The organism is Nocardia jinanensis, assembly GCF_014645735.1.
GTDB classification, from domain to species: domain Bacteria; phylum Actinomycetota; class Actinomycetes; order Mycobacteriales; family Mycobacteriaceae; genus Nocardia; species Nocardia jinanensis.
The window spans coordinates 230,687-287,358 of the sequence record NZ_BMMH01000001.1 but is presented as its reverse complement, the minus strand read 5'-3'; the positions used below and the strand labels follow the sequence as shown (position 1 = coordinate 287,358).

55 protein-coding genes and 1 riboswitch (1 of these 56 cut by a window edge) are annotated in these 56,672 nt (G+C 67.5%); of the genes, 15 read left to right on the top strand and 40 right to left on the bottom strand.

The window, feature by feature from the left end; translation table 11 throughout:
* A protein-coding gene (locus IEY68_RS01340; protein ID WP_058855661.1) for a type I polyketide synthase crosses the window boundary here: on the top strand, positions 1–1,361 show its 3' portion. 6,025 nt of this gene lie to the left of the window's left edge; only the last 1,361 of its 7,386 coding nucleotides appear in the window; its start codon lies beyond the left edge, outside the window; its stop codon occupies positions 1,359–1,361.
* Complete coding sequence (locus IEY68_RS01335) at positions 1,358–2,203, top strand: alpha/beta fold hydrolase (protein ID WP_058855662.1); 846 nt, start codon at positions 1,358–1,360, stop codon at positions 2,201–2,203. The genes IEY68_RS01340 and IEY68_RS01335 overlap by 4 nt, the downstream gene beginning before the upstream one ends.
* An 11-nt stretch (positions 2,204–2,214) precedes the next feature.
* Here the strand turns inward: IEY68_RS01335 and IEY68_RS01330 are convergent, their stop codons facing one another.
* Together IEY68_RS01330 and IEY68_RS01325 are read right to left on the bottom strand one after the other, a co-directional pair.
* A complete protein-coding gene (locus IEY68_RS01330) occupies positions 2,215–3,069 on the bottom strand; it encodes a MaoC/PaaZ C-terminal domain-containing protein (RefSeq protein WP_058855663.1) in 855 nt (284 codons plus the stop codon).
* A 290-nt stretch (positions 3,070–3,359) separates the two neighbouring features.
* Positions 3,360–4,166, bottom strand: a complete 807-nt coding sequence (locus IEY68_RS01325) for a class I SAM-dependent methyltransferase (protein WP_058855664.1) — start codon at positions 4,164–4,166, stop codon at positions 3,360–3,362.
* 54 nt (positions 4,167–4,220) lie between these two features.
* Between IEY68_RS01325 and IEY68_RS01320 the strand changes: the two genes are divergently transcribed.
* Positions 4,221–4,820 carry a TetR/AcrR family transcriptional regulator gene (locus IEY68_RS01320; RefSeq protein ID WP_058855807.1) on the top strand — a complete coding sequence of 200 codons (600 nt, stop codon included), beginning with the start codon at positions 4,221–4,223 and terminating at the stop codon, positions 4,818–4,820.
* 155 nt (positions 4,821–4,975) lie between these two features.
* Here IEY68_RS01320 and IEY68_RS01315 read toward each other — a convergent pair whose 3' ends face one another.
* On the bottom strand, positions 4,976–6,019 hold the full coding sequence (locus IEY68_RS01315) for a helix-turn-helix transcriptional regulator (protein ID WP_062995713.1): 1,044 nt from the start codon (positions 6,017–6,019) through the stop codon (positions 4,976–4,978).
* A 111-nt stretch (positions 6,020–6,130) separates the two neighbouring features.
* Between IEY68_RS01315 and IEY68_RS01310 the strand changes: the two genes are divergently transcribed.
* Complete coding sequence (locus tag IEY68_RS01310) at positions 6,131–6,598, top strand: VOC family protein (RefSeq protein ID WP_058855808.1); 468 nt, start codon at positions 6,131–6,133, stop codon at positions 6,596–6,598.
* Between the two features lie 100 nt (positions 6,599–6,698).
* Complete coding sequence (locus IEY68_RS01305; protein WP_058855666.1) at positions 6,699–7,736, top strand: aldo/keto reductase; 1,038 nt, start codon at positions 6,699–6,701, stop codon at positions 7,734–7,736.
* A gap of 133 nt (positions 7,737–7,869) precedes the next feature.
* Here the strand turns inward: IEY68_RS01305 and IEY68_RS01300 are convergent, their stop codons facing one another.
* The gene (locus IEY68_RS01300; protein ID WP_058855667.1) at positions 7,870–8,058 is read right to left on the bottom strand and encodes a YegP family protein; all 189 of its coding nucleotides are present in this window, start codon (positions 8,056–8,058) and stop codon (positions 7,870–7,872) included.
* 211 nt (positions 8,059–8,269) lie between these two features.
* Positions 8,270–9,265, bottom strand: a complete 996-nt coding sequence (locus tag IEY68_RS01295) for a GlxA family transcriptional regulator (protein ID WP_058855668.1) — start codon at positions 9,263–9,265, stop codon at positions 8,270–8,272.
* Positions 9,266–9,319: 54 nt separating this feature from the next.
* Between IEY68_RS01295 and IEY68_RS01290 the strand changes: the two genes are divergently transcribed.
* Both IEY68_RS01290 and IEY68_RS01285 read left to right on the top strand, forming a co-directional pair.
* Positions 9,320–10,702 (top strand): MFS transporter, encoded by a 1,383-nt coding sequence (locus IEY68_RS01290; protein ID WP_229718555.1) that lies wholly within the window; start codon positions 9,320–9,322, stop codon positions 10,700–10,702.
* Between the two features lie 347 nt (positions 10,703–11,049).
* Positions 11,050–11,703, top strand: a complete 654-nt coding sequence (locus tag IEY68_RS01285) for a hypothetical protein (protein WP_189093966.1) — start codon at positions 11,050–11,052, stop codon at positions 11,701–11,703.
* A 39-nt stretch (positions 11,704–11,742) separates the two neighbouring features.
* Here the strand turns inward: IEY68_RS01285 and IEY68_RS01280 are convergent, their stop codons facing one another.
* The 7 genes from IEY68_RS01280 to tcuA form a co-directional block, all read right to left on the bottom strand.
* Complete coding sequence (locus IEY68_RS01280) at positions 11,743–12,978, bottom strand: hypothetical protein (RefSeq protein ID WP_156426263.1); 1,236 nt, start codon at positions 12,976–12,978, stop codon at positions 11,743–11,745.
* A 319-nt stretch (positions 12,979–13,297) separates the two neighbouring features.
* Positions 13,298–13,636, bottom strand: a complete 339-nt coding sequence (locus tag IEY68_RS01275; protein ID WP_058855671.1) for a rhodanese-like domain-containing protein — start codon at positions 13,634–13,636, stop codon at positions 13,298–13,300.
* Between the two features lie 67 nt (positions 13,637–13,703).
* On the bottom strand, positions 13,704–14,153 hold the full coding sequence (locus IEY68_RS01270; RefSeq protein WP_058855672.1) for a hypothetical protein: 450 nt from the start codon (positions 14,151–14,153) through the stop codon (positions 13,704–13,706).
* A gap of 157 nt (positions 14,154–14,310) precedes the next feature.
* The gene (locus IEY68_RS01265) at positions 14,311–14,757 is read right to left on the bottom strand and encodes a 6,7-dimethyl-8-ribityllumazine synthase (protein ID WP_058855673.1); all 447 of its coding nucleotides are present in this window, start codon (positions 14,755–14,757) and stop codon (positions 14,311–14,313) included.
* Positions 14,758–14,833: 76 nt separating this feature from the next.
* Positions 14,834–15,000: riboswitch (FMN riboswitch) on the bottom strand.
* Between the two features lie 174 nt (positions 15,001–15,174).
* Positions 15,175–15,603 (bottom strand): SRPBCC domain-containing protein, encoded by a 429-nt coding sequence (locus IEY68_RS01260; RefSeq protein ID WP_082681466.1) that lies wholly within the window; start codon positions 15,601–15,603, stop codon positions 15,175–15,177.
* A gap of 71 nt (positions 15,604–15,674) precedes the next feature.
* The gene (locus IEY68_RS01255; RefSeq protein WP_058855675.1) at positions 15,675–16,883 is read right to left on the bottom strand and encodes a phospholipase D-like domain-containing protein; all 1,209 of its coding nucleotides are present in this window, start codon (positions 16,881–16,883) and stop codon (positions 15,675–15,677) included.
* Between the two features lie 111 nt (positions 16,884–16,994).
* Positions 16,995–18,470, bottom strand: a complete 1,476-nt coding sequence (gene tcuA / locus IEY68_RS01250) for an FAD-dependent tricarballylate dehydrogenase TcuA (protein ID WP_058855676.1) — start codon at positions 18,468–18,470, stop codon at positions 16,995–16,997.
* A 356-nt stretch (positions 18,471–18,826) separates the two neighbouring features.
* Here tcuA and IEY68_RS01245 point away from each other — a divergent pair, with 356 nt between their 5' ends.
* The 6 genes from IEY68_RS01245 to IEY68_RS01220 all read left to right on the top strand — a co-directional run bounded on the left by IEY68_RS01245 (position 18,827) and on the right by IEY68_RS01220 (position 24,877).
* Positions 18,827–20,167: an MFS transporter gene (locus IEY68_RS01245; protein ID WP_062995711.1), complete on the top strand. Its 1,341-nt coding sequence runs from the start codon at positions 18,827–18,829 to the stop codon at positions 20,165–20,167.
* Positions 20,164–21,495 (top strand): MmgE/PrpD family protein, encoded by a 1,332-nt coding sequence (locus IEY68_RS01240; RefSeq protein WP_058855678.1) that lies wholly within the window; start codon positions 20,164–20,166, stop codon positions 21,493–21,495. Before IEY68_RS01245 ends, IEY68_RS01240 begins: the two co-directional genes overlap by 4 nt.
* A gap of 4 nt (positions 21,496–21,499) precedes the next feature.
* Positions 21,500–22,471 (top strand): asparaginase, encoded by a 972-nt coding sequence (locus IEY68_RS01235; RefSeq protein ID WP_062995710.1) that lies wholly within the window; start codon positions 21,500–21,502, stop codon positions 22,469–22,471.
* A complete protein-coding gene (locus IEY68_RS01230) occupies positions 22,471–23,361 on the top strand; it encodes a polysaccharide deacetylase family protein (protein WP_058855681.1) in 891 nt (296 codons plus the stop codon). Before IEY68_RS01235 ends, IEY68_RS01230 begins: the two co-directional genes overlap by 1 nt.
* A gap of 190 nt (positions 23,362–23,551) precedes the next feature.
* A complete protein-coding gene (locus tag IEY68_RS01225) occupies positions 23,552–24,205 on the top strand; it encodes a GntR family transcriptional regulator (protein WP_058855682.1) in 654 nt (217 codons plus the stop codon).
* Between the two features lie 366 nt (positions 24,206–24,571).
* Complete coding sequence (locus tag IEY68_RS01220) at positions 24,572–24,877, top strand: hypothetical protein (protein WP_058855809.1); 306 nt, start codon at positions 24,572–24,574, stop codon at positions 24,875–24,877.
* 43 nt (positions 24,878–24,920) lie between these two features.
* Here IEY68_RS01220 and IEY68_RS01215 read toward each other — a convergent pair whose 3' ends face one another.
* The 6 genes from IEY68_RS01215 to IEY68_RS01190 all read right to left on the bottom strand — a co-directional run bounded on the left by IEY68_RS01215 (position 24,921) and on the right by IEY68_RS01190 (position 30,418).
* A complete protein-coding gene (locus IEY68_RS01215) occupies positions 24,921–26,108 on the bottom strand; it encodes a Dyp-type peroxidase (protein WP_058855683.1) in 1,188 nt (395 codons plus the stop codon).
* Positions 26,101–26,658: a copper chaperone PCu(A)C gene (locus IEY68_RS01210; protein WP_058855684.1), complete on the bottom strand. Its 558-nt coding sequence runs from the start codon at positions 26,656–26,658 to the stop codon at positions 26,101–26,103. The genes IEY68_RS01215 and IEY68_RS01210 overlap by 8 nt, the downstream gene beginning before the upstream one ends.
* Positions 26,659–26,862: 204 nt before the next feature.
* Complete coding sequence (locus IEY68_RS01205; RefSeq protein WP_156426264.1) at positions 26,863–27,390, bottom strand: hypothetical protein; 528 nt, start codon at positions 27,388–27,390, stop codon at positions 26,863–26,865.
* 154 nt (positions 27,391–27,544) lie between these two features.
* Positions 27,545–29,200: an MDR family MFS transporter gene (locus tag IEY68_RS01200; RefSeq protein ID WP_229718553.1), complete on the bottom strand. Its 1,656-nt coding sequence runs from the start codon at positions 29,198–29,200 to the stop codon at positions 27,545–27,547.
* On the bottom strand, positions 29,193–29,750 hold the full coding sequence (locus IEY68_RS01195) for a MarR family winged helix-turn-helix transcriptional regulator (RefSeq protein ID WP_063916172.1): 558 nt from the start codon (positions 29,748–29,750) through the stop codon (positions 29,193–29,195). Before IEY68_RS01195 ends, IEY68_RS01200 begins: the two co-directional genes overlap by 8 nt.
* Before the next feature lie 302 nt (positions 29,751–30,052).
* Complete coding sequence (locus tag IEY68_RS01190; protein WP_058855686.1) at positions 30,053–30,418, bottom strand: MerR family transcriptional regulator; 366 nt, start codon at positions 30,416–30,418, stop codon at positions 30,053–30,055.
* A 58-nt stretch (positions 30,419–30,476) separates the two neighbouring features.
* Here IEY68_RS01190 and IEY68_RS01185 point away from each other — a divergent pair, with 58 nt between their 5' ends.
* Positions 30,477–31,247, top strand: coding sequence for an SDR family NAD(P)-dependent oxidoreductase (locus tag IEY68_RS01185; RefSeq protein ID WP_058855687.1), 771 nt, complete (start codon positions 30,477–30,479; stop codon positions 31,245–31,247).
* 203 nt (positions 31,248–31,450) lie between these two features.
* Here the strand turns inward: IEY68_RS01185 and IEY68_RS01180 are convergent, their stop codons facing one another.
* The 17 genes from IEY68_RS01180 to IEY68_RS01100 all read right to left on the bottom strand — a co-directional run bounded on the left by IEY68_RS01180 (position 31,451) and on the right by IEY68_RS01100 (position 51,532).
* Positions 31,451–32,401, bottom strand: coding sequence for a phosphotransferase (locus IEY68_RS01180; RefSeq protein WP_058855688.1), 951 nt, complete (start codon positions 32,399–32,401; stop codon positions 31,451–31,453).
* Between the two features lie 49 nt (positions 32,402–32,450).
* Entirely contained in the window at positions 32,451–33,917 is a 1,467-nt protein-coding gene (locus IEY68_RS01175; RefSeq protein WP_058855689.1) for an MATE family efflux transporter, read from the bottom strand.
* Positions 33,918–34,126: 209 nt separating this feature from the next.
* Positions 34,127–34,750, bottom strand: a complete 624-nt coding sequence (locus IEY68_RS01170; protein ID WP_373292929.1) for a PAS and ANTAR domain-containing protein — start codon at positions 34,748–34,750, stop codon at positions 34,127–34,129.
* A 212-nt stretch (positions 34,751–34,962) separates the two neighbouring features.
* Positions 34,963–36,585 (bottom strand): NADH-quinone oxidoreductase subunit NuoN, encoded by a 1,623-nt coding sequence (nuoN, locus tag IEY68_RS01165; RefSeq protein WP_058855690.1) that lies wholly within the window; start codon positions 36,583–36,585, stop codon positions 34,963–34,965.
* Entirely contained in the window at positions 36,575–38,197 is a 1,623-nt protein-coding gene (locus tag IEY68_RS01160; RefSeq protein ID WP_058855691.1) for an NADH-quinone oxidoreductase subunit M, read from the bottom strand. Before IEY68_RS01160 ends, nuoN begins: the two co-directional genes overlap by 11 nt.
* On the bottom strand, positions 38,194–40,080 hold the full coding sequence (nuoL, locus tag IEY68_RS01155) for an NADH-quinone oxidoreductase subunit L (protein WP_058855692.1): 1,887 nt from the start codon (positions 40,078–40,080) through the stop codon (positions 38,194–38,196). Before nuoL ends, IEY68_RS01160 begins: the two co-directional genes overlap by 4 nt.
* 77 nt (positions 40,081–40,157) lie before the next feature.
* Positions 40,158–40,457 (bottom strand): NADH-quinone oxidoreductase subunit NuoK, encoded by a 300-nt coding sequence (gene nuoK, locus IEY68_RS01150; protein ID WP_058855693.1) that lies wholly within the window; start codon positions 40,455–40,457, stop codon positions 40,158–40,160.
* On the bottom strand, positions 40,454–41,302 hold the full coding sequence (locus IEY68_RS01145; protein ID WP_058855694.1) for an NADH-quinone oxidoreductase subunit J: 849 nt from the start codon (positions 41,300–41,302) through the stop codon (positions 40,454–40,456). The genes nuoK and IEY68_RS01145 overlap by 4 nt, the downstream gene beginning before the upstream one ends.
* A complete protein-coding gene (gene nuoH, locus IEY68_RS01140) occupies positions 41,299–43,116 on the bottom strand; it encodes an NADH-quinone oxidoreductase subunit NuoH (RefSeq protein WP_062995708.1) in 1,818 nt (605 codons plus the stop codon). Before nuoH ends, IEY68_RS01145 begins: the two co-directional genes overlap by 4 nt.
* Complete coding sequence (locus tag IEY68_RS01135; protein ID WP_058855695.1) at positions 43,109–45,559, bottom strand: NADH-quinone oxidoreductase subunit G; 2,451 nt, start codon at positions 45,557–45,559, stop codon at positions 43,109–43,111. Before IEY68_RS01135 ends, nuoH begins: the two co-directional genes overlap by 8 nt.
* On the bottom strand, positions 45,556–46,884 hold the full coding sequence (gene nuoF / locus IEY68_RS01130; protein WP_058855696.1) for an NADH-quinone oxidoreductase subunit NuoF: 1,329 nt from the start codon (positions 46,882–46,884) through the stop codon (positions 45,556–45,558). Before nuoF ends, IEY68_RS01135 begins: the two co-directional genes overlap by 4 nt.
* Positions 46,881–47,600: an NADH-quinone oxidoreductase subunit NuoE gene (gene nuoE / locus IEY68_RS01125; protein ID WP_058855697.1), complete on the bottom strand. Its 720-nt coding sequence runs from the start codon at positions 47,598–47,600 to the stop codon at positions 46,881–46,883. Before nuoE ends, nuoF begins: the two co-directional genes overlap by 4 nt.
* 132 nt (positions 47,601–47,732) lie before the next feature.
* Positions 47,733–49,118, bottom strand: a complete 1,386-nt coding sequence (locus tag IEY68_RS01120; protein ID WP_189093965.1) for an NADH-quinone oxidoreductase subunit D — start codon at positions 49,116–49,118, stop codon at positions 47,733–47,735.
* The gene (locus IEY68_RS01115; protein WP_058855698.1) at positions 49,118–49,843 is read right to left on the bottom strand and encodes an NADH-quinone oxidoreductase subunit C; all 726 of its coding nucleotides are present in this window, start codon (positions 49,841–49,843) and stop codon (positions 49,118–49,120) included. The genes IEY68_RS01120 and IEY68_RS01115 overlap by 1 nt, the downstream gene beginning before the upstream one ends.
* Positions 49,840–50,394, bottom strand: coding sequence for a NuoB/complex I 20 kDa subunit family protein (locus tag IEY68_RS01110; protein ID WP_058855699.1), 555 nt, complete (start codon positions 50,392–50,394; stop codon positions 49,840–49,842). The genes IEY68_RS01115 and IEY68_RS01110 overlap by 4 nt, the downstream gene beginning before the upstream one ends.
* Before the next feature lie 65 nt (positions 50,395–50,459).
* Positions 50,460–50,840 carry an NADH-quinone oxidoreductase subunit A gene (locus IEY68_RS01105; RefSeq protein WP_058855812.1) on the bottom strand — a complete coding sequence of 127 codons (381 nt, stop codon included), beginning with the start codon at positions 50,838–50,840 and terminating at the stop codon, positions 50,460–50,462.
* A 281-nt stretch (positions 50,841–51,121) separates the two neighbouring features.
* Positions 51,122–51,532: an Rv3143 family two-component system response regulator gene (locus IEY68_RS01100; protein ID WP_156426265.1), complete on the bottom strand. Its 411-nt coding sequence runs from the start codon at positions 51,530–51,532 to the stop codon at positions 51,122–51,124.
* A gap of 148 nt (positions 51,533–51,680) precedes the next feature.
* Between IEY68_RS01100 and IEY68_RS01095 the strand changes: the two genes are divergently transcribed.
* Positions 51,681–52,088 (top strand): NUDIX hydrolase, encoded by a 408-nt coding sequence (locus tag IEY68_RS01095; protein WP_082681473.1) that lies wholly within the window; start codon positions 51,681–51,683, stop codon positions 52,086–52,088.
* A 42-nt stretch (positions 52,089–52,130) separates the two neighbouring features.
* Here IEY68_RS01095 and IEY68_RS01090 read toward each other — a convergent pair whose 3' ends face one another.
* The 5 genes from IEY68_RS01090 to IEY68_RS01070 form a co-directional block, all read right to left on the bottom strand.
* Positions 52,131–52,715: a GTP-binding protein gene (locus IEY68_RS01090; RefSeq protein ID WP_036512093.1), complete on the bottom strand. Its 585-nt coding sequence runs from the start codon at positions 52,713–52,715 to the stop codon at positions 52,131–52,133.
* A gap of 10 nt (positions 52,716–52,725) precedes the next feature.
* On the bottom strand, positions 52,726–53,100 hold the full coding sequence (locus IEY68_RS01085) for a DUF742 domain-containing protein (RefSeq protein WP_058855701.1): 375 nt from the start codon (positions 53,098–53,100) through the stop codon (positions 52,726–52,728).
* A 39-nt stretch (positions 53,101–53,139) separates the two neighbouring features.
* On the bottom strand, positions 53,140–53,553 hold the full coding sequence (locus tag IEY68_RS01080) for a roadblock/LC7 domain-containing protein (RefSeq protein ID WP_058855702.1): 414 nt from the start codon (positions 53,551–53,553) through the stop codon (positions 53,140–53,142).
* Positions 53,554–55,950: a nitrate- and nitrite sensing domain-containing protein gene (locus IEY68_RS01075; protein ID WP_058855814.1), complete on the bottom strand. Its 2,397-nt coding sequence runs from the start codon at positions 55,948–55,950 to the stop codon at positions 53,554–53,556.
* Between the two features lie 112 nt (positions 55,951–56,062).
* Complete coding sequence (locus IEY68_RS01070) at positions 56,063–56,479, bottom strand: DUF779 domain-containing protein (protein ID WP_156426266.1); 417 nt, start codon at positions 56,477–56,479, stop codon at positions 56,063–56,065.
* Positions 56,480–56,672 lie beyond the last annotated feature (193 nt).

The window sequence follows — 56,672 nt, the reverse complement described above, 5'->3', positions numbered from 1 at the left end:
AGGACCGCAGGATGGGATTGCGCCCGTTCCTGCGCAACCTCACCTACTTCGCGTTCGATCTGCGGCAATTGCTGGTGGATCGGCCGCAGGCGACCAAGACGGTGTTCCGGGCGCTCATGGGGCGTTTCGCCGCCGGGGAACTGCGGCCGCTGCCCTACCGGGTCTTCCATCCGGCGCAGACCGAGGCGGCGTTCCGGCATCTGGCCGCCGCCCGGCATGTGGGCAAGGTCGTCCTGGCGATGAACGAACGGGAGGTCGCGGTGGTGCGTCCGCCGCGGACGCCCTCGTTCGACGGGACCTGGCTGGTCACCGGTGGTCTCGGCGGTTTCGGGCTCGCGATGGCGGAGGCGCTGGCCGAATCCGGAGTGCGCAGCTTGGTCCTGCTCGGCCGTTCCGGGATCGGTGGCGAGGAACAGGCGGCGCGGGTCGAGGCCCTGCGCGACCGCGGCGTACAGGTGACGGTCGAAGCCGCGGATATCTCCGCTCGCGCCGAGCTGGCCGCGGTACTGGACCGTATCGCGGACGGGCTGCCGCCGCTGCGTGGAGTCCTGCACTGCGCGATGGTGCTGGACGACGCGTTACTGGCCGATCTGGACGCCGAGCGGGTACGCAAGGTGCTGGCGGCCAAGGCTTTCGGGGCACAACACCTGGACGAATTGACCGCCGGTCTGCCGCTGGAGGCTTTCGTACTGTTCTCGTCGGCGACATCGATGGTGGGCAACCGGGGGCAGGGCAACTACGCGGTGGCCAATACCTTCCTGGACCAACTGGCCCATACGCGGCGGGCCCGTGGTCAGGTGGCGCTCTCGGTGAACTGGGGCGCGATCTCGGACGCCGGGTATGTGGCCAGACACGAGGATATCGGCCGTTTCGTCGCCGCGACCGGAATGCGCGGGTTCAGCGCCGCCGCGGCCTACCGGGCGCTGACGACGCTGTGGTCCGGTACGGCCGCGCAGGTCGGTGTCCTGCCGATGGATTGGCCTCAGTTCTTCGGCCATCACGGCATCACCCCGGAGAGCCACCCGCGTTACGAGCGGCTCGCTGCCCGGACCACCGGCGCGGTGACCGCGGCCGGAGGCGGTTCGCTGCGCCAGCAATTGGACGCCTGCGGTGCGGGTGATCGGGCCGAACTGCTGAGCGGCGCGCTGAAGACCCGGCTCGCCGCGGTGCTGGGTATTCCGCTCGACACGCTGGACGAGAACATGCCGCTGATGGACTACCTGGATTCGCTGCTCGCGGTAGAGATCAGCGCCTGGCTGGAACGGGAACTGGCGACCAAGGTCACGATCATGGAACTGATGAAGGGGCCGAGTGTGCTGCAGTTGTCGGATCTGGTGCTGGAACGGCTCGATCGCCGGTGACCGCCCTGGACGAGGTCTCCTTCCCGCTACCGAAGGCCGGTATCACCGTGCGCGGCCGGCGCAGCCGGGACGGTAGCGGGTTGCCCGTGTTGTGTTTGCACGGGATCCTGGACAATTGCGCCGGATTCGATCCGCTGGCCGAATATCTCACCGATGCCGACCTGATCGCGATCGATCTACCCGGCCACGGCCTGTCCGATCCGGTGCCCTCGGTCACCTGTGGCTACCTCGACTACGCGGCCTGCGTCCTCGAACTGGCACATACCCAGGGCTGGGACCGATTCCGGCTGATCGGGCATTCGCTCGGCGGTGCGGTGTCCTCGCTGGTCGCCGGTATCCATCCCGACAAGGTCGATCGGCTGGTGCTCATCGATGCCATCGGACCACTGTCCGCCGATCCGGCCCACGCCGTATCCGGGATCGCCCGCTATCTCGACGCCTATCTCCGCGACGACCGGCACCCGGTGTACCGCAGCCGGATGCACGCGGTGAAAACGCGTGTCCAGTTGGCGGATATTCTCCTCGACACCGCGGAACTACTGGTGGAGCGAGATCTGATCGAGGTTCCGGAGGGGTTTTCCTGGCGCCACGATGTACGACTCAATCGCGGTATCACCCCGACCCTCGCGGAGGAGCAGGTGCTCGCCTTCCTGGGCGAGATCACCGCGCCGTCACTGCTGGTGACGGCCGAGCGCACCGCGCTGGTGGAGCCCTACTACCCGGCCCGGATCGATACCGTCCCGAAGCTGCGCCAGGTCACGCTCCCCGGCGGACACCATCTGCATATCGAGAACGCCGAGGCCGTGGCGCAGGAGATCGCCGCCTTCCTGGTCTCCGGATGAGGGTTACGTGCTCAGCCGGTACGCAGGACACCCGTCAGGACGGACCGGTCGCCGCGCTCGGGAACGGTGGTTCTGTAGTGGTGTTCCCCGTCGCCGGCCCAGATCCGCGTGCGCAGTGATTCGCCGGGGAACACGATGCCGGTGAACCGCCCGGTATACGCCCGTACTCGTGCGATATCCGCGTCGAGCACGGTGTCGACCAGCACCGCGCAGACCATCCCGTAGGTGCACACCCCCTGCATGATCGGCCCGTCCAGACCGGCCGCGCGCGCGAACGCCGCATCGGTGTGCACATTGTCGTGCAGCGAGTTGTTCTGCCCGCAGCGCTGATACCACACGGCCTGCTGATCGTCGGTACGGACGACGACGTCCGCGTCCGCCGGCCGGGCCGGGACGGGCGTGACCGCCCGGCGGGCGGCCGACCCGGTGGCGGTGCCCTCGCCGCGCGCATGGATCCGGGAGACCCCGGACACCAATGTCATCCCGTCGGCCCCGACCAGCTCGGTGCGCTGCACCAGAACAGCGGCGGTACCGCGATCTTCGATCTCCAGCACCCGGCTGCGGCATCGGGCCGTCCCCGACTCCGGTATCGGGGCATGCACCCACAGTTCCTGCTCCTGCTGCAGTAGGCAGGCCAGATGCAGTCGGATACCGGGAAAGCGGATCTCCGGCGGCTGCCGGTGATAGAAATCCGGGGAGGCGACACCGAAGGCGCCGGGCGCGGTCATGGCGAAGGTAGGCAGTAGCCCATAGTGCCCGTCACGCTGACCTACAGCGTGCCGATAGCGCCGCGCGTCTTCTTCGTCCCAGCGGAAATCCTGTTCCGGGACCACCAGTCCGGTCGCGGTCGGTATATCTATGGGCATCGGTGGCGGTCCTGTTGCTCGATACTGCTCTTCCCGGCCACGGAGGCAATCTACCCGCCGGGATTCGTACTACCTTCCCGTGACCGGGGAAGTCCGAGCCCGCAGAACGGGCGTCGACGGCGATACGGCGGAAGGCCCGCTCCGGGGCGGGGCGTAGACAGCGCGGGTGTCCGGTGGGTGTGGTCCGGATCCGACACCGGCAGCAGTGATCAGCATGAACGTCGTCGAGGGTCGAACGCCCGCGTGAGGCCCCCCGGGTCAGGGCTGTCCGGTGTGCCGGGATTCATTGCTCACGCCGCGGTGCGGTCGGCGATGATGGCGATGGTGGCGTAGTTCATGGTGAAGCTGCCGCCGTGGTCGTCGACGACGCGTGCGAGACCGGTGAGAAGTTCGGTCAGCCGGTCTTCTGGAATCCGGTTGTGGCCGCCCATGGTGGGGACCTGATCGAGCCACGCCGCACGAGTGATCGTGGCCTGCCAATCGAAGCGCGGCCGGACGGGTTCCCCGAACGCGCCGCTGGCCCGGATCCCGTCGATGACAGGAGCCGCGATGGCGTCATAGCCGTTGAGCGCCGGGGCCGACCAGGGTGTGAACGGCAGCCCGGTGTCCACGGAGCGGTAGACGCCGGCGAACGCCGAGGCGATCTCGGGGTCCGGGTCCCCGACGTTCCAGAACAGCGCAAGGCGTCCGCCTGGCCGCACCAGGCCGGCAGCTTTCGCTGCCCCGGCCACGGGGTCGATCCAGTGCCAGGTCTGCCCGGCGATCACGGCATCGAAAACTCTTGTGCCGGACTCCCAGTCCTCGAAACGCGAGACCTCCACCTCGAACCCGCGAGAGCGGGCCAGCTCGGCCATTCGCGGGTCGACCTCGACTCCGCGGACAGTCGCGCCTGCTGCGCGGAGCGGCAGCGCCGAGATCCCGGTGCCGATCCCGACGTCCAGGACGCTGCGCCCGGGCAGATCGGCGAGAACGGTATCGACAAGGGCCTGCGGGTAGCGCGGTCGAGCGCGGTCGTAGCGGTCCGCGTCGATGCCGAAGGACTCGGCGATCTCGCGATGACTGTGCGGCGTCGGATCCGACAGCGGTAGAGTGACCATGCGCCCACTTTAAATGGGCGCACGCCCATTCGTCCAGTGTCCGAGGGAGATTTCATGCCGACCGGGATCGCCCTGCGCGATGCGCGGGCTCAGTTGTTCGCCGCCGCCGAGCGCGTGCTCGCGCGTGCGGGAGTCAGTGGGCTGACCAGCCGGGCGGTCACCGAAGAGGCGGGCGTGGCCAAAGGAGTGCTGCATCGCCACTTCGCCGACTTCGACGATTTCCTCGCGGAGCTGATCCGCGACCGCGTCACTCTCCTCACCCAGGAGACCTCCCGGCTGGAGAAACTGGTCGGAACAGCCGATGTCGTATCCAATCTGGCCACCGCACTCACCCATATCTTCACCCCGACGGCCCTCGGCCTGATCGCCGTGATCAGCTCCCGAGACGGGGTGCGCGCCCAACTGCGGGAGACCACACCGCACGGTGTTCCGATCTTCACCGAGGCAACCGCGATGCTCTCGACCTATTTGCGCGCCGAACGCGGCATCGGCCGACTGATCCCACAGGCCGATACCGACGCCCTCGCCTTCACGCTGATCGGCACCGGGCACCTGCTGTTCGCCGGCGAACTCGGCGGCCTCCCGGATACCGACGCCGTCGAAGAGATCGTCGCCTCGATCGTCGTCGGCGCCGAGCCGGGGGTTCGCCCCTGAGTTCGCCGTGCGATCGCGCTGCGGACCGCCGCCACGGCGGTGGAGCTGCCCTACGGGTATCGCCCGCCGCCGGAGTACTACGAGGAAGTCGGATACGAAGCATGGTGGACGGGTGTCGACGCGCACACGCCGGAACCTCCCTCCGGCACCGTGGTCTATCTGGCGACGCTGTCCGCCGGGTCAGGCTTTGAGGAGCCGTCGAGTCGGGATCCCGCTGCGCGCCCCGCGCGACGGGACAGGTCGGCGAAGGCGTCCCGCAGGGGGTTCGGGCCGATGACCTCGATCTCGGTGTCGAAACGCGCCAGCGTCGCGGCCAGCGCGGCCCAGGACCAGGAACCGGTCAGCAGCCTCGTCCGGCCGGGGCCCAGTTCCTCGACCACACCGTCGCCCGCGAACGGGGACACTCGGTCGGCCGGCAGACTGAGGATCACCTCGCCCTGGCAGGGCCAGGCGTTCGCGTTCGCGGAACCTTTGAACCGGGCCGAGAGGAACGCGGCGATATCGGTACCCGGCACCTCCCGGGGTGTGAAGCGCGGCCCGTTGGGGATGCGCGGTGTCATCCGGTCGGCGCGGTAGATCCGCCAGTCCTCACGTTCGGGAACCCATCCGATGAGGTACCAGCGTCCACTCCGAACCACGAGGTGGTGGGGCTGCACCCGCCGCGGCGGGTGCAGCCCCATGTCGTTCGGCCGGGTCGGTGACCGGTAGTCGAATCGCACTTCCTCCCGGGACCGGATCGCGGCGCTCAGATCGAGCAGGACCCGAGTATCGGCTTGGGGGCCGACCCCGCGGGCGGCCCCTTCGACCGCGGTGACCTCCAGGGCGTCGACGCGCTGTCGCAGGCGGGAAGGCAGCACCTGGCTCACGGTCGCCAGGGCGCGTGCGGCAGCTTCTTCGATACCCGCCCCGGTCCCGACCGCGAGCCGCAACGCCACGGCGAGCGCGACCGCCTGCTCGTCGTCGAACAGCAGGGGCGGCAGTTCGTTCCCTGCTTCGAGCCGGTAACCACCGTCGGGTCCCTTGATCGCCTGGACGGGGTAGCCGAGCTCGCGCAGGCGATCGACATCGCGACGCACCGTGCGTGCACTGACATCGAGCCGCTGGGCGAGCACAACCCCGGGCCAGTCACGGCGGACCTGCAGCAAGGACAGCAGCGAGAGCAGGCGGCGCGAGGTCGCCGTCGATGAAGCAGTCGGCATACGGCACAGGCTGCCACAAGTAGCGGACGTTCCCTGACCGGTACTGATGCCACAGTGGCCTGCGACGCCGGAAATCCCGGCGGCGAAACCATTCCTGAAGGACGGACCACCATGTCGGTAAACGCTGTTGCCCACCTCAACTTCCACGGGCAGGCTCGTGCGGCCCTGGAGTTCTACCAGTCGGTCTTCGGCGGGCAGCTGACTCTCGCCACCTACGGCGACTTCGGAATGCCCGCCGAATTGCCCGACGCCACCAAGGTGGTGTTCGGACAGGTCGTCGCCGACAACGGGTTCCGGGTCATGGCCTACGACGTGCCGGGACGGGACGCCCCGGCCGCCCCGGGCGCGCCCATCACCCGGCGCGAGAACGGCACCACCATCACCGAGGAGCCGTCCTTCCTCTCCGTCCGCGGCGAAACCGTCGAGGAGGTCGGCGCGCTGTGGGAACAACTCTCCGCCGGCGCGACGGTCATCGAGGAATTCGGGCCGGCTCAGTGGTCTCCGGCCTTCGGGATGCTGCGCGACCGCTTCGGTATCACCTGGATCCTCGACGTCGCCGCCGAGTACGCCCAGGCCTGAACCTTCCACACCGGCGTTCCCCGGGGTGCGACCGAATCCGGTCGCACCCCGTCCCGTCACCCCGCGCCGCCCGCGAACACCGCACCGGAGAGACACCCCCATGCACACTCGGCCACTCGGACGCACCGGAATCCAGGTCAGCCCCTATGCCCTGGGAACCATGAAGTTCGGTCGATTCGGCAATCCGGACCGTGATGAGTGCGTACGCATCGTCCACCGAGCCCTCGACGCCGGGATCAACGTCATCGACACCGCCGACGTGTACGGCGGCGAGGGTGAGTCCGAGCAGATCGTCGGGAAGGCATTGCGCGGCCGCCGCGACGACGTCGTCCTCGCTACCAAATGCAACGGCCCGATGGGCCCCGGTCCCAACCAGCGCGGCAGCTCGCGGCGCTGGATCATCGCCGCCGCCGAAGCATCGCTGCGCCGCCTCGGTGTCGACCACATCGACCTCTACCAGGTCCACCACCCCGACCCCGATACCGATATCGAGGAAACCCTGAGCGCCCTGACCGATCTGCTCCGCTCGGGCAAGGTGCGGGCCATCGGCCACTCCAACCTGCCGGCCTCGGAGATCGTCGAAGCCCAATGGGTATCCGAACGCCGTGGACTGGCTCGATTCCGCACCGAACAACCGCACTACTCGATCCTCGAGCGAGGCGCCGAACGCGAGATCTTCCCGGTCTGCCGGCGCTACGGTCTCGGCACTCTGGTGTGGAGTCCACTGTCGATGGGACTACTCACCGGCCGATACCGCAGGCACGGGGGAGAAACGGCTTCCCCGGCCCTTCTGCATTGGGTTCCCCGGCATATGACCGATGAACGTAAACTCGACGCCGTCGAAACGCTCATACCGATCGCCGAGCAGGCCGGACTGTCGCTGACGCATCTGGCGCTGGCATTCGCCATCGCCCATCCCGCGGTCACCTCCGCGATCATCGGGCCACGCACGGTCGAGCAGCTGGACGATCTGCTGGCGGGGACCAGTACCTTCCTCGATGACGATCTGCTCGACCGGATCGATGAAGTCGTCCCGCCGGGAACCGATACCGGGCCGGTCGATGTGGCCTACACCCCACCGGCAATCACCGAAACCGCGCGGCGGCGGCGGCCGGTCGACGCGCGTCCCGCGGCATGACCCGCTGCTGTTGCCCCGCAGCGAACACCTCTACGGCGGTTTGGAGTCGGCCGCCTACCAGGTCGGTGAGGTGGTGGTGCGGATCGGCGCAGCCGACCGCGATCCGATCGCAATGCCGTGCCCCGGGCCGGGGTCAGGCTGTGATGGAGTCGTCGATGACCTCGGCGTCGGGGGCATGGGATCGGACCGAGGCGATGCCCTTCTTCGCCGAGTCCTTGCTCTCATAGGCTTGGCTCGCGGCGATGATCTCGCCGTTGCCGGCCTTGAGCCGCCACCGGAACTTCCCGGTCGAATCGGTGAACAGGACGAACTTGCCCGCCATGCCTACCTCCGCTCGATAAAAGCTGGATACAGCCTGGTCGAAAGCAGAATACGAGCTCATGCCCCAACGGTCCGGCAACACACCGCCCTCGGCGGCAAGTTCCCCCATCAGCCGGTTGACCAACCTGTTCGGGCAGTACAACCAGGAGGGCTTGCGCGGCTGGGTGCGCTCGACCGGGCTCGACTCGTCGGGGGCGAACCGGTCGCGTAGATCAGGTGCCCGCGAAGGTTTTCCGGTACGCCGACGGCGACATACCGAGGCCGCGCCGCATATGGTGACGGAGGTTGTCCGGTGAACCGAGCCCGGACATCTGCGCGACCTCGTCCACCGAGAGGTCGGCCGATTCCAGCAGCTCCCGAGCCCGGTCGATCCGGCGGTCGCGGATCCAGACCCCCGGTGACATCCCGGTCTCGGCACGGAACCGGCGACTGAAGGTGCGTGGGCTCATACGCGCCCGGGACGCGAGCACCGCGACGCTGAGCGGTTCGGCCAGATGGGCCAGTGCCCAGGCCCGGGTCGCTGCGGTGCTGCGTTCGTCGTCGCCGGGCACCTGGTGTTCGATGAACTGCGCCTGCCCGCCTTCGCGCCAGGGCGGTACGACGCAGTACCGGGCGACCCGGTTCGCCACGGCGGCACCGTGATCGCGCCGGATGATGTGCAGGCACAGGTCGATTCCGGCGGCCAGGCCCGCCGAGCTGAGCACCGTGCCCTCGTCGACGAACAGCACGGTCTCGTCGAGATCCACGCTGGGGAACAAGTGGCGGAAATCGCCGGCGTATCGCCAGTGGGTGGTGGCGCGGTAACCGTCGAAGACTCCCGCGGCGGCGAGTACGAAGGCGCCGGTACAGATGGATACCATCCGGGCTCCGGCGGGTACGGTCGCCAATGCTGCCGCGACCTCCGGGGTGAGGGTGCCGCCGGAACGCGCGGAGAGGTACTTCGTACCCGGAACGACCACCGTATCGGCGACCGCGAGTACTTCCGGTCCGGCCGCGGCGACCATCGAGTACCCGGAGGTGGCCGGAACGGGACCGGCGTCGAGGGAGCACGTCACGACCCGGTAGAGCGGTGTCCCGTCGTCATCGGCGGCCTCGCCGAATATCAGTGACGGGATGGTCGCGTCGAATCCGACCACCGGATCCAGCAACAGCACAGCGACCAGATGGGGTCGCCGGGGCGAATCGTCACTGGCACGATTTTCACGCATATTGTCGATTCTGCCACTGGTGGCCGACCGGGCTGCTGTCGGAAGCTGATCACCGTGAGGACGAAGATCGATTCCGGCGGCACGGTCACCCGGTCCGGCCGGCGGCCGCGACTGCATTTCGCCTGGATCGTCGCGGGCGTGAGTTTCGTGGCGATCCTCGGCGCGGCCGGGTTCCGGGCGGTGCCCAGTGTCATGATGATGCCGCTGCACCTGGAGTTCGGCTGGTCGCATGCGACGATCGGCGCCGCGATGTCGGTGAACATGGTGCTGTTCGGCGTGACCGCACCGTTCGCCGCCGCGCTCATGGACCGGTTCGGGGTCCGGCCGATCCTCACCGGCGCACTGCTGCTGATCGCCGCCGGGACCGGCGTGGGCATCATCATGACCGCGAGCTGGCAACTGGTCCTGCTGTGGGGGGTGCTGGTGGGACTCGGGACCGGATCGATTTCGATGGGTTTCGTCGCCACTGTCTCGACGCGATGGTTCGTCGCCCGGCGCGGTCTGGTCACCGGTGTGCTCACCGCGGCGAGCGCCACCGGCCAGCTCGTATTCCTGCCCGTGGTCGCCGGTGTGACCGAACGATTCGGATGGCGCTGGGCCTCGGTGATCGTGACTGTGGCGGCACTCGCGGTGATCCCGCTGGTCCTGCTGTGTATCCGGGATCGGCCCAGTGATCTCGGCATCACGGCATACGGGGGCGCTCCCGACACCGCGGACGAACCACTGCCCAACGGCACTTTCGCGGCCGCGCTCACCGGATTGGCGCAGGGTGCCCGGGTACCGGCTTTCTGGTTGCTCGCGGGCAGTTTCGCGATATGCGGGATGACGACGAACGGGCTGATCGGCACCCACTTCATCCCCGCCGCCCACGATCACGGGATGCCGGTCACCGTCGCCGCCTCGCTGCTGGCCACCATCGGGATCTTCGATGTCGCGGGCACCGTTTTCTCCGGCTGGCTCACCGACCGTGTCGACCCCCGCGTGCTGCTGGTGGTCTATTACCTCGGTCGCGGGGCGTCGCTGCTCCTGCTGCCGGCGTTGCTGTCACCCAGCGCCGCACCCAGCACCTGGGTTTTCATCGTTTTCTACGGTCTCGACTGGGTCGCGACGGTGCCACCGACGATCGCGATCTGTCGCACCTGGTTCGGTGCCTCGACTCCGGTGGTGTTCGGCTGGGTGTTCGCCGCCCATCAGTTGGGTGCCGCGGTCGCCGCGTTCGGCGCGGGCTATGTCCGCGACGCCCACGGCTCCTACGATCCGGCCTTCTATGTGGCGGCCGGTCTGTGTGTGGTGGCCGCGCTCATGTGCGGGGCCGCTCGGATGCCGGGCCCTCGCGGCCCACAGCGCGGTCTCCGGCGAGGAATTGCTCACGTGCCCGGCTCGGCGACATCCCGTAGCGCCGCGCGAACGCACCCCGGAATGCCGTCAGAGAACTGAACCCCGAGCCGCACGCGTTCCATAGCGCTCACCACGGCTGGTCACTGTGCTACCGCGTCGTATCCGGTGCGGGACGTATCAGTGGCCGATACGAGATCCGACTGTTGCCGTCCGCGGCGTGGCGCGGAGTTTGTGTCCCGCGCTCCGGGGAAAACCTCCGATGCCCGCGGGTCGTCCGCGCCCCGCACCGACGCCGGGAGAATGACATGGACTGCCGTGCGCTCGCTCTCACCGCCCTCGTCGCATGCTCCGTTCTCACCTCACCCCTCGCGAGCGCGGCTCCGGCGCCCGCTCCGATACCACCTACCGCGGCGAGCGAGCCCGCCCCGGCTCGCACCGTCATCTCGGTGCGTACCCTGACCGGCCTGCACTGGGGTACCGCCGGGGAACATCAGGTGCGTAGCGCGTTATCGCTGGCCAAGCTCTATCTCACCGATTACGCGCTGCGCCACGGTGACGGCTCGGCCACCGACCTCGTCTTCGGTGAACGGATGATCCGCCACTCCGACGATGCGGCCGCCGACGCGGTGGAAGCCAAATATCCGCAGGCCATCGCGATCGTCGCCGCGGAATACGGGCTGGCGGAAACCAGGCCGGGTGCGAGCTGGGGCAGTTCCACCACCAGCACCGCCGACGTGGCGGATTTCCTCGATGCCAAACAGCGCACCGACGCGACCTCACCGATACTGGCCTGGATGGCGACCGCGGCGCCCCGTGCCGCCGACGGTACCGAGCAGAACTGGGGTACGGCCGCGCTGCCCGGTGTCCAGGGCACCAAATGGGGGTGGTCGGACGCGGCGCCACCGGAGGTCGCTTCGGCCTCGTTCGGTCCCGGTTTCTCGGTGGCCGCGCATACCGCCGGCAGTCCCGAGGACCAGACCGCCGATGTACTCGGTGCCTTGTCGACGGTCCTCACCGAGGGTGGCGGACCGGTCGGGGCTCCGGCGCCCGCCCGACCCGGCGGCCGGTCCCCGGCACCGGTGGGGACATGGTCGGGTTGAACGTTTCCTCCCGCGCAGCACGCCGTAGGAACGGCCGGTTCACCGGCCGCGCGCCGGACCGGGGTCCGAGCAGAGTCGTAACGCGAACAGCAGATCGGTATTGCGCACATGTTCCGGTTGGTCGGCGCCGCGCAGGAGTCCGGTCCGGCGGATCCAGCTGTGGTGCCAGTGATGGAGATCCGGCACGGTCACCCCACACCCCGCGGCGCTTCGGCGCAGCCGCCTGCCCGCGCCGCCGATGGCCCCGGCGAACAGTTTCGGCGCGGGATAGGCGCGTGCTTCCTGATATGCCCGAGCATCGTGCAGCAGCGCCAGCACCGGCGGTGGTACGACCCAGACATACACGTCGGCGGCCTGCCCGTAGCCGATCGGCCCGGTGAAGACGAGCGCATCCTGCGTGAGCGCCGTACACGGTACCGAGCCGAGCTCCACCGTGGTGGCGCCGGTACAGAGCACCGTGGCGACGGCCGCCGCGTCGGCCGGGTTCGAGGTGTGCGCCCGGATCCATTCGACCGTCCCGCTGTCGATGTGCGCGGTGGTCAATCCCGGCCCCACCGAATAGTTGAGGTCCGCCGGCAGATCCAACCGCATACCGTGCAACAGGAAACCCGCCTGCGCACCCCGCAGACGGGCAATGGTGTGCCCGCGGCCCGGGCTGTCGCAGACGAGCTCGCCGAGAAACCGGTACAGCCCCAGGATCTCGCGTCGCTCGCCGGTGTTTCTCGCTTCGGGGAAACCCGGATGGGCCCGCGGGCCCCGTTGGTCCCACGGGTATCCGGTCGCGGTCCCGCCGTGCTGTGTGAGCGGGACCGGCGGGGTGCCGAGGTCCGGATGGTGCCGGCAGGGCCGGCCGGTGCGCGTGATGAACCAGCGGCAGGTCGCCTCGATACCTTCGGCGTAGACGGCGTCGACCCGGGCGAACTCCGCCGATGTCAGTCCCCGGTAGGCGTCGGCACGGAAAGTGGGGACATCGCTGTCGGGTATCCGGGGCAGCATGTCGTCTCCGACGGTCATCGCCACCTCGGCGATGCCTGCCTGCACCTCGGCTTCTCGATACCCCATCTTCCGCGTCGCAGGTTCGGGCACCGCACTCTGCGCGACCGATATGTGCTGAGTCCTGCGGGCTGTCAGCCATTGCTGTAATTGCGGTTCCGATACCCCTAGCTGTTGCGCCGCGGACCGGACAGCATCGATGGACAGTCCTCCGCTCTCGTCGAGCTGAATCAAGCGGTCCAGCACGGACGGACGCAGCGCGGAGTCGCTGGTCTCTGTCACGGCGACAACCTCCTGGGCCCGGGGGCCCAAACGATATTCCATTCTCCCTCGTTGCAGAACATTCGATCACTTACCCGGCCGCGAGGGGAGACGAACAACGAGAACTTAACCGCCGTTGACAAAGATTGTGTACTCGGAAAAGTTGCGGAATGTTGGCAGGATCGCGCGGTGGAAATGGTGAATAATTCCGGTTCACACGACTAGCCGCTGGAACTGATATCGCTGGATATAGCCCTTACGCGGTACGAACAGGTGGCCGCCGGATTGCTGACCATTGCGAATGCCGCGGCCGCCCGTGCGGCCCGCCCGGGGAGTGGCCTTACCGCCGGTCCGGTTCCAGCTCTCCGCCGGCGGCCCGCCAGTCGACCAGCCCCCCGGACATGTTCTTCGCGTCGAATCCGTACTCGATGAGCAGATTGGCGGCGCCGTAGGACCGCAGGCCGCCGGTACAGAAAGTGATCAGGAGCCGGTCGTCCGGGAGTTCCTCGCACCCTGTCGGCAGCTGTTCGAGGGGGAGATGGACCGCGCCCGGAATATGGGTGCGATTCCACTCGAACTGCCTGCGCACATCCACGATCAGCGCGCCGTCGCGGACGGCATCGATCGCCTCCTGTGCGGAAAGCGAGGGCGCGCGATACAGATAGTGGCGGATACTCATGGGAGTCGATCCTTACTTCGTCGGGGCACGACTCCGGGTCCGGCCGTGCGCGCGGAGGCCGCAGGTGTCAGGCGGCGGTGCCGGGCCGGACGATCATGAGCACTACGACGATCAGCCACAGTGTGTTGTAGCCGCCGGCGAGCATGCCAAGGGTCCGCAACCGCCGCCCGTCGTCGGGTGCTTCGAGGGCTTGTCGCTGCATGGGATGGATGGTGGTGATGATGACCGCGGCGGCGCAGGCGGTGAGGACGATCGCCAGGGTGATCCAGATTTCCCCCATACGTCCCTGGAGCACGGCGAGAGCGATACCGACGGCCGGAACCGCCAGGCCCAGCCGGGCGTAGGTGCCGGTGATCCGATGCAATACCACGGCGACAGCGGGATGGCGTTCGGGGGCCGTGTCGGCGGCAGTTTCGGCCAGTGGCGCGTACCGGGGGAACAGGCTGGTGGCGACCGCCGATCCGCCGATGAAAACGATGGCTGCCAGAACGTGGACCGACAGCAGCAGATGATGCATGAAAAGCTCCCTCTCGACCTTCAGGTAGCCTGAAGCCTAGCAGCTCCTTCAGGTTGGTTGAAGGGTGTGGGAGCGTGGTGCGGGGCACCGCGGCCGGCGGCGGCCCGGGTCTTGCTGCGCCGTCGGCCGCGGGAGTCGAAACCCGTAGGGCCCTGGGTCAGGCGGGGACCGTGTCCAGGGCCAGGGTGGCAGCGATAGCGTCGGCCAGTTCGGCGCCTTTGACCTCGAAGTGCCGGGTGAAGTAGGCCAGATGCTCGCCGTGCTCATGGAAGTGATGCGGGGTGAGCACCGCCGAGAACACCGGCACATCGGTATCGAGCTGCACCCGCATGAGCGCGTCCACCACAGTTCCGGCGACGAAATCGTGCCGGTAGATACCACCGTCGACCACCAGGGCGCAGCCGGCTACGGCAGCGTATCGGCCGGTGGACGCCAGCCGTTTGACGCGCAGGGGGATCTCGAACGCTCCGGGAACCTCGATCACGTCGATATCGGCGAATCCGTGCCCGGCCAATCCGGTTCGGCAGGCCGCTACGGCCCGGTCGACGATATCGGCGTGCCAGCGCGCGGCGACGAGAGCGATACGGTGAGGTGTGGGTGACATCGGTTTCTCCTGTTCGCTGTGTCACCCAGGGCATAGCAACGCGAACGGGAGCGACCCGCACGCGGGCTCTCCGATGCCGCGTTCTCTTTCATCCGGACTGTCACCGTCGGCTCCGGGATCACACCGGAATCTGCTCGACCCACCACATCCGAGGATGTAGTGGCGCTCGCGGGCTCGTGCACCCGGATCGATCCGGATGCCATAACCGCCGGTGGGGAATTCCGCCCCGCCCTGAGAACGTGTACAGAACGGACACTAACACGCCGTCGGCTCGCCGCGACGGCCGCCGTGATCCGCCGAGTGCCGGCGACTGCGCGACGCGTCGCGGGTCCGCGGTCCGGATATCCGCACCGGCGGTGGATACGAGCCGGAGGTTGTTGTCTCTCATGGCCTTACGCGTCTCGGCGCACGGCGGCGTCAACTCTGTTCCGCGGCCTTCTTGATACCGGCGACATGGGCTTCCCACATACCGCGCGCGTGCTCGGCGGCCTCCTCGCTCGAGTTGTTGTCCTGGGTCAGTGACAGACGTGTCTCCGTCTCCTTCCCGATCAGCTCGTAGCTGAGTGTGTGGTAGTTCTCCGGTACGTCCGGTAGGCCGCTCAGCGGGCTGAAGTGGGTCAACTTCAGCAGGCGGCCGGGGTCGGCCGCGAGGATCGTGCCCCGGTCCTCGTAGGGTCTACCTTCGTACTCGCCCCGCCAGACGATCGCGCTGCCGACTCGCCAGTCGGTGTGTACCTCGGCCCCGAACATGAACAGGCGGATCTGCGCGGGGTCGGTGAGTACCGTCCATACCCGCTCCGGTGAGGCGCTGATATCGGTTGCCGCGGTGGCGAGGTGATCGGTCACTGACCTCAACTCCTTTCGGTCCATAACTCGAACCTAGGACTGTGCCCGGCCGTGGGTCTTGTAAATAGACGTCACAGGTATCGGCGGATCGGCCGGACCACGGCCTCACGGGTGCGCTGCCAGAGCGAACGCCGTTGCCAGCGTTTTTCTTCGATGAGTTCACTGACCGACTTGTCGGCGTCGAAGTGCTCATCGAGGGTTGCGGTGAACTCCTCGTCGAGGACGACGAGCATGATCTCCTCGTCGTGTTCCAGGGATCGGCGGTTGAAATTCGTCGAACCGACCAGGGCCGCGATCCCGTCCACCGTGATGACCTTGGCGTGCATCATCGTCGGTTGGTACTGCAGAATTCGCACGCCGCAGGCGAGCAGGTCGCCGTAGAAATGCTGACCGGCCAGCTGGCAGACGCGTTTATCGGTGTGCGGGCCGGGCAGCAGGATCTCCACCTCCACGCCGCGCCGCGCGGCGGCGCAGAGCAGTTCGACGAAATACGCGTCCGGTGAGAAGTAGGCCGTGGCCAACCGCAGCCGCTGCTCGGCCGATTCGATGACCACCCGCAGCAGGGTCTGCATATCCTGCCAGCCGAGACCGGCCGATCCGCGAACCACCTGGACGATCGCCGAACCGGCAGGCTCCTGTGCGGTGAAGCGGTCGCGGTCGTCGAAGAGCTCGTCGTGGCATTCGGCCCAGTTCTGGGCGAAGGCGGCCGCGATCCCGTCCACCGACGGTCCTTCGATCCGTACATGGGTATCGCGCCATTCGTGCTCGTCGCGCGCGTCACCGCACCACTCCTCGGCGATGCCCACGCCGCCGGTGAACGCGGTCTGTTCGTCGACCACCAGCACCTTGCGGTGGCAGCGGTGGTTCTGCTCGAGCGGCGACAGGTACCGGGGTTTACGAAACCAAGCGATCTGCACGCCCGCCCGCTCCATCAGGGTCAGCAGGTCCTTCTCTATCGAACGGCTGCCGAAACCGTCCAGCAGCAGACGCACCCGCACACCGGCCGCGGCGCGTTCGGCGAGCGCACGGGCGAACCGGCGCGCGATATGGCCCTGCCAATACACGAACGTCATCATGTCGACGGTGTGCTCGGCCGCGGCGACGGCGGCGAGCATCGCCGGGAAGATCTCGTCACCGTTGCGAAGTGCGACCAGCGCGTTGCCCTCGGTAGCGGCTATCCCGAGAAGACGCTCCAGCCGCCTGCGCATCCGCACAGCCGCGGCATCTGTGTATCGGGGTGCCGATCCGGCGTGCTCGTGCAGATCGGGGGTACCGGTCATGACAACTCCTCTGCCCTGCGCATCGAGCGCGTCAACAGGGAGGGGCGTTCCCGGTACACACGACTTCAACCGGCCCTGTGGTATCGCCCACGCCTCAGGATCTGTGAGGTTCTACCGGGCCGCCGCGGCCTGCTGTCCGGCGATACGCCCGAAAACCGATCCGTTGGTGAGTCCCGATCCGCCCGGGTAGTTGAAGTAGAAGATCCCGCCGACGATCTCGCCGGCCGCGAACAATCCCGGAATCGGGACCTGGTTGCTGTCGATGACCTGCGCGTCGGTGTTGATGCGCAGACCGCCGAATGTGAATGTGATTCCGCATGTCACCTGGTACGCCTCGAACGGGCCCTCATCCAGCGTGTTGGCCCAGTTCGTCTTACCGACGGAGAGGCCGCTCGTCCCGCGGCCGTCCTTGACGTTGGGATCGAAACGCGTGTTCGTGTCGACTGCCGCGTTGTAGGCTCGGACCTCGTCGAGGAAGCCTTGCGGGTCGACACCTTCGAGCTTCGTCGCGAGGGCCTCCAGCGTCGGCGCGGTGACCTTGGTGACCTGGCGGATCCGGTACTCGTCCCGCAGCAGGTGGGTCACCTTCTGGTCGAAGATCTGCCACGCCATCTGCCCCGGCTGCTCGAGAATCCGCCGACCGTACTTGGCGTAGGTGTAGTTCCGGAAGTCTGCGCCTTCGTCCAGGAATCGGCGACCGTGGGCGTTGACCATGATGCCGAAGGGGTAGCTGTGCTTCTGGAAGTTGTCGCCCACGGTCAGATCGCCGAATTCCGGTGCGTTGCGTTCCCAGCCCACGGCGTGGCAGCCCGACCAGTTGCCGGTCGGGCTTGCGCCGATATCCAGCGCCATGCGGTGGCCGTCGCCGGTGTTGTACATCGTGCCGCGGACCTTCGCCAGGTCCCATGACCGGCCGAGGTAGCGGGTTCGCCATTCGGCGTTGGCCTGGAACCCGCCCGATGCGAGAACGACGGAATCCGCTCGTTCCTCGCGAGTGTGCCCGTTGTGCTTGACCACCACTCCGGTCACGCCCGTATCGTCGGTCAGCAGAGCGGTGACGTGGGAGTCGTACTCGATTTCGATGCCTTCGCGTTCCGCGCTCTTGGCGAGGTAGTCGACCAGGCCGGGGCCGCCACCGTTGACCTCGACGGTCAGCCCGCCCCAGAACTTGAACCGCCCGTCGACCTTGAATGCCTGGCGTCCGTAGATCGGGATGAACCGCACGCCCTTCTCCCGCATCCAGAGCAGAGTCGGGTAGCTGTTCTCCACCAGAGTGCTCGACAGCTCGGGATCGGTCCGATACTCGGTCACCCGCGCCAGATCGTCGAGGAAATCTCCGGTGGAATACGAACCGAAGTCGGTGATGGCGATCTCCGCGTCGGTCAGGTCGGGCATCAGCCGGCGCAGGTCGTCCACGCCGTTGTATGCCACTCGCATCGCCCCGGCCGTGAAAGCGGTGTTGCCGCCACGCAGCGTGCGTTCCGCGCGCTCGAGAACCAGAACTTCCGCCCCGTTCTCACGAGCCGACAGTGCCGCGCAGAGGGCGGCGTTCCCGGCCCCGACCACGATCACACGTTTCTCGTTCATTATTCGCAATCCCTTCTACCTCGGTATCTCCGGCGAATCGCGCCGGTTGTTCGCCCGGGAACCCGGTGAGCGCCCTCCTCGCTCCGTGGGTCCTCGCGATCGATCGGCTCCGGCGAGCGAAGTGGACCGGATCACAACCATGGCGACCGCCTCAATGTATACCACTGTGTACAAATTGTGTGTACATGTTGACAGCTTGTATACATCAGAATACCGTATGCGCTGTGAGCTACGACACCTCGCTCCGACAGCACTCGGCCGGTCCGCTCTACTGCGGGCCGGCCCGGTGCTGCCGGGGGCGAACGCGCAGCGGCGCGAGCCGTCGGGCCACAGTCACATTCGAAGGAGAGCACCACATGATCAACGAAGACCCACCTCGGGGCACGGGCACGTTGCCGACGACAGCGGCGGCGCCCCCCACGATGCGGGAAGCGTCCAAGGTGGCACGGGCCGCGTTCATCGGCACCACCATCGAGTGGTTCGACTTCTACCTGTATGCCAGCGCCGCCACTCTGGTGTTTCCGCAGAAATTCTTCCCCGGCCTCGGGCCCGCCGGCGGAGCGCTCGCCTCGTTCGCCACTCTCACCGTGGCCTTCGTCGCCCGGCCGGTCGGCGGCCTCATCTTCGCGCACTTCGGCGACCGGGTCGGCCGTAAGGCAACTCTGGTCGCGTCGCTGCTGCTGATGGGCGTGAGCACCTGCCTGGTAGGTCTTCTTCCCACTTACGAGTCGATCGGCGCACTGGCGCCGATCGCACTGGTACTTCTGCGTTTCGTCCAGGGAGCCGCGGTCGGTGGCGAGTGGGGCGGTGCGGTACTGATGGCGACCGAGTTCGCGCCACCGACCTCGCGCGCACGTCTTGCCAGCTGGCCGCAGCAGGGCGTCACCGCCGGACTCATCCTGTCCACGGCCGTCCTGCTCCTCGTCACCACCACAATTCCGAGTGAGGCCTATCTCGACTGGGGCTGGCGGATCCCGTTCATCGGAAGCCTCCTCCTGATCGTGGTGGGCCTGGTGATGCGTTTGAAAGTCCGCGAGTCTCCGGTGTTCGCGGCCGCCCGGCAAGCCGCACAGACGGAGTCCGACGGTCAGCTGCCGATCCTCGAAGTCTTCCGCCGCCACACCCGCAAGACGGTTCTGGCCTCCGTTGCGTATATCGCCGTCAGCACGACGTTCTACATTGCCTTCGTGTACCTGCTCTCGCACGCGACCAGCGACCTCGAGATCAGTAAGACCGCGGCGCTGACAGCGATCCTGGTGGCGGCGTGCTTCTACTCGGCCGGGATCATGGTGTCGGCGTGGATCGCGGACGTATGGGGCCGCCGGCCGGCGTTGCTCATCGGCCTGATCGGTGCACTGGTGACGAGCGTTCCCATGCTTCTGCTGGTGCAGACGGGAGATCCGGTCCTGTTCGCAGCGGGTTTATCGCTCTTCTCCGTTCTGGTCGGTATGAGTTACGCGCCGATCGGCGTGTATTTCGCCGAGCTCTTCCCCACGGCTGTCCGGTACTCCGGTATGACTGCGACGAATCAGGTCGGCTCGCTGTTCGGTGCTGCGATCGCCCCCTTCGTCGCCGCCGCGCTCTACCAGGCGTTCGGCATGGTCGCGGTGGGTATCTACTTGATCATGGTGACCGCTGTGAGCGCTGTGGCCGTCGCGTTCCTCGGCGAGACCCGGGGCACGGAGATCGAGCGATGACCACCGCGGATGTGCTCGGACGCGCATGCGAGACGGTGAGTGCGCTCGAGCTGGATCGGGTCCCGCCCGAATCGATCGAGAAAGCCTTGCGGATCATCGCCGACTGTTTCGCGGTTTCGGTGGCCGGCCACCGGACCGAGCCGATGTCGGCGCTCGTAGCAGCCGATACGAAAGGCGGTCTCGTCACCGGCGGTACGGAGCGGAATCCATTCCATCGATCGACCGTATGGGGCGGCGGGCGAGCTCCGGCCCACCACGCGGCCTTCCTCAACGCGACGGCCGGAAGCTTCCTCGAGCTCGACGAGGGGATGCGACCGACGGGTCATCCCGGTATGCAGCTCGTTCCTGCCGCGATCGCCGTCGCGGAGGAGGTGCATGCGTCCGGGACCGAACTCTTACGTGCGGTGATCGCCGGTTACGAACTCAGCGCCCGATTGTTCCGCGCTGTCCGGCTCCGTCCTGGTGCGCACCCGCACGGCCATGTGGGTGCTCTCGGTGCGGCGCTGGCGGTCTCGATGGTGCGCGGTACGGATATCCGAGCGGCTACCGCGATCGCCTCGACTCTGCCGCTGGCTTCCACTTGGCAGGCCTGTTACGACGGTGCGACCGCGCGCAATGCTTATATGGGGCACGCGGCCGCGGTCGGTGTGCGGTCCAGCGATCTGGCGCGCGCGGGTTTCACCGGTTCCTTCGCGTCCTTCGGCTTCTCACTCGGTGAACTGCTCGGCGAGGGTCTGGACGAAACCGCGCTGGCCGACGAGTTGAGGTACGAGAAATTGGCGATCGACGCGGGTTACTTCAAAGTGCACAGTGCCTGCGCGCTGACACATACCGCGATCGACGCCGCGCTCGACCTCCTCGAGTCGGAACCCCTCGCCCCGGATGCGATCACGAGCGTGCGGATCGACACCGTGGCAGCGGTACGCAAGGTCGATATCGAGGAGGTGCCGAACGACCTGTCCTGCCGATTCTCTATTTCGTACGCGGTCGCGGCGGCCCTGGCCACCGGGACGAGCGGCCCCGAGGCATTCCGTTTCCGACCGGATATCGCCGCACTCGCCCGGCGGGTCGAGGTTCATGTGGATCCGCAGCTGGAAGAGCGCTGGCCGGTATCTTCCCCGGCGCGGGTTCGTGTCGAAGTGGACGGCCGGGTCCTCGAGTCTCTGGTCGAGAACCCCACCGGCCACCCGCCGCGCGTTCTGTCCCGGGAGGTGCATTTCGAGAAGTTCGCCGCCGCGATCTCGGATCCGGACCGTGCGCGGGATGCGTGGGCGCGGATCATGGATCTCCCGCGTCTCGACGACGCCGGCTCACTGCTGGGATGGTGACTATATGTCCGAGCAGCTGACTGTCCTGGGCACAGGTGGCACGATCTCCACGCTCCCCGGCGCCGACGGCGCCATCCCGCGAATGACCGCGGACGAGCTGGCGAGTTCGCTGGGTGTGGACCGAATCCGCTCGAAAGATGTCTTCACCCGGTCATCGCGCGAGATCGGCCCCGCAGAGGCATGGATCCTGGCCTCGGCGATCGAGGACGAAATCCGTGGTGGCGCTACCGGTGTAATCGTGACGCACGGGACGGATACGATCGAAGAAACCGCGTACGCACTGGCTCTGCTGGTCGACGCACGCATTCCCATCGTCCTCACCGGAGCTATGCGCTCACCGCATATGCCCGGTGCCGACGGATCGGCAAACCTGCGTGCCGCGGCCTGTACGGCGTCGTGTGCGGAGGTCGCCGATTACGGTCCGGTCGTCGTGCTGCACGACGAGATCCATCTCGCGTCGCTGGTCACCAAAACCCACGGGGTGAGTGTCGCCGCGTTCACCTCGCCGGCAGCGGGACCGGTCGGGCGAATCGTGGAGAACGAGCCGCTTCTTCTCCTCGGGCCCCCGCGCCGAAAAGCCCTGCTTTCACGGCGGGCGGGGCCCGCGAAACGCGTCGAGATCGTGAACGTATGTGGCGGGGACGACGGACTCGCCGTCGAGAGCGCGGCACAGCGATCCGACGGAATCGTGCTCGCGGGCACCGGTGCCGGCCACGTATCCGCGGCCGCGGCGGCTGCCGCCCAGCGAGCGGTCGCCGATGGCATCCCGGTGGTGTTCACGAGCAGATGCGCAGACGGGCTGACACTCGCCGGGACCTACGGCGGCCCCGGTTCGGAGACGGAGCTGCTGCGAGCGGGCCTGGTCCGCAGCAGGTTCCTGAACCCCGCGAAAGCACGACTCCGCCTGCTCTTCGGGTTGTCCGCAGGCCTCGAGCCCGACGAACTCTTCCCCTCGACCGAAAAGGGAGCCTCCTGATGACCTCGAGAGATTTCATCGGCTACGGTGCCCACCCTCCCGACTTCACCTGGCCGAACGGCGCTCGTGTCGCGGTCGATGTGGTGCTGAACTATGAAGAGGGCGGCGAGCGGAACATCCTCGACGGTGACGCGGCCCGGGAGACGCTCCTCGAAGCGCACTACTCGGTGCCCGACGGAGACCGTGAGCTGTTCGCCGAGTCGACCTTCGAGTACGGCAGCAGAGTCGGTGTGTGGCGGGTGATCGACGCGCTCGACGAGGTCGGTGTGGCGCCGACGATCTTCGCCACTGCGCTTGCCCTGGAACGTAATCCGGCGGCCACCGAAGCGTTCCTGGCACGGGGATGCGATATCGTCGGTCACGGGTACCGCTGGATCCCGCACGCGCATCTGTCCGTAGCGGAGCAGCGTCGTGATATCGAACTCGCGGTGACGACGATCCGCCGGCTCACCGGGAAACAGATCAACGGGTGGTTCACCCGACCACCGAACACCGTTCACACCCGCTCCCTCCTGGCAGCCGCCGGAGTGACCTATGACGCGGGCTCGATCAGTGACGATCTGCCCTACTACGAGGATGTCGACGGGAAACCGTTTCTGATCGTCCCTTACTCCCTGGATGTGAACGACACCAAGTTCTACAAAGGGCAGTTCTTCACAGGACGCGATTTCGCCGACTACGCGATCGACGGGCTCGGCGCAGCACTGGCCGGGCGCCGTCCGACCGTCTACTCGATCGGACTGCATGCCCGGATCATCGGGCGCCCCGCCCGGCTGGCCGGTCTGCGCCGGGTACTCGACCACCTTGCCTCGCGCGACGACATCTGGATCGCAGGCCGGGACGACATCGCCTCCTTCTGGCGCGACACCTTCCCTCCACCGGAGGGCTGATTCTCCGGCAATGCGCAGAGCACGCTTCGGGGTGCCGACCGAACACGAGAGGAGTACAGGACTGCTCATCATCGACTACCTGCGGGACGGGCGGAACCGCCCGCCCGGGTGGTGTTCGGACGCCGGCGCGAGCGCATGGGCCCCGGAACGGTTGTGAAGGCTAACGTACCCTCGAACCGTAGGAGGACTGATGAGTACGACCGTATACGAGCGACTGCGAGGTGCCATCCTCGATGGCACGTTGCCGCCCGGACAGATGGTCTCCGAGAATCAACTCGCGAACGAATTCGGCGCCTCACGTACCCCGGTGCGCGAGGCGCTGCACCGCCTCGAAGTCGAGATGCTCGTCGAACGCATCGGCCGGACAGTCCGTGTGCGTACCACGAGTCCCGAAGAGATTCTCGATATCTACGAAGTGCGCATCACCCTCGAAGGCGCGGCAGCGAGAGGTGCTGCTCTGCGCGCGACCGAGTTCGATCGCGCGCGCCTGCGCGCGGCGAACGCGTCCATGCGCGCGGCGGGAAACGACCCCGGAGAGCGAGCGGCCACGAACCGGGAATTCCACGAGACGCTCTGGCACGCGAGCCACAGCCCCACGCTGGTGGACCTGTTGAAACGCCTGAATGTCCACCTCATCCGCTATCCGACCACCACCCTCGAGGACGACGAACGCTGGCGCACGGTCCTCGTCGAGCACGACGCCATGATCGAGGCCATCGAGAAGCGGGACGTCGCGCGTGCGCAATCGCTCGCCGAATCCCATATGACCGGCGCCCGTGAAGTCCGGCTCGAGATGATGACGCAGCGAGTCGCGAAAGGTGTGCATCGGGAAGGCGACAGCTGACCGAGCTGCCCACCGCGCGGTAATCCGGCGCGGAGTGTCTGCACAGGTCAGCGCCCGGTCGTGGGCATCCACGGTGGCCATGCCGTCCGCGCGGGCCGGTGCATACGGCCGCATGAGCGAGGGCAGGGGAGGCGGCGCAACGATCCTGCGCGCCCGGCGCCGCGAGCGCGCGCAGACGTCGAGGGGCCGACCACGGGCCACCCGCAGATCTCGATTGAGCGCCACGACCGCCGATGCCCGAAATTGCAGAACCCATGACCGGGCCCGGGGCGAAACGGTCCACGGACACCCCTACTGGCAGGATCTTGCAACGTGAACGTGTCAGAACTCGTCTACAACGTCGTGGTCGTGACCCACCTGCTGGGTATGGCGGCAGTGGTCGGCGGATATGCCGCCGGGCGGCCCACCGTGAACGAGGTGATGGTCTGGGGTGCTCGCGCGCAGATCATCTCCGGTGTGGTTCTGGTGGGTTTGGCCGAATCGCTGACCTCCCTGGACAAAGACCTGAACATGGTGAAGATCGGGGTGAAACTCGTGATCTCGGTGCTGGTCGCCGCCTTCGCGGAGATCGGCCGGGCCGACGCGAAACGTGGGAAGGATCCCGCATGGATGCCGGACGCCGCGGGCGGGCTGGCGATCGTGAATGTGCTGATCGCCGCTCTCTGGACCTGATCCGGGTCGATGCCGGTGCCCGGCACCGGCATCGACCGCGCGATCAGGATTCGAACAGGGTTTCACCGATGTACCCACCGGGTTCGCGAACTCCCGGCGGAATCACGAAAACCGCCGAGCCGACCGGCGTCGTCCAGATGTTCAACGCGTCGAACTCGGCCAGCCGCCGCTGGACCGGAAGGAACTGGGTCCGCACATCGCGCTGGTAGGCGCTGAAGAGCAGACCCGAGTTCGAGATCGTGCCCGGAGCCGGGGCGTCATCGTAGTTGTAGCCGCGCCGGTGGAATCGTTCACCGTCGTGCCGGTGATGGGCCCGAGCGATATGGGACGACGGCGGGATCACCGGGATCCCATCGGTATCCACCGCGGTGAAATCCGGTTCGTCGAACTCGCCGGTGCCCGTCAGCGGCGCACCGGTGGCCAGGGTGCGGCCGACGGTGAGTTCCCGGGCCTCCGGGTCGATTTCGTCCCAGGTGTCCAAGGTCATCGCGATCCGGCGCAGCACCATCGATGTCCCGCCGGCCAGCCAGGGGTGCGCGGATCCGTCATCCCAGACCAGCCTGTCGAAATCGGGTGCAGCGATATCGGCGGTGCCGTCGAGCTGGCCCATCAGGTTCCTGGGCGTGGTTCCCGGTACCGCGTTCCGGAATCCGTGCTGCACCCAGCGCACCGACATCAGCGAGCGCACGCTCCGGCACAGCACCCGCACCGTGTGCGAGACCGTCGTCGATTCCTCGGCGCACACCTGCAACAGCAGATCCCCGCCACAGAAGCCGGGGTCGAGCCGGTCGATCGGGAACGGTGGCAACGGCGCCAGCCAGGGCGGGCGTGCGTTCTCGCGGCCGCAGCGTTCGAAGACCCCGGCGCCCAGACCGATGGTGACCGTGAGCCGGGCGGGTCGCTGTGCCAGCTCCGGTTCGGTATCGGCGAGCGCGGGCCGGCCCTGGGTCAAACGGGCGGCATCGCCGGTCCAGATCCGGAGGGCGCCGACGATATCGTCGCGGGTCGTCCCGGGGCGCAGGTCCAGGGCCGCGAACGCGACGCGGGCCTGGGGCGACGTCGCGATGCCGGCCTGATGGGGGCCGTGGAACGGTTCGGTCGCCGGTTCGCCGGGATCGTTCCCGCGCAGCACGGCGAAGGCCGTCGCGCCGACTCCGATCCCCACCGCCCCGGCGGCGCCACCACCCAGGAAGCGCCGCCGGTCGAAGCGGGACCCGCTGTGTTCAGTCACCGTGTGCGGGCGGTTGCGCCCCGCCGTCGGGCCGGTAGTCCTCCTGGTTGCCGGCGAAATCACGCACCTGGGCGGTGAAGGTGGTGGTGGAGCCGTCCGAGAAGTTCAGGGTGACCGGCGCATCGGTGCCCGTCCGCAGCGCACCGCGCAGATCGATGAACATGATGTGCTCCCCGCCGGGGGTCAGGCTCAGTTCGCCACGGGCCGGGATGACGAACCCGCCTGCCTTGGGGCGCATGAAGGGTGCTCCACCGCCGTCGGTGGTGACTTCGTGCAATTCGACGGTGGCGGATACGGGACTGCTCGCGGAGATGACGGTGACCTCCCGGTCGCCGGAGTTGTTCAATTCGCCGAAGGCGGCCGACATCCCGCCGTCGGCGGCCTTGGCCCATTGATCGGTGATCGTCACCGAATCGGCGGCGGTGGTCGGCGTCTCTTCCTCGGCGGAACAGGCTACGGCGAGTAGCGGCGCCGTGGCCGCCACGGCGATCACCCGCCGAATTCTGTTGGTGGCGGCACCTTTACGGTCCGCGGGTGGACGAAATGGCATAGATCTGCTCCGATCGGAAGAATGTGGGGTGCCGCTGCGGTCGAACTCCGGTGCCGATGGCAGATACCTGTCGTGCGCACGGCAGGCGGCGCCGGACGCCTCGACGCCGGCCCGTACTGGGGTCCGGCCACGGCGACGGCGATTGTCTCCGGAACGCGCGATGCCTTCGATGTGGAGGCCGGAGCGCGTTGCGGCGAGAGGAAATCAGACGCGCGGGGGTGGCGGCCCGCGGGTGCCGGGGCCCGAGGACAGGAGCAGCAGCCGGGCGGGCCGGTGCTCTCCTGCCGGGACGATTACCGTCCGGCGAAAGGAGATCTCGCGGCAGCCGGCTCGGCGCAGCGTCCTCTTCAGGCGCGATACCGCATATCGGACCGCGCGTTCGGCGGTATGGATCAGCAGTGCACCCACTGGAATCGCGAGCAGATGCGCCATCAGCATCGTCGCGGTCGACAGCGCCCCGTGGTGGTGCCCCGGGGCGGTGACCAGCGCGGTGTGCCCGATCGCCTGGCCGAGGGCAAGCAGTGCCATCAGCGGCATCGGTCCGCGTCCGGGGCGTGTGGCTGTCGCCAGCGCGCCGGTGATCGCGCAACCCGCGAGTAGCAGTGCGACCGTGGAAGTCCCCGGGGCGAGCGCTCCGCCACCGAACGCGTGGGCGGCGATACTCACCACCCCCGCCGCCGCACCGGCGAACACACCGCGCAGGCGCGGGCAAGTCGGTCCGGGAGTGGCCACGCGTTGATACTACGTCTGGTCGTAGTCATTCGGCCAGGTGCTCCGTCGAGGAAATCCGCGGTGGCGGTACGGACGTCGGGCGCCGGCCCGGCGAAGGCGGAAGACCCCCGGTATCTCCGCGATACCCGGGGTCGCACCGGTGGTTGCTACGCGATCAGTTCTGCAGCACGGGTTCCCGGCGGTCGTGGGCGAATTCGCCGGATTCCGCCTCATCGGGCTGTCCCGTACGGCCTCCGTGGTCGTCGGCGCGCATCGGGTCGAGCCCCGGATCGATATCGATCGTGCGCCGCAGCGGGCGGTCGGGCAGCAGAGTGGTCGCCAGGAGCGCGACCACCGCTGCGACCGCGGCGATCAGGAAGATCCGCCCGGTCGCGTCGCCGTAGGACGCGCGCACGATGGTGGCGATGGGTGCGGGCAGGCTGCTCAGGTCCAGATTGCTACCGCCGCTCCCGGATGCCTGGATCCCCAGCCGGGCGAAACCCTGGGCGGATAGTTCGCCCACGCGGGTAGCCAGGACCGAGCCCAGGACCGAAACACCGATGGCGCCACCGAACGTGCGGAAGAAGGCGACATTGCTGGATGCCGCGCCGATATCGTGCACGCCGACGGTGTTCTGGACGGCCAGCACCAGGTTCTGCATCATCATGCCGACCCCCAGGCCGACGACCGCGATATACGCGCCGACCAGCCACAGGTTCGTATCGTGGTCGATCGTGCTGAGCAGTCCGAAGCCGACGACCAGCAGACCCGCGCCACCGACGACGAACGGCTTCCAGTTGCCGAAGCGAGTGATCAGCTGACCGGAGCCCACCGAGGCGACGAGCATACCCGCGACCATCGGAATGGTCAGGATGCCGGCGGTGGTCGGTGAGTAACCGCGTGCGGTCTGGAAGTACTGGCCGAGGAAGGTGGTCGCGCCGAACATACCGATACCGACCGCGATGGACGCGATGATCGCCAGTCCGGTGGTGCGTTCGGTGACGATCCGCAGCGGCACGATCGGCGACTTCGCGCGCGACTCCACCCATACGGTCGCCGCGAGCAGTGCGATACCCGCCGCCACGTACAGCAGCGATTCGCGGGAGAACCACTCGTAGTACCCCGCCTTGCCGGCGAAGGAGACCCAGATCAGCAGGATCGACACACCCGCGGTCATCGTCAAGGCGCCGAGCCAGTCGATGGACACATCGGCCTTGCGGTCGGTGGGCAGGCGCAGCGTGCGCTGCAGCAGGAACAAGGCGATCAGCGCGAGCGGGACGCAGACGAAGAAGCACCAGCGCCAGCCGAGCGGGCTGTCGACGATCACACCACCGAGAATGGGTCCGCCCGACATCGATACCGCCATCACCGCGCCCATATAGCCGGAGTAGCGTCCGCGCTCACGCGGCGCGACGATACTGCCGATGATGGCGACGACGAGCGCCGTCAGCCCACCCATTCCGATGCCCTGAACGACGCGGGCGGCCAGCAACAGGGTCACATCGTGCGCGAAACCCGCGATGACCGAACCCGCCACGAAGATGACGATGGCGGTCTGGACCAGCAGCTTCTTGTTGAACAGATCGGCGAGTTTGCCCCAGATCGGGGTGGAGGCCGCGTTCGCCAGCAGCGCGGTCGTGATCACCCAGGCGTAGGCGGTCTGCGAGGCCTGTAGGTCGCCGATGATCGTGGGCAGCGCGGTGGCCACGATCGTGGTGCTGAGCAGCGCGGTGAACAGCGCGGCCAGCAGTCCGGTGAGCGATTCGAGAACCTCGCGGTGACTCATCGCGTAGGGATCTCGCCGCGTCACCGCCTCGACTGAACTAGACATCTGTTTCCTGACTCTCTTTCGGTTGCTGCTCGGGTCCTTCCGTGACGCTGCGCTGCGTGTGCGCGGACGATGAGCTGTGCGGATGCTTGTGATTTTCGGTCGCGGCACTGTGACTGTCCCGGGCGATGAGACGGCACCGGAGGGTGTTCAGGATCTGGTGGGCGTGTTCGGCGTCGTCCACGGTCCAGTCGGCCAGTACCTCCTGCAGGCCCCGGATCCGGGATTCCCGGATCCGGCCGAGCAGTTCGTGGCCGGCGGGGGACACCTCCACGCGGATGGCGCGCCCATCGCTTGGGTCGGTATTGCGCAGTACATAGCCGTCGGCGACCAGTTCGGTGATATGGCGGCTCATGGCCGAGGGGCTGATACCTATCTGGGTGGCGAGGTCGATCTGGCGGCACGGACCGGCCGATTCCAGGTTGACCAGGACACTGATTCCGCCCGGCAGCAGGTGGCCCTCTTCGGGCTGCGCAAGGGACCGGCGGAGCGCTCGACTGATGAGAAAGAGTTCGTCGAGGATGCCTTGGGCTGTATCGGGGGGAACTCCCATGCGTGCTCCAGACCTCGTTCAGTTGCTTGCAGTAATCAACTATAAATTTGTTGCTTTCGCTAATCAACAAATGTGAACTGTGCGTATTCCCACACTCGACCTGGGAAGATTCCCCTATGAGCCGTCGGCGGCGTTCCCGAGCGCCTGTAGTCGGGCCGTCGTCCGGCGCCCGCGGTACATCGATCGCAGATGGTCGGTAACGATCGGTGCTTCCCAGGCCCACCGGTGGGCTGCGTGTAGCAGCCGCCGGCATATCGACAGCTCCGAGGTCTCACCGCGCGCCCTGGCGCGGAAACCCGGGATCACGGCGAGACGGTGCGCGGCTTCGCTGCGAGAATGGATTCGAGGATCTCGCGAGCGGCTCGTCGTTCGTCGATGTCGCGGTTCATGCGATCCAGTTCGGCGCGCAGGTCCTCGGCCATCTCATCGCAGGTCGGCGCGAGGTAGCGGCCGGTAACGGTCATGCAGGGCAACACCTCGGCGACGACACGGGTAGGCAGCCCGGCTGCCAGCAGGATCTGGATCCGGCGCACCGACTCCACCGCGGTTTCCTCATAGTCCCGATAGCCGCTCGAACGCCGCTGCGGTTGCAGTAAACCCTGCTCTTCGTAGTAGCGCAGCGCCCGAGTGCTCAGACCTGTTCTGCGTGACAGCTCGCCGATACGCATGTGATGCCCGCCTCACACTCTTGACCTTCACGTCAACGTCAAAGTTTAGCGTCGCCGTATGACCGAGACCGAAACTCCGAAAACATTGGCCGGCAGGACCGCAGTCGTCACCGGCGGCACCCACGGTATGGGCCTGGCCATCGTGCAGGCCCTCCTCGACCGCGGCGCCGAAGTGGTTCTCACCGGACGCAGCCCGGCCGGGATCGAAAAGGCGCGAGCCACTCTGGAAAAATTCCCTGCACACGTTGTCCGCTCCGATGCGACCGACGCCGACGATATCGACAGCCTCGGCCGCACCATCGAAGACCGGCTCGGCGGAATCGACTACCTGTTCGTCAACCACGGCATCGCAGAGTTCCAGACCCTCGCCGATGCCACCGTCGCACACTGGGACCGCGTCTTCGACGTCAACGCCAAGGGCGCCTTCTTCACCACCCAACGCCTGGCACCCCTCATCGGTGACAACGGCAGCATCGTCTTCACCACCGTGTCCAACGACCGGATCTTTCCCGGCCTGAGCGCATACTCCGCCGCCAAGGAAGCCGTCCGCGCGTTCGCCAGAGTCCTCGCCGCCGAACTGCTGCCACGCAACATCCGGGTCAACGCCGTGGCCCCCGGGTTCATCCTCACCCCCAGCATGGGCGTGGCCGAACTGACCGACCGGCAACGCGAGGAATTCATCCGCGACGGCAAAGCGACCACACCGATGGGCCGGCCGGGAACGGTCGACGAGGTCGCCGCAGCTGCCCTGTATCTGGCGGCCGACGCCACCTTCACCACCGGCACCGAACTCATCGTCGACGGTGGCTTCGCCCAGGGGCTCAGTTGAGAAATGCGCCTGGACTCCGCTGCTGGAAGCTGGAGCGGGGACATTGGTGAGTCGGATGTACTGGTGCCGACCTGCCCGACGCGCCGAGCCCGTGCGGAGGCGTCCGCGCGATTTGCCTTACCGATGAAGCCAGGAAAGCCGATAGTCTGCGGTGGTGGTCGCTTCTGCCAGCTGCCATCGCACGATCCTGCCACCGCCCGGTGTCAGCTGGTCATGCCGCCCGCGAAGGGCATCGTCTGCCACTGGTCGAGGGCGGGCTCGAGGTACTCCGTCAGCTCGGGCAGCTGTGGTGCCAGCGTGAGGGTCGCGACGACCCGCAGCATGCCCACCGCGTTGACGAAGCCCAAGACCTCCTCGTCGAGCGGCCTCGTGCCGTTGCGCCGCGCGCCGCGGTTGTACGCGGATTCGTGCTCGGGCCCGAGACCGGCAAGGTCCCACTCGACGGGCCCCAGCGTGACCAGCTCGAAATCGGCGTAGAGGTCGCCGTCCACGCCGGAGAAAATGTTCGCGGGCGGTGAGTCGCCGTGGATGGGCTGGAGGCCGGCACCCGGGAACCGGGCCTCGAAGGCCGTGCGTGAGCGCACGAGGGGTTCCAGGATCTGCCACTCGCGGCGGGCGCGGTCCAGCTCGGCCGCACCGATCAGGATGTGGTGCCGGTCGAGCCGGGCAAGGCTTTCGCTGATGAACTGTGGTTCGGCCGCGGACAGGAACTTCAGCCGGCCCGGATAGGCGCGCATCGCCACGTGCAGGTCGGCGACGCTCTCGGCGTTCGCCACGTAGTCGGGTTCCTTGTCCCGGTCCTGCGGGACGAACGGCCAGAGTGTCATCGAGAAACCGTCGCGCTGCACGGGTTCGGGCGGCACGAGCGGGCTGGGCGCGATCACGGGGACTCCTCGGCCGGCGAGCCAGCGTGTCACGTCCAGCTCGTCCTGCTGGCGGCGCGCGAGGGCGATCAGTTCCTCCGAGTGCGGCGTGACGGTGGGAATTCGGGCCACGACCGGGGAAGGCGCCAGATGGACGACGACGGAGAAGACGTCGTGCAGCACCGTGGGGTCGGTGACGGCCAGGCCGAGCTCTCGTCCTGCCGCGACGGCCGCGTCGACGGCGGCCGAGGTGCGGTCGGCGAGCTCTTGTGGCGTCAGGAAGGTGGTCATGGCTTCATCGTTTCAGGGGGTTTCCGAGCCTTGATGAGATGAAGGTACTTCACCGGCTGGGCGGCCACCGGTGCGGGCAACGCGCCGGGGTGGCGGGTGGAGGCGTTGAGCGCGCCCTCGGCGATATCGAGGCGGCGGACCGACGCACCGAGAACCTGCGGCGGAGGGCACCGCTGCGTGCGCGTGATCTGGCACGGCCCGCACCGGCGTAGCGAAGGTAGGTCGCCGCGGTGCGGGCGATCCAGCCCGCCATGATCCCGTAGTAGATCCCGGAAAGACCCGAGTCGCAGACGGTAGTGAGCACCCAGACCGCGGGGAGGGTGACGCACGAGACCGAGAAGAGTGAGGCGTACATGACGCCCTTCGTATCGCCGGCGGCACGTAGCTGTGCCGCGTAGATCATGCTGATCGCCATAACCGGCGCCACCACCGGCAGGGTCCACACAACACCGCCGGCGGCCTGCACTACCGCCGAGTCGGCGCTCAGGAGCTGGAACAACCACGGCGACAACGCCGCAACCGCGACCGCCAGGGTGCATGAGCAGACCAGCATCACCACTGCTCCGGCCCGGACGAAGGCCGCCCGGCCGTGGTGGTCACCGGCACCCAGGCGCTGGCCGGTCAGTACCGCGATCGCCACCCCGGTCCCGAACACGAACATCCACACCAGTGAGGTTGCCGTGCTCATCACCCGATGCCCCGCCAGGCTGATTGCGCCCGTACCGGCCGCGATCATCGCGATGGCCGCGTCGGCACCGTAACTGGCCGCGCCGAAGGCGACATCTGGTAAGGCGAGAGATGCCCAGTTCCGAAGTGGGCCACGAACAGCAGAGACTTGTTCGAACCCCCATATCGAACGCACACGCAGGACCAGCGCGCAGCTCCCGGCGATGAGTGCGAGGGTCGACGCCGTCGCGGATCCCACCGGCCCGGAGCCCGCCCCGAAGATCAGGGTGGCCGACAGGGCCGCGTTCAGCGCGGCCACCGCCACCGAAACGCGTGCGCCGGAGGCGGTGTCGCCCGCCCCGGCCAAGATGCCGTTGAGGTGTGCGGTAGCCGCGGTGAACGGCAGACCACACAGCAGAATCCACAGCATGATCGTTGCCTCGCCGTGGTCGAGACCGGCCGGCGCGGTGACCGCGACGAGCACCGGCGCGGCCACCGCACCCACGAACGCGACCACCGCACCGATCGCGGAAGCTCCCGACAACCCCGGCCGTACGAGCTCCCGGATCGCCGCCGTGTCGCCGGATCCGTACCAGCGGGCCACCGATATCTGTGTGGCAGAACCCCAGGGAATCACGAGCGCGGAACAGAACACCCAGAGCGGCAGGGTCAGGGCGGCGATCCCCAGGGCTTCGGTCGAATGGTGCCCCAGCAGAGCGGTATCGGTCAGCCCGAGTACGACGGTGGTCGCCGAGGTGAGTACCACCGGCCCGGCGATCCGGACCACCTGCCACAACCGGGAACCGAAGCGCGCATCCGGCTCCTGTGGCGGCACACGCCCCTCGGTCACCGGACGAATTCCCTTATCGACCACCCCATGGCAGGACTCTAGTGACCTGCTGGGTCCGGCGCCTCGGGGAGGGCGCCGGCATCGGCGGGCTGCCGCCGACCGATGCTACGGCGACCCTGAGCCCGCAACGGTCCCGAACTCTTCCAGCAGGCGGATGTCCATAATCCGATGGGCTGCCGGTGGGGGCGGGGGAGCTGTCACCTTTCGAATCAGGGCTGAGGCCGGTCGTGGACGGTGAGCAGGAGGTGGTCGAAACGGGTGCGAGTGTGTGTTCCGGCGCCACCGAACTCGCCCACCGCGGCGATCAGCTCGGCGGCCAGGTCGCGGAGTTTGATGTTGGTCTCCTGTGACCGCCAGATCAGCACGCGGAAAGCCTGTTCGGCCGAGATCCCGTAGACCATCATCACCGCGCCCTTGGCCTGCTCGATCAGCTCCCGTGCCGCGACCAGCCCGGGTATCGCGGCGTCGAGGGCGTCGCGGCGCTCTTCGCCGAGGGTGTCGGTGATGTCGATGTAGTAGCCGGCAGTGCCGGTCACCGCGCCGTCAGGGTCGAGCATCTGATCCCCGACGACCAGGACGTGGTGCACTCGGCCGGTGGTATCGATGAGGCGGTGGCGGCTGCTGAAGGGTGCGCCGGTGTTCACCACGGTCGCCAAAGTGTCGGCGACGCCGCTGCGGTCTTCGGGATGCTTGTGCGCCAGCAGTAGTTCGGTGGTCGGTTCCACCTCACCAGGAGCGTACCCGTGCAGGGCCGCGACCTCGTCGGACCACTCCCAGCGCTGTTCGGCCAGCCAGAACCGAAAACTACCCGTTCGCTGCGACACCGGCGTCACCTGCGCCGGGTCTTGCGAAACGCATCTATTCCTCACCCGCTTATTTTCCTGCACGCCTGCGCGCGCAGCACCGCCACCCTCCTGCGGTTCGTTCGGCGGCCACGCTGGTGTGACGGTCCCCGGCGGGTCGGCCACGCCGACCGCTCTCGTCGCCGCAGCCGTAGCTCCGGTCTTCACCGGATGTGGGTGCCGGGCCCTGGACAGGGGCCGGGTCAACGCACGAATTCGCCGGCGCGATCGGCCAGATCCAGTAGCGGTTGCGGAGCGATGCCGAGGAGCAGGGTGGCGAGGGCGGCGACACCCGCGACCGTGGTCGCGGCGGGCGGGCCGACTATTTCCGGTGGATCGGCCGGTGGGTCGGTGAAGAACATCAGCACGATCACCCGGATGTAGAAGAACGCGGCGACCGCGCTGGCCAGGACGCCGACGATCACCAGCAGTCCGGCGTCGCTGCCGGCCGCCGCCTGGAAGACCGCGAATTTGGCGACGAAACCGGCGGTGATGGGGATACCGGCGAACGACAGCAGCAGGAGCGCGAACAGGGTGGCGAGCCACGGGGCCCGGCGGCCGAGGCCGGCCCAGCGTGACAGCGCGGTCGCCTCGGAGCCGTCGGTTTCGCGGACCATACTCACTATCGCGAAAGCGCCGAGAGTGCCGAGCCCGTAGACGAACAGGTAGAACAGGGTCGCGGCGATTCCGCGATCATCGGCGGCGACCAGGGCGGTGAGCAGGAACCCGGTATGGGCGATGGACGAATACGCGAGCATCCGCTTCATATCGGTCTGCGTGATCGCCAGGATCGCGCCCACCACCATGGTGGCTACAGCTACGGCGGCGAGTACCGGCCGCCAATCGTCGGCGATCCCCGGCACGCCCACGGACAGCACCCGCAGCAGCGCGCCGAATGCGGCGATCTTGGTCGCGGCCGCCATGAACGCGGTGATCGGTGTGGGGGCGCCCTGGTACACATCGGGTACCCATGCCTGGAACGGCACCGCGCCGACCTTGAACAGCAGACCCACGGCCAGCATGGCCACACCCAGCAGTGCCAGCGTGGGCGCGCCGGAGTCGGCGGCGAGGGCGTCGGCGATACCGGCGAGGCGGACCGTCCCGGCCTGGCCGTACAGCAGCGCGACCCCATAGAGGAAGAAAGCCGAGGAGAACGCGCCCAGCAGGAAGTACTTCAGTGCGGCCTCCTGGGAGAGCAGCCGGCGCCGCCGGGCCAGGCCGCACAGCAGGTACAGCGGCAGGGAGAGCACTTCCAGTGCGACGAACATGGTGAGCAGATCGTTGGCGGCGGGGAACAACAGCAGGCCGCCCAGGGCGAGCAGCAGGAGCGGGAACACCTCGGTGGGGGTGATACCCGCGGTGGCGGCGGACCGTTCGGCACCGCTACCCGGGACAGCGGAGGCCTGCGGGGTGAAGGCATCCATACCGTAATCGGCGGTTGCGGCGGCGCGGCTCCAGGTCCCGGGCCCGGAGCGCGGCCGGGGCAGCGGACCGCGCTCGGCGACGAACAGCACCGAGAGGATGCCGACGATCAGCAGTGTGCCCTGTAAGAACAGGGTGACTCCGTCCACGGCGACCGCGCCGACCGCGGCCGTGGTGGAGGTTCCCGAGAGCAGTAACACGGCTACCAGCGCCGCCACCAGAGCCGCCAGGGTCAGGATCAGCTGCGCCGGATACCGCCACGGGCGCGGGAAGAACGCGTCCACCAGAACCCCGATGACGGCGGCACCGAAGACGATGAGGATCGGGGCCAGGATGTGGTATTCGATACTCGGCGCGGGTACGGACGCGGCCAGGACCACGCCGGTGGGCAACTCAGCGCTCATGACGCACACCTCCGGGGTTCGCCGCCTCCGGCTGTGCCGGGACCGGCGGTGATGGATCGACACTGCCGACGGTGGTGAGGGTCTGGGTCACCGCGGGGTCGATGAAGTCGAGCACCGGCTTCGGATATACCCCGAAGAAGATCAGGGCGGCCAGCAGCGGTACCACGACCACGAGTTCGCGCGGCACCAGATCCCGGATACGTTCGCTGCCCTCGGCCACCGGGCCCGTCATCATCCGCTGGTACAACCACAGCACATAGATGGCGGCCAGGACCAGGGCGCCGGCGGCGATTACCGCCGCCACCTGATACCTGCTGAAAGTGCCGATCAGAACCAGGAATTCGCTGACGAACGGGGCCAGTCCGGGTAGCGACAGGGTGGCCAGGCCCGCGATGAAGAAACTTCCGGCCAGTACCGGCGCCACCTTCTGTACTCCGCCGTAGTCGGCGATGAGCCGGCTGCCGCGCCGGGAGACCAGGAATCCGGCCACCAGGAACAGCGCCGCCGTGGACAGGCCGTGGTTGACCATGTAGAGGGTCGCGCCGGTCTGGCCCTGGCTTGTCATGGCGAAGATACCGAGCACGATGAACCCGAAATGCGAGATCGAGGTGTAGGCGATGAGCCGCATCACATCGGTCTGACCGATGGCGAGCAGTGCGCCGTAGACGATGCCGATCACGGCCAGGGTGATCACCAGCGGCGCGTAGGTGTCGACCGCGGTGGGGAAGAGCAGCAGACAGTAGCGCAACATGCCGAAGGTGCCGACCTTGTCCACCACGGCCATCATCAGCACCGCGCTCGCCGGGGTCGCGGAGACCGCCGCGTCCGGTAGCCAGGTATGCAACGGCCACAGCGGCGCCTTCACCGCGAACGCGAACATGAAGCCGAGGAACAGGGCATTGAGCACCGCGGGTCCGGCACCGAGCTGTCCGGAATTGGCTGCCGCCACCACCGTGCGCATATCGAAGGTTCCGGCGCCGCCCGCGCCGAGGTCCTGCTGGACGGTGAGTACATACAGACCGATCACCGCGGCAAGCATGATCAGGCCGCCGAAGAGGTTGTACAGCAGGAACTTCACCGCGGCGCGGGAACGCTGCTGCCGGACCTGCGCATCGTCGGTGCGTGGCCCGAAACCGCCGATCAGGAAGTACATCGGAATGAGCATGGCCTCGAAGAACACGTAGAACAGCAGGATGTCCAGGGACAGGAAGGACACCAGCACCATGGCTTCGACCAGCAGTGTCAGTGCGATATAGGTGTGCGCCACCCGCTTTCCGGTGCCCACCTCGCGATCGTCGTGCCAGCCGGCGACGATGAGCAGCGGCACCAGTCCGGCGGTGAGCAGCACCAGGACCAGGGCGATCCCGTCCACCCCGAGGGTGTACCCGGCACCGAACGCCGGTATCCAGGTGCGGGATTCGATGAACTGGAACTGGTCGCCGCCGGGCTGGAACGCGGCGGCCACCCCGAGGGCCACCCCGAAGGTCGCGATCGCGACCACCAGGCCGACCCAGCGGGCCAGTGACCGCTGCGCGGCCGGCAGCAGGAGTACGACCGTCGCGCCCACTACGGGCAACAGCCAGAGCACGGACAACCAGGGCACGGCGCTCACCAGATCCTCACGGCCAGCAGGGCTGCGGCCACCAGGGCCGCGCCGGTGAACATGGACAGGGCATACGAACGGACGAAACCGGTCTGGATCCGGCGGGCCCGCGCGGACAGACCGCCGATCACCGCGGCGGTGCCGTTGACGAGACCGTCGATACCGCGGTTGTCGAGGAAGACCAGCGCGCGGGTCAGATGGCGGCCGGGCCGCATGAACGCGGCCTCGTTCACCGCATCACCGTAGAGATCCCGGCGGGCGGCGACGGTCAGCGCGGTCACCTCCTGCGGCGCACTGTCGGGCACCTCACTGCGCGCGTACTGCCGGTAGGCGACCGCGACGCCCACCGCGACCACTGCCAGCGCGAGCCCGGTGATCACCGGGACCGGCAGGATCGGTTCGCCGTGGTGCTCCCCGACGACCGGTGCCAGCCAGTTCTGCAATGAGGAACCCCAGACGAAAACCGCCCCGGCGCCGACCGAACCGAGTGCCAGCAGGATCATCGGGCCCGTCATCACGGCCGGGGATTCGTGCGGGTGGGTATCGGGCTTCCAGCGGCGTTCGCCGAAGAAGGTCAGCAGCATCACCCGCGTCATATAGAACGCGGTGAGACCGGCGCCTAGCAGGGTGACGGTGCCCAGGATCGGACCGGCGGCGCCCTCGGCGGCGAAAGCGGCCTCGATGATGCGGTCCTTGGAGAAGAACCCGGCGAACGGCGGCACACCGATGATCGCGAGATAGCCGAGACCGAAAGTGACGTAGGTGATCGGCAACAGGGTGCGCAATCCGCCGTAGCGCCGCATATCGGTTTCGTCGTCCATGGCGTGCATGACCGATCCGGCGCCGAGGAACAGTCCCGCCTTGAAGAAGCCGTGGGTCAGCAGATGCATGATGGCCACCGCGTAACCAGCGGGACCGAGACCGACGGCCAGCACCATGTAGCCGATCTGGCTCATGGTGGAGGCGGCGAGCGCTTTCTTGATGTCGTCCTTGGCGCAACCGATGATCGCGCCGAAGAGCAGGGTCACCGCGCCGACCACCACCACCGCTACCCGGGCGGTGGGCGCGAGATCGTAGATCGGGTTGGAACGGGCGATCAGGTACACCCCGGCGGTGACCATGGTGGCGGCATGGATGAGCGCCGACACCGGGGTGGGGCCCTCCATCGCGTCCCCGAGCCACGATTGCAGCGGTACCTGCGCGGATTTACCGCAGGCGGCCAGTAACAGGAACAGGCCCACCGCCGTGAGCGTGGCATCGCTCGCCCCCGGCGAAGCGGCGAACACCGCGGTGAAATCGAGGGATCCGAAGGTGGTGAACATGATCATCATGGCGATCGCCAGGCCCATATCACCGACCCGGTTGACCACGAACGCCTTCTTGGCCGCCGTGGCCGCGGTGGGCTTGTGATACCAGAACCCGATCAGCAGATACGAGGCCAGGCCTACGCCTTCCCAGCCCAGGTACAGCACCAGGTAGTTGTTCGCCAGTACGAGCAGCAGCATGGCCGCGAGAAACAGATTCAGGTAGGCGAAGAACCGGCGACGGCCGGGATCGTCGCTCATATAGCCGACGGAGTAGAGGTGGATGAGCGATCCGACGCCGGTGATGAGCAGGGCGAAACAGATCGACAGCTGGTCCAGGGCGAGCCCGAAGTCGACTTGGAGCCCGGCCACCGGAACCCAGCTGAACAGGTCCAGCGCCACCGCGCGATCGGCGTCGGCACGGCCCAGCATCCCGAAGAGGGCGATCACCGCCGCGGCGAACGAGGCCAGCGCGGTCACGGTGGCGAGCAGATGACCCCATGCGTCGGAGCGACGCCCGGTGAGCAGCAGTACGGCGGCGCCGGCCAGGGGCAGGGCGGGCAGCAGCCACAGCGTTGCAGTATCCACGTCAGAGTCCTTTCGACATGCTCGGGAGCGCTACGTGGTTACGCTGCGCTACCGCCTCCGCGCTTGACCCGAGCACGTCAGAACTTCAGCAGGTTGGCGTCGTCGACCGAGGTCGAGCGGCGGGCGCGGAAGATGGTGATGATGATGGCCAGACCGACTACGACTTCGGCCGCGGCGACCACCATGGTGAAGAACGCGAACACCTGACCATCGAGGTTCGCGTGCATCCGGGCGAAGGTGACGAACGCGAGATTCACCGCGTTGAGCATCAGCTCGATGCACATGAAGACGATGATCGCGTTACGTCGTAGCAGGACCCCCGCGGCGCCGATGGTGAACAGTAACGCGGACAGGAAAAGATAGTTCTCGGGATTCACCGGATACCTTCCTCGTCGGCGGGATGGGTGGTGCCGGTGCCGGATCCCGGATCTGCCGGGGCACCGACCGAGAGCACGGCCGCATCGGTGAGCGCCTGGGTACGGCGGTGGCGCAGAATCGTCGATACCGACAGTTCCTCGAAGGATCCGTCCGGGAGCCGGGCCGGTACATCCACGGCGTTGTGCCGGGCGTAGACACCGGGGGTGGGCAGTGGCGTGGGCCGGTGCCCGGCGTCCCGGAACCGCCGTCGCGACAGTTCCCGCTGGCCGAGTTTCGGGCCGAAATGCTCCCGATGCGCGAGCAGCATGGCGCCGATGGTGGCGGCGATCAGCAGCGCGCCGGTGAGTTCGAAGGCCCAGACGTAGCGGACGAAGATCAACTCGGCCAGTGCGCCGATCACATCGCGGCCCGGGAAACCGTTGGCGGGGAATTCGATTCCCGAGTTACGGATCCCGTGTGCGATACCGGTGCACAGCAACACCCCGAAGCCGATACCGACCACCGCCGCGGCGATCCGTTGTCCGCGCAGGGTCTCCCGCAGGGATTCCGCCGAATCGACACCGACCAGCATGAGCACGAACAGGAACAGCATCATGACCGCGCCGGTGTACACCACGATCTGCACCACCCCGAGGAACAGCGCATCCTGGGCGATGTAGAACACCGCCAGTGTGATCATGGTGGCCGCCAGGCAGATCGCCGAATGCACGGCCTTGGCGGCGAACACCATACCGAGCGCGCCGAGCACCGCCAGCGGAGCCAGAATCCAGAACTGCACTGTTTCACCGGTCCCCGCGCCGGTCAGCGGTGGGGCGGCGAGCAGGGATGATTCGATGCCGATCATCGGGAGCCTCCCTGCGCGGTGCCGGCGGTGGGCCGCTCCGGTGCGGCGCCCACCCGCCCGAGGTAGTAGTCGGCCTCGGTGCTACCCGGCTGCATCTCGTGCGGCGGGGCCTGCATCTCCGGTGCGAGCGGCGCGAGCAACCGATCTTTCTCGTAGATGAGATCGGCGCGGTTGTCGTCGGTGAGCTCGTAGTCGTTGGTCATCGTCAGCGCCCGGGTCGGGCACGCCTCGATGCACAGCCCGCATCCGATACAGCGCAGATAGTTGATCTGGTACACGCGTCCGTACCGTTCACCCGGGGAGAAGCGTTCCTCGTCGGTGTTGTCCGCGCCCTCGACGTAGATCGCGTCGGCGGGACAGGCCCAGGCGCACAGTTCACAGCCGATGCACTTCTCCAGCCCGTCGGGATGCCGATTGAGCTGATGGCGGCCGTGATACCGGGGTGCGGTGGGCACCTTCTCCTCGGGATAGAACTCGGTATTGGGTTTCTTGAACATGGTGAGCGCGGTCACCGCGAAACCCGCCAGTGGTTCGAGAAGGCCGGGGGAGGAGGTGATGGTCGAGGTCCGCTCCGGTAGCGGCGGGGTCGGGAAGCCCAGGAAGACCTGGGCGCCCCCGGATGCCCCGGGCGGGGATTTTCCGGCCGGGAGGTCGTCTTCGGGGCCGAACTCCGGCGCGACGGCCGGGGCGTTGCCGGCCCGCAGGAACAGTCCGATCAGGAGTCCGGTGAGCAACAGGCCGCCGATCACCAGAATCGGCGTACCAACCGGGTAACCCTCCAGGTCGAGGACCCGGGCGGTAGCCACCACCATCACCCATACGAGGGAGGTCGGGATGAGCAGCTTCCAGCCCAGGTTCATGAACTGGTCGTAGCGCAATCGGGGCAGGGTGCCACGTAGCCAGATGAACACGAACAGGAACATCCACACCTTGGCGGTGAACCAGAGCAGCGGCCACCAGCCCGAATTCGCGCCCTCCCAGAGATTGATCGGGAACGGGGCCCGCCAGCCGCCCAGGAACATGGTGGTCGCCAGCGCCGAGACGGTCGCCATGTTCACGTATTCGGCGAGCATGAACATCGCGAACTTCAGCGAGGAGTACTCGGTGTGGAACCCGCCGACGAGTTCGCCCTCGGCCTCGGGCAGATCGAACGGAGCCCGGTTGGTCTCACCGACCATGGAGATGCAGTAGATGAGGAACGAGGGCAGCAGCAGGAAGACATACCAGGTGGGTTGCTGGGCGGCGATGATGCCGGAGGTCGCCATGGTGCCACCCAGTAGGAATACCGCCGCGAAACAGAGGGCCATGGCGATTTCGTAGGAGATCACCTGCGCGGTCGAACGTAGACCGCCGAGCAGCGGATAGGTCGAGCCCGACGCCCAGCCGGCCAGGACGATCCCGTAGACGCCGACGGAGGTGACCGCCAGGATGTACAGAACGCCCACGTGGAGATCGGTGAGCTGCAGGGCGGTTCGCTGGCCGAGGATGGAGACCTCCGGCCCGAACGGGATCACGGCGAAGGCCAGCACGGCCGAGACCACCGAGATGATCGGCGCGAGGACGAAGATCGGTTTGTCGACGATCGCGGGGACGATATCTTCCTTGAACGCCATCTTCACGCCGTCCGCGGCGCTCTGCAGCAGGCCCTTGGGCCCGACTCGGTCGGGCCCGACCCGCATCTGCATCCAAGCCACGACCTTACGTTCGATCAGCACCCCGAACAGCACGGTCAGCAGCAGGAACACGAACACGGCAACGGCTTTGGCGGCGACCAGCCACAGTGGGTCGAGACCGAAGAGGGACAGATCAGTCATGGTCGGATATCTCCGTCCGCTGGTCGGCGCGCCGCAGGGTGACGACGTCGCCCGGTCGTGCGCCGAGATCGGTGTGGATCGAGCTGCCGGGTGAGTTCATCGGCAGCCACACCACCCGGTCCGGCATCTCGGTGACAGCCAGGGGCAGCGTCACCGCGCCGCGCCGGGTGGTGACGGTGACCGGATCACCTTCGGCGGCACCCACTTCCTCGGCGGTGGCCGCCGACAACCTGACCACGGGCGGCCGCGCGATACCGGCCAGATTCGGTTCGCCGTCCTGCATCCGGCCCAGGTCGAGCAGCATGCGCCAGCTCGCCAGCACCGCGGTGCCCGGCCCGGGGTGGGCCGGCTGCGCGGCCGGATACGTGGGCGGCGTGACGGTGGCTCCGGTCCAGACGCCGAGGCGGTCGAGTTCGGCGCGTGCGGTCGTGGTATCGGGGAGCCCGAGCGGCACGCCCACTTCCGCCGCCAGACTGTGCAGTACCCGTAGATCGGACAGCGGCGCGGCGGTACGGCGAACCGTGCTGTCGGTGAGAGCCGCCGCGAACGGCCGCGGGCGACCCTCCCAGGTGCGGAAGGTACCGGATTTCTCCATCGCCGTGGCCACCGGGAAGACGACATCCGCGTGGGCGGTGACCTCGCTGTGCCGCTGTTCCAGGGAGATGACGAAATCAGCGGAACGCAGTGTGGTCCGGGCGGCGGCGGGGTCGGGGAGATCGGTGAGTTCGATACCGCCGATCACCAGGGTGCCCACGGTCGCCGTGCCGTCGAGGATCGAACCGATATCGCGACCGGGTGTATCGGGAAGATCGGTGACACCCCAGATCTCGCTCACCTGCCGCCGGGCCTGGGGATCGGCTACCGGGCGACCCCCCGGTAGCAGTACCGGCAGGGCACCGGCCTCCAGCGCGCCGCGTTCCCCGGCCCGCCGGGGTACCCAGGCCAGTGCGGCGCCCGTATCGGCGGCGAGGCGGATGGCCGCCGACAGCGCGCCGGGTGCGGTCGCCAGTCGCTCGCCGGCCAGGATCACCGCGCCGGGTTCGCGCAGCAGCTGTGCCGGGCCGGGGCCGGGTTCGGTCAACTCGGTGAGGATCCGGGCCTCGGTGCCGGGGACCGTCGCGAGAAGAGTGCCCGACATCCGCTCCAGGCCACGCGACGCGTAGGCGGCCAGCGAAAAGATCGGCACGCCTCGGGTCCGCGCCGCTTTGCGCAGCCGGAGGTAGACGATCGGCGACTCCTCTTCCGGTTCGAAACCCGCCAGCAGCACGACCGGTGCCGCGGCCAGGCTGTCGTAGGTGACAGTGCCGGTGTGCCCGGCGACCCAGGCTCCCAGGAATTCCGCTTCCTCCACTGAATGAGCCCGGGCCCGGAAGTCGATATCGTTGGTGCCCAGTACCGTTCGCGCGAACTTGGCGTACGCGTACGCCTCCTCCTCGGTGACCCGGCCACCGGTGAGTACTGCCGCGTTACCCACTCCGGCCCGCAGTCCGCGGGCGGCGGCCGCGAGCGCCTCGGACCACGAACACGGTGCCAGTGCTCCGTCGGCTCCGCGCAGCAGGGGGCCGGTGATCCGATCCCGTTCGCCGGCATAGGCGAACGCCCAGCGGCCCTTGTCGCAGTTCCATTCCTCGTTGACCTCGGGATCGTCACCGGCGAGGCGGCGCAATACCTTTCCGCGGCGGTGGTCGGTGCGCTGGGCGCATCCCGATGCGCAGTGTTCACAGACGTTCGGGCTGGAGACCAGATCGAACGGGCGGGCCCGGAACCGGTAGCTGGTGCCGGTGAGCGCGCCGACCGGGCAGATCTGCACGGTGTTGCCGGAGAAGTACGAATCGAGGGGTTCGTGCTCGGCGGTACCGACCTGCTGCAGCGCCCCGCGGTCGAGCAGTTCGATGAACGGGTCGCCGGCGATCTCCTGGGAGAAACGAGTGCAGCGGGCGCACAGAACGCACCGCTCGCGATCCAGCAGGACCGCGGTCGACAGCGGAATCGGTTTCGGATACTCGCGTTTCACCCCTTCGAAGCGGGTCTCCGCGCGACCGGTGGACATGGCCTGGTTCTGTAGCGGGCACTCCCCGCCCTTGTCGCAGACCGGACAGTCCAGGGGATGGTTGATCAGCAGCAGCTCCATCACACCCTGCTGGGCTTTCTGCGCGACCGGGGAATCGAGCTGGGTGTGCGCGACCATGCCCTCGGTGACCGCCATGGTGCAGGAGGCCACGGGTTTCCGTTGCCCCTCCACTTCCACCAGGCACTGCCGGCAGGCGCCGACCGGGGCGAGTAGCGGGTGATCGCAGAACCGCGGGATCTGGATGCCGATCAGCTCGGTGGCGCGGATCAGCAGCGTGCCGGCGGGAACGCTGACCGTGGTGCCGTCGATCGTGACGGTGACCAGGTCGGCCGGTTGCAGATCAGCGGAATCGGAACGGACGGTGGCCGTCATCGGATCCCCTCTCCGGCCGCGGATCCGGCCCAGGCGGTCGCGCGGGCCGGATCGAAGGGGCAGCCGCCCTGTGTCATATGCGCGAGGTACTCGTCGCGGAAGTACTTCAGCGAGGACACGATGGGGCTGGCCGCTCCGTCGCCGAGCGCGCAGAAGGACTTACCGTTGATGTTGTCGGCGACATCCAGGAGTGTGTCGAGGTCGGTGGGTGTGCCCTGACCCGATTCGAGGCGGGTGAGCAGTTGCACCAGCCAGTAGGTGCCCTCCCGGCACGGCGTGCATTTCCCGCAGGATTCGTGGGCGTAGAACTCGGTCCAGCGCAGTACGGCACGTACCACGCAGGTGGTGTCGTCGAAGATCTGCAAGGCCTTGGTGCCCAGCATCGACCCCTGTGCCATCACGTTCTCGTAGTCGAGTGGGACATCGAGATGTTCGGCGGTGAACAGCGGGGTAGAGGAACCACCCGGGGTCCAGAACTTCAACGACCGGCCGGCCCGCACTCCGCCGGCGTATTCGAGTAGTTCCCGCAGTGTGATACCGAGCGGCGCCTCGTACTGACCGGGCCGGGCGATATGGCCCGACAGCGAATACAGCGTGAAACCGGGGGATTTCTCGCTGCCCATGGAGCGGAACCAGGCCGGGCCGTTGCGGATGATGGGCGGCACGCTGGCGATGGATTCGACATTGTTGACCACGGTGGGGCTGGCATAGAGACCCGCGACCGCGGGAAACGGCGGTCGCAACCGCGGTTGGCCGCGCCGCCCCTCCAGCGAATCCAGCAGGGCGGTCTCCTCACCGCAGATATAGGCGCCGGCGCCGGCGTGCACGGTGAGCTCCAGGTCGTAGCCGGAGCCGAGGATATCCCGGCCCAGCAGCCCGGCCGCGTAGGCGTCGGCGACCGCGGCGTGCAGTCGGCGCAGCACCGGAACCACTTCACCGCGCAGATAGATGAAGGCGTGGGCGGCGCGGATGGCATAGGCGGCGATGATCACGCCCTCGATCAGCGAATGCGGGGCCGCCAGCATGAGCGGGATGTCCTTGCAGGTGCCCGGTTCGGACTCGTCGGCGTTGACCACCAGATAGTGCGGTTTCATCGAACCGTCGGGTTCGGGGGTCTGCGGGATGAAACCCCATTTCATACCGGTCGGGAATCCGGCGCCGCCGCGGCCGCGCAGCCCGGCGTCCTTGACGGTGGTGATCACCTGGTCGGGGGTCATGGCGAGCGCGATCGGCAGCGCCTCGTAACCCTGGTGGGCCCGGTAGGTGTCCAGGGTCCAGGAATTCGGGAGGTTCCAGTACTTGCTGAGGACCGGGGTCAGGGTCATCGGGCACCGCCGTCGAGGTCGTCCGGTATCTCGGGAGCGCGCATACCCTGCTCGCGTGCGGTGTCCAGGCCGGTGAGCGTCGGGGTGCCCGGGTCGCCGTCGAGCACACCGGGCCGGGTGTCCGGAAAACCGGCCAGCACCCGCGCGGTCTCCCGGAAGGTGCACAGGGGTGCCCCACGGGTCGGGGTGACCGTTCGCCCGTCGCGGAGCGCGTCCACGAGTTCGCGGGCCGATTCCGGGGTCTGGTTGTCGAAGAACTCCCAGTTCACCATGATCACCGGCGCGTAGTCGCAGGCCGCGTTGCATTCGATGTGTTCGAGGGTGACGGCGCCGTCGTCGGTGGTCTCGCCGTGTGCGATCCCCAGATGGTCGCGTAGTTCGGTGAGAATGGCATCGCCCCCGAGGACCGCGCACAGCGTGTTGGTGCACACCCCGACGTGGTAATCGCCGGTAGGAATGCGCCGGTACATGGAGTAGAAGGTGGCGACCGCGGTCACCTCGGCGCCGGTGAGTCCGAGCAGATCCGCGCAGAACTCGATCCCGGTACTGCTGACGTATCCCTCTTCCGATTGCACCAGGTGCAGCAGCGGCAACAGCGCCGAGCGGGGCTGCGGATATCGCGCGATGATCTCCTTCGCGTCCGGTTCGAGCCGGGCGCGGACATCGTCGGCGTAGGGCTGCGGCCGGGTGCTCAGACGCAACAGGATCTCGCTCATGAAGCCTCCTTCGAAGCGGGTGCATGCGGTCCGCGGAGGCCGCATCGGAGGCGGAGGTATCGCATCATGAACTCTTCCTCGAATCCGGTACATGCGGTCCGCGGAGGCCGCAGCGAAGGCGGAGGTATCGCATCAGCGGTCCACACCACCCATCACGGGATCGATACTGGCGACGGCCGCGATCACATCGGCGACCATGCCGCCCTCGCACATAGCCGCTACGGCTTGGAGATTGGTGAAGGAGGGATCGCGATAGTGCACGCGGTAGGGCCGGGTGCCACCGTCGCTGACCATATGGACGCCGAGTTCCCCGCGGGGGGATTCCACCGCCGTGTACACCTGCCCTGGCGGTACTCGGATGCCCTCGGTGACGAGTTTGAAGTGGTGGATGAGCCCCTCCATCGAGGTCCCCATGATCTTGCCGATGTGCTGCGGCGAGTTACCCAGGCCGTCGGAGCCCAGTTGCAGATCCGCGGGCCAGGCGATCTTCTTGTCCGCCACCATGACCGGGCCCGGGCGCAACCGGTCCAGGCACTGCTCCACGATCGCGAGGGACTGTTTCATCTCCTCGATCCGGATGAGGTAGCGGCCGTAGCAATCGCAGGTGTCGGTGGTGGGAACGGTGAACTCATAGGTGTCGTAACCGCAGTAGGGCATGGCCTTGCGCAGATCGTGCGGCAGCCCGGTGGACCGCAGGACCGGCCCGGTGACGCCGAGTGCGATACAGCCGGTCAGGTCCAGGTAGCCGATGTTCTGGGTGCGGGCCTTGAAGATCGGGTTGTGGGTGAGCAGATGCTCCATATCGCGCAGGCGTTTCGGCATCAGCTCGAGCAGATCGCGGACCTTGCCCACCGCGTCGTCGGGCAGGTCCTGGGCGATACCGCCGGGCCGGATGAACGCGTGGTTCATCCGCAGGCCGGTGATGTTCTCGAAGACGTCGAGGATCAGTTCGCGTTCTCTGAAGCCGAACAGCATCGGGGTGAGCGCACCCAGTTCCATACCCCCGGTCGCCAGTGCCACCAGATGCGAGGAGATGCGGTTGAGTTCCATGAGCAGCACCCGGATCACGGTGGCACGTTCGGGGATATCGTCGGTGATACCGAGTAGTCGTTCGACACCGAGGCAGAAGGCGGTCTCGTTGAAGAACGGAGACAGATAGTCCATCCGGGTGACGAAGGTGACGCCCTGGGCCCAGTTACGGAATTCGAGGTTCTTCTCGATACCGGTGTGCAGATAGCCGATACCGCAGCGGGCCTCGACCACCGTTTCGCCCTCGATCTCCAGGATCAGCCGCAGCACACCGTGGGTGGACGGATGCTGCGGACCCATATTGACGACGATGCGTTCCTCACCCGCACCGCGCAGCGCGTCGGCGACCTCGTCCCAGTCCTGTCCGGCGACCGTCAGGACCTGTTCGGTGGTGTTCTCGCCAGTGGGGTCCGTCGACGGGTGGCCGGCTCGGGAGTCGTCACTGTCCGGCCCGCCGGAGACTCCGGGCCGGTAATCGGTCTCGCTCATCAGCTGTATGCCCTCCGCTCATCGGGCGGCGGTATCCGCGCGCCCTTGTACTCGACCGGTATCCCGCCGAGCGGGTAGTCCTTGCGCTGCGGATGGCCGCGCCAGTCGTCGGGCATGGTGATTCGGGTCAATGAGGGATGCCCGTCGAATCGGATACCGAAGAAGTCGTAGGTCTCCCGCTCGTGCCAGTCACAGGTGGGGTACACGCGGTACAGCGACGGGATGTGCGGGTCGGTATCCGGAGCGGAGACTTCGAGGCGCACCCGCCGGCCGTGGGTGATCGAGTTGAGGTGGTACACCGCGCGCAGTTCGCGACCGGATTCGTCCGGGTAGTGCACGCCGCTCACACCGAGGCACAATTCGAAGCGCAGCGCCGGATCGTCGCGCAGCGCTCGCGCCACCGCCACCAGATGGTCGCGGTCGATGTGCAGGGTGAGTTCGTCGCGGTCCACCACGACCCTCTCGACAGCGGCGTCGAACCCGGCGCCGGCCGCCAGGGCCGCGCGCAGCAGATCGACCACCGAATCGAAATAGCTCCCGTAGGGCGGGGCGCTGCCGCCGGGTAGCGCGACCTGATGTACCAGGCGGCCGTATCCGGAGGTATCGCCGCTGCCGGAGATCCCGAACATGCCCCGGCGGACCCCGATGACCTCGTCGGTGGGACCGATCGGCTGTTCGGGCTCCACGGCGCGGCTGTCGGTGGATTCGGGCCGGTCGGTGCTCATCGCAGCAGACCTTCCATCCGGATGGTCGGCGTGGCCGCCAGTGCCGCCTGCTCCGCGGCGCGGATCGCCTCGGTGCGGTTCACGCCCATCGGGGTCGCCTGGATCTTCTCGTGCAGCGCGAGGATGGCATTGAGCAACATCTCCGGGCGCGGCGGGCAGCCCGGTAGGTAGATATCGACGGGGACCACGTGATCCACGCCCTGGACGATGGCGTAGTTGTTGAACATCCCGCCGGAGGAGGCGCACACCCCCATCGCCAGTACCCATTTCGGCTCGGTCATCTGGTCGTAGACCTGGCGCAGGACCGGCGCCATCTTCTGGCTGACCCGGCCGGCCACGATCATCAGATCCGCCTGCCGCGGCGAGGCGCGGAAGACCTCCATCCCGAAACGCGCCGAATCGAATCTGCCACCGCCGGTGGCCATCATCTCGATCGCGCAGCAGGCCAGACCGAAGGTGGCCGGCCAGACCGACCCCTTGCGCATGTACCCTGCCATGGCTTCGACCGTGCTGAGCACGAAACCACTGGGCAGTTTCTCTTCCAAACCCATGTCCGACTACTCCCTGGGTATCTGCCCGCGCCGAGGCGCGGTACGGCTGATCGGAGGTTCGCGGCTCAGTCCCAGCTGAGGCCGCCGCGCCGCCATTCGTAGGCGTAGGCGACCGAGACATTGACGATGAACAGTGCCATCGCGGCCAGGCCGAACACCCCGAGCGCATCGATATGGACCGCCCACGGGTAGAGGAAAACGATCTCGATATCGAAGATGATGAACAGCATCGCGGTGAGGTAGTACTTCACCGGAAAGCGTTGTCCGGTAATACTTCCCGCGCCACCGGCGGTGGCATGCGGTGTCGGTTCGATACCGCATTCGTAGGCCTGTAGTTTGGCGCGGTTGTAGCGTTTGGGGCCGATCAGTCCCGCGATCAGGATCGAGATCACCGCGAACGCGGCGGCGACCGCGCCGAGGACCAGTATCGGCAGTTCGGTGTTCACGACTGCGCTTCCCCTCCTTGCGAACTGGAACCCCGCGGTGGTACCACCGGGTTCCGCGAACGGGGTCGGGCGGTCGATGGGTAGGCCCACGCCGCTGGATCGTCCCCGAATTCGAGAATGGGCTGGGGAAGGATTAGGCGGCGCGGGTCATATGTCATCTCCCGCGCTCATGTGAGCTACAGCACAGCCTACAACCGTTACGGCAGGACGAACGCGGATTCGCGGACCGCTTTGATCGAATTCGCGACTGAGATTTATGAGCGAAAGAACGTAATCGCCGCTCAGGCCGCAGGGCGCCGGCGGAGCAGATCGACCACGATCTCGGTGAGTCGCAGCGGGTCGATCGGGTGGGCGGCCACGGCTTCGGCACGAGACCAGTTCGCCAGCCAGGCATCATCGGCGCGACCGGTGAGCACGATCAGCGGCGGGCAGTCGTGGATCTCGTCCTTGAGCTGTTTGGCCAGGCCCATTCCGCCCACCGGGGCGGATTCGCCGTCCAGTACGGCCAGTTCGGCGGCGCCGGCATCCATCCGCTCCAATACCACCGGGGCTGTTGCCACCTCGAGGTACTCCAGTGGTGGTAGATCCGGATGCGGACGACGCCCGAGTGCCAGCATCACCTGGCTCCGGGTGTCGGCGTCGTTGCTGTAGACCAGGACCCGCAGCGCAGCGGGGGGATTCACATCGGCCACGTGCGCATGGTACGTCCGCGACCGCGTGCTCCGTGGCAGCTTGGCCGAGATCGGCCCGCGAGCCGGTCGGCGCGGTCGGCGACGAGATGCCGGCGCGGGCCGGGATGCGGCCTGTGTACGCGCACGGCTGTATGCCTAGGCTGCTCGTGTGACGGACGAGTTGATCGGGGAACTCATCGATACGGTCGCCTGGGTCCTCATCGAGGACGGGCGGATCCTGTGCGCGCGTCCGCGCGGCAGGGATGTGTTCTATATTCCGGGCGGGAAACGCGAAGCCGGCGAATCCGACGAGCAGACGCTACTGCGCGAGGTCGCCGAAGAATTGACGGTCGCCCTGGTTCCGGCCACGGTCGCGCCGGTCGGGGTCTACGAAGCGATCGACGGCGCGGTGCGAGTGCGGATGAGCTGTTACCGCGCGGACTATCGCGGAACGCTGGTCGCGAGCAGCGAGATAGCCGAGCTCGACTGGTTCGGTTACGGCGACCGGTCCCGGGTGCCGCCGGTGGACCAGCTGCTCTTCGACGAACTCCACGCGGCAGGGCACCTCGCCCACTGACCCCCGGCGGGCGGAGCCGGGTGGTGGCTCCGCCGTACCGGTCTACTTGGTCGTGAGGTTCGGGCGGGTGGCCCGCTCGATGAGATGCTCGATCAGACTGAGCAGCACATTCTTCGCCGATACCCGGTCGCGCGCATCGCACAGCATCACCGGGATGGACGGATCGAGGTCGAGGGCGTCGCGGACCTCGTCGATCGTGTACCGCGGCGCGCCGTCGAAACAGTTCACCGCGATCAGGAACGGTAGGCCGCGCCGCTCGAAATAGTCGATGGCGGCGAAGGAATTGCCCAGCCGCCGCGTATCGGCCAGTACCACCGCACCGAGCGCTCCTCGGGCGAGCTCGTCCCACAGGAACCAGAAGCGATCCTGGCCGGGAGTGCCGAACAGGTACAGCACCAGGTCCTTGTCGATGGTGATCCGGCCGAAGTCCAGCGCCACCGTGGTGGTGGTCTTGGATTCGACACCGGACAGATCATCGATCCCGGTACTGAGTTCGGTGATCATCTCCTCGGTTCGCAATGGCGGGATCTCGCTGATCGAGGCCACCATGGTGGTCTTGCCGACGCCGAAACCACCGGCGATGAGGACCTTCACCGACGCAGCAAGAGCCGGAGCCCCGGGGTCCATCCGGGCAGGGTCAAATTTTTCGGATTCCATCCAGTACCGCTCGCAATATGTTGAAGTCGCCGGGACCGGACTCCATCTGCACGGGAGCCCGGAAGATCAGTTGGCCGTCACCGATCAGATCTCCGACGAGAATCTTGGTCACCGCCAGCGGCAGTTTCAAGACGGCTGCCACCTCCGCCACGGTTTGTGCTTCCGTGCACAGGTGCACGATTTCGGTGTACTCGGGTTCGGTCCGGCGCAACGGCGGGGCACCACGAGCTTCGACCACGACTGTGAGCATATCCAGGTCGTGTCCCGCGCCCACAGTACGACCCTTGGTGATGGCGTACGGCCGCACCAGAGGTCCGGCGTCGTCGTCGAACCAGGGTTCCCGCTGCCCGGTCATACCCGCATACCCGTCATAGCGCCGTTGCTGTTCCCACGGTTACTGGGGTTCGGCCCCGGCCCCACCACGGGAGCCGGTCGACAGATGGCTGCCGACCCGCTGGACGGTGAGGTTCATCTCGTAGGCCACCATCCCGAGGTTGGCGTCCGCGGCGGCCTGGACGGCGATGCAGGCGTTGTCACCGGCCGAGGTGACGAACAGGACGGCACGATCGAGTTCGATCACCGCCTGCCGTACCGCACCACCTTCGAAGCGAGCACCGGCGCTGCGGGCCAGCCCGTGCAAAGTGGACGACATCGCGGCGAAATGCTCGGCCTCGGTGCGATCCATTTTCGAGGAGTGGCCCAGCAGCATTCCGTCGGTGGACAGGACAACCGCGAGGCGAACGCCGGCGAGTCGCTCGACGAGGTCGTCGAGCAGCCAGTTCAGGTCACCTTGTGTGGAAGTGGACACTTAGCCTTCCTGTTCATCCGGGGATGCGCCGTCCGACGCCGGGTTTCCGGCGCCGGATTCCGCGGCGGGCGATGGCTTGCGGCCCTGGCGGGTGCCGTTCTCGATCGCCGCCATCAGATCCCGGGCCTGTTCGGCCGAGCGGGGCCGCATCGTTGAGGTCCCGGCGGCGTCCGAAACTTCTGGTCGCGGTGCGACTTTAGCCTGCCTGCTACGGCGGGGTAAAGCCGGACGACCGTCGGGCAGCACGGCCGGTTCGGCGGTCGTCTGCGCGGCTTCCGGCCGGGTGCCGGGGCCGGTATCGGGCGCACCGGCCGGTGCGGTGTCCGCCGGCTCATCGGCGGGGTCGGATTCCCGAGGCCGGTCCGCCAGCAGTGTCGCGATGGCGGAGGCCTCCGGGAGGGGTTCGGTGTGGTTCTCCGGACCGCTGTCCAGGCCGTTCGGTGTGGGTCGCGGCAGGCCGGCCAGCGGGGCCGTTTCCTCGGCGGGATCGGTCAGCAGAGTACCGGGCACGATGACGACGGCCCGTACGCCGCCGTACTCCGATTCCCACAGTCGTACCGAGACTCCGTGGCGGGCCGCCAGCTGCGCGACGACGAAGATACCCAGCCGCGAATCCTTCTGCAGGGACGCGACCTCGAAATTCGGCGGGTTCTCCAGGAGTTCGTTGAGGCGGTCGCGGTTGTCCTCGGGGATGCCCATGCCCTGATCGGTGATCTCGACGGCCACGCCCTTGCCGATGACCGAACCGGTGACCTGGACGCGGGACTGCGGAGGAGAGAAGGAGGTCGCGTTGTCGACGAGTTCGGCGAGCAGGTGGATGAGGTCGCCGACCGCGTTCCCGGCGATCCGGAGTTCGGGGAGCCGGGCCAGACGCACCCGGGTGTAGTCCTGTGTCTCTCCGACGGCGCTGCGCACCAGGTCGACCAGCGGTACCGGGGCCCGCCACTGCCGGCCGGGTTTCCCGCCACCGAGGATGGTGAGGTTCTCGGCGTTGCGGCGTTCGCGGGTGGCGAGGTGGTCGAGTTTGAACAGGATGTCCAGCATGGCCGGATCCTCTTCGCGCCGTTCGGCGTCGTCGAGTATCTCGAGCTGTTTGTGGACCACGATCTGGCTGCGGTGGGCGATGTTCAGGAAGATCGCCTTGACGCCCTCCTGGGTGCGAGCCTCGGTGATCGCGGCGTTGACAGCGACCGCGTGGGCGTGTTCGAAGGCGGTGGCCACCGCGCCGAGTTCGTCCCGGCCGAAGTCGAGTTTGGCGGCGGCCTCGGTTTCGTCGATGTCTTCCCCGGCGCGTAGGCGCTCGAGCATATCGGGTAGGCGTTCATCGGCGAGGGCCAGCGTATGGTCGCGCAATCGGACCAGGCGGTGGATGAACCGGTTGGCCAGTACCAGCGAGACTCCGAACACTGCCGCGGAGACCACCAGTACCGCGAGACCGATCAGTAGCGACTGATTGGTGGTCCGGGCCGCCGCGTCCAGCGATAGTTGCTGCATGAGCTGGTTCTGGTCGTCCCAGAGGTTCAGCATCTCCTGGTTGACGTGGTCGGCCGCCGCCTGCCAGGTCGTCAGCTGACCGGGGGAGAGGGCGGCCGAGTGGGCCCCGGCGTCGGCGCCCGGGACGCTGCGCGCGATGAGGGTGTTCTCGGTCCGGTCCAGTAGCCGCCACTCCGGGCTTTCGAGCAGGGTGCGCAACCGCTCGCCGATCTCCGGCTCCAGCTGGGTGGCCAGTAGCGCGGACTCGGTGTGGTAGAAGCCCGTCTGCTGGATGTACTCCTCGGGCAGCGCTACCGGATTGCCGGTGCGCAGCGCCGCGCCGGCCAGGGCGTGGCTGCGCGAGGACGCCTCCAGCGCGTGCATGATCCGGGCGACCAGGGCGAGCTGGCTGACCGCCTCCGGATTCTGTTCGAAGGTGTGCGAGAGGTGGGCACCGGTACTGAGGGCGTCGAGGACCCGCACATAGAAGGTGTAGGCGTCGCCGGTCGGCACCGCCCGGGTGTCGACGACGCCGCGGATATTGCCGAGCTGCTGGGTGAGGGTGGTGAAGGAGCCGACGTCGTCGGTGATCTCCTCGGGCTGTAGTTCCCGGAGCCGCTCCGCTTCCGTGACGAGATCACGTAGCGCCTGTTCGGTGTTGGGCCGGACGGCGGCGAGGGCGGCGGCCGCGGTGGGATCGCCCGCCAGATGCGCCAGGGTGAGCCTGCGTTCGCTCTGGACCACCTCGTACACATCACGAGTGGGGCCCGATACCTCGCGTAACGCCTCGGTCACCTGGCGGTTGTGTTGTCCCTGGTCGATCAGATAGCCCGTCGCACCCACACCGGCCACCAACAGGGTCAAGCTCGGGATGAGTGCGATGGCCAGGATCCGGGCGCGGACACCGAGCCTCGCTCTGAACATCGCCACAAAGTAGCCGTTCACCCGGTTTCCTGCACATCGAATCCCATTGAACAGGACTTGCTTTGACACCTGATCCTGCGTATGCCGCGTGGCGGCAGCCCCAGCGGCCGGTTCAGTTCGCCGCGCCGCGGCCGCCTCGTTTGCGGCCGTCGAGGGCGGCGGTCTCCGCGGCGCTGAGCCGGCGGGCACGGAGCAGGAAGGTCGCTGATTCCTCCGGGCTCGGCCCACCGTTCGATTCACTGCCCGGTGCGGGCCCGGCATCGGCGGGGACGTCCACGGTGAGGTGTTCGCGTTCGAAACGGGTGTAGGCCTCCGCGCTCATCCACAGTTCGGTATGCCAGGCCAGGCGGCCGAAGAGCGTATCGCCCTCGGCGGCGCGGAAATCGCGTATCGGCAGCCAGTCCGGCTGCGGGTCGGTGGAATCGCGGTGCGGAAGGTACAGCAGGATCGGTCCGTGCTGTTCGATCAGATCACGTAACGCGTTGCGGGCCCGATCGGTTACCGCGACCCGGTCGCTGCGATACGCCATCAGCAGCTCCGTGCGCCACGGCACCGCGGTGGCGCTACCGAATAGATCCGATGAAACATATCGCTCCCTTGCACATCGCCTCCGGCCCCGAATCGGACAGGGCCCGGCCCGGTGATCAGGTCCGCCGCTGTCCGAGATACCGGCTCACTGCGGCCGGCACTTTTGCGAACACATTCTTGCGTATTGCGAGCGC

Bases quoted from the DNA above. Each gene is read 5' to 3' on its own strand.
- IEY68_RS01230 (WP_058855681.1), top strand. From the start codon at position 22,471: ATGACCTCGAGAGATTTCATCGGCTACGGTGCCCACCCTCCCGACTTC.
- IEY68_RS01270 (WP_058855672.1), bottom strand. From the start codon at position 14,153: ATGCATCATCTGCTGCTGTCGGTCCACGTTCTGGCAGCCATCGTTTTC.
- IEY68_RS01315 (WP_062995713.1), bottom strand. From the start codon at position 6,019: ATGCCGACTGCTTCATCGACGGCGACCTCGCGCCGCCTGCTCTCGCTG.
- IEY68_RS01220 (WP_058855809.1), top strand. From the start codon at position 24,572: ATGGCGGCAGTGGTCGGCGGATATGCCGCCGGGCGGCCCACCGTGAAC.
- IEY68_RS01330 (WP_058855663.1), bottom strand. From the start codon at position 3,069: ATGCCCATAGATATACCGACCGCGACCGGACTGGTGGTCCCGGAACAG.
- IEY68_RS01210 (WP_058855684.1), bottom strand. From the start codon at position 26,658: ATGCCATTTCGTCCACCCGCGGACCGTAAAGGTGCCGCCACCAACAGA.
- IEY68_RS01225 (WP_058855682.1), top strand. From the start codon at position 23,552: ATGAGTACGACCGTATACGAGCGACTGCGAGGTGCCATCCTCGATGGC.
- IEY68_RS01265 (WP_058855673.1), bottom strand. From the start codon at position 14,757: ATGTCACCCACACCTCACCGTATCGCTCTCGTCGCCGCGCGCTGGCAC.
- IEY68_RS01190 (WP_058855686.1), bottom strand. From the start codon at position 30,418: ATGCGTATCGGCGAGCTGTCACGCAGAACAGGTCTGAGCACTCGGGCG.
- IEY68_RS01255 (WP_058855675.1), bottom strand. From the start codon at position 16,883: ATGACCGGTACCCCCGATCTGCACGAGCACGCCGGATCGGCACCCCGA.
- IEY68_RS01075 (WP_058855814.1), bottom strand. From the start codon at position 55,950: ATGTTCAGAGCGAGGCTCGGTGTCCGCGCCCGGATCCTGGCCATCGCA.
- nuoH (WP_062995708.1), bottom strand. From the start codon at position 43,116: ATGACTGATCTGTCCCTCTTCGGTCTCGACCCACTGTGGCTGGTCGCC.
- IEY68_RS01115 (WP_058855698.1), bottom strand. From the start codon at position 49,843: ATGAGCACCGACCGGCCCGAATCCACCGACAGCCGCGCCGTGGAGCCC.
- IEY68_RS01295 (WP_058855668.1), bottom strand. From the start codon at position 9,265: ATGCGTGAAAATCGTGCCAGTGACGATTCGCCCCGGCGACCCCATCTG.
- nuoE (WP_058855697.1), bottom strand. From the start codon at position 47,600: ATGAGCGAGATCCTGTTGCGTCTGAGCACCCGGCCGCAGCCCTACGCC.
- IEY68_RS01300 (WP_058855667.1), bottom strand. From the start codon at position 8,058: ATGGCGGGCAAGTTCGTCCTGTTCACCGATTCGACCGGGAAGTTCCGG.
- IEY68_RS01275 (WP_058855671.1), bottom strand. From the start codon at position 13,636: ATGAGTATCCGCCACTATCTGTATCGCGCGCCCTCGCTTTCCGCACAG.
- IEY68_RS01090 (WP_036512093.1), bottom strand. From the start codon at position 52,715: ATGGACCCCGGGGCTCCGGCTCTTGCTGCGTCGGTGAAGGTCCTCATC.
- IEY68_RS01185 (WP_058855687.1), top strand. From the start codon at position 30,477: ATGACCGAGACCGAAACTCCGAAAACATTGGCCGGCAGGACCGCAGTC.
- IEY68_RS01320 (WP_058855807.1), top strand. From the start codon at position 4,221: ATGCCGACCGGGATCGCCCTGCGCGATGCGCGGGCTCAGTTGTTCGCC.
- IEY68_RS01200 (WP_229718553.1), bottom strand. From the start codon at position 29,200: ATGTCTAGTTCAGTCGAGGCGGTGACGCGGCGAGATCCCTACGCGATG.
- IEY68_RS01085 (WP_058855701.1), bottom strand. From the start codon at position 53,100: ATGACCGGGCAGCGGGAACCCTGGTTCGACGACGACGCCGGACCTCTG.
- IEY68_RS01310 (WP_058855808.1), top strand. From the start codon at position 6,131: ATGTCGGTAAACGCTGTTGCCCACCTCAACTTCCACGGGCAGGCTCGT.
- IEY68_RS01245 (WP_062995711.1), top strand. From the start codon at position 18,827: ATGATCAACGAAGACCCACCTCGGGGCACGGGCACGTTGCCGACGACA.
- IEY68_RS01240 (WP_058855678.1), top strand. From the start codon at position 20,164: ATGACCACCGCGGATGTGCTCGGACGCGCATGCGAGACGGTGAGTGCG.
- nuoF (WP_058855696.1), bottom strand. From the start codon at position 46,884: ATGACCCTGACCCCGGTCCTCAGCAAGTACTGGAACCTCCCGAATTCC.
- IEY68_RS01305 (WP_058855666.1), top strand. From the start codon at position 6,699: ATGCACACTCGGCCACTCGGACGCACCGGAATCCAGGTCAGCCCCTAT.
- IEY68_RS01120 (WP_189093965.1), bottom strand. From the start codon at position 49,118: ATGAGCGAGACCGATTACCGGCCCGGAGTCTCCGGCGGGCCGGACAGT.
- IEY68_RS01325 (WP_058855664.1), bottom strand. From the start codon at position 4,166: ATGGTCACTCTACCGCTGTCGGATCCGACGCCGCACAGTCATCGCGAG.
- nuoN (WP_058855690.1), bottom strand. From the start codon at position 36,585: ATGAGCGCTGAGTTGCCCACCGGCGTGGTCCTGGCCGCGTCCGTACCC.
- IEY68_RS01235 (WP_062995710.1), top strand. From the start codon at position 21,500: ATGTCCGAGCAGCTGACTGTCCTGGGCACAGGTGGCACGATCTCCACG.
- tcuA (WP_058855676.1), bottom strand. From the start codon at position 18,470: ATGAACGAGAAACGTGTGATCGTGGTCGGGGCCGGGAACGCCGCCCTC.
- IEY68_RS01180 (WP_058855688.1), bottom strand. From the start codon at position 32,401: ATGACCACCTTCCTGACGCCACAAGAGCTCGCCGACCGCACCTCGGCC.
- IEY68_RS01070 (WP_156426266.1), bottom strand. From the start codon at position 56,479: ATGGCGTATCGCAGCGACCGGGTCGCGGTAACCGATCGGGCCCGCAAC.
- IEY68_RS01145 (WP_058855694.1), bottom strand. From the start codon at position 41,302: ATGATCGGCATCGAATCATCCCTGCTCGCCGCCCCACCGCTGACCGGC.
- IEY68_RS01135 (WP_058855695.1), bottom strand. From the start codon at position 45,559: ATGACGGCCACCGTCCGTTCCGATTCCGCTGATCTGCAACCGGCCGAC.
- IEY68_RS01110 (WP_058855699.1), bottom strand. From the start codon at position 50,394: ATGGGTTTGGAAGAGAAACTGCCCAGTGGTTTCGTGCTCAGCACGGTC.
- IEY68_RS01195 (WP_063916172.1), bottom strand. From the start codon at position 29,750: ATGGGAGTTCCCCCCGATACAGCCCAAGGCATCCTCGACGAACTCTTT.